The organism is Methylobacterium sp. 092160098-2 (genome assembly GCF_028920805.1).
Lineage (GTDB): Bacteria > Pseudomonadota > Alphaproteobacteria > Rhizobiales > Beijerinckiaceae > Methylobacterium > Methylobacterium fujisawaense.
Window position 1 is genome coordinate 4875798 of sequence record NZ_JAQPZJ010000001.1, and the last position, 55037, is coordinate 4930834.

General features: G+C 70.1%; 53 protein-coding genes, 1 tRNA gene and 1 pseudogene (1 of these 55 only partly in view). 27 read left to right on the top strand and 28 right to left on the bottom strand.

Annotation, left to right across the window (positions count from 1 at the left end; translation table 11 throughout):
* Positions 1 to 15: 15 nt before the first annotated feature.
* Positions 16 to 471 (bottom strand): (2Fe-2S)-binding protein, encoded by a 456-nt coding sequence (locus PQI07_RS23065; RefSeq protein WP_043346072.1) that lies wholly within the window; start codon positions 469 to 471, stop codon positions 16 to 18.
* Positions 472 to 755: 284 nt separating this feature from the next.
* Here PQI07_RS23065 and PQI07_RS23070 point away from each other — a divergent pair, with 284 nt between their 5' ends.
* Positions 756 to 2291, top strand: a complete 1536-nt coding sequence (locus PQI07_RS23070) for a sensor histidine kinase (RefSeq protein ID WP_043346075.1) — start codon at positions 756 to 758, stop codon at positions 2289 to 2291.
* A gap of 24 nt (positions 2292 to 2315) precedes the next feature.
* Here PQI07_RS23070 and PQI07_RS23075 read toward each other — a convergent pair whose 3' ends face one another.
* Positions 2316 to 2732: an EVE domain-containing protein gene (locus tag PQI07_RS23075; protein ID WP_053608268.1), complete on the bottom strand. Its 417-nt coding sequence runs from the start codon at positions 2730 to 2732 to the stop codon at positions 2316 to 2318.
* A 246-nt stretch (positions 2733 to 2978) separates the two neighbouring features.
* Here PQI07_RS23075 and PQI07_RS23080 point away from each other — a divergent pair, with 246 nt between their 5' ends.
* Positions 2979 to 5345 carry a bifunctional diguanylate cyclase/phosphodiesterase gene (locus PQI07_RS23080; RefSeq protein WP_274927502.1) on the top strand — a complete coding sequence of 789 codons (2367 nt, stop codon included), beginning with the start codon at positions 2979 to 2981 and terminating at the stop codon, positions 5343 to 5345.
* Positions 5346 to 5687: 342 nt separating this feature from the next.
* Here the strand turns inward: PQI07_RS23080 and PQI07_RS23085 are convergent, their stop codons facing one another.
* From PQI07_RS23085 to PQI07_RS23105, 5 genes are all read right to left on the bottom strand, one after another.
* Complete coding sequence (locus tag PQI07_RS23085) at positions 5688 to 6686, bottom strand: NAD(P)H-dependent glycerol-3-phosphate dehydrogenase (protein WP_043350600.1); 999 nt, start codon at positions 6684 to 6686, stop codon at positions 5688 to 5690.
* Positions 6683 to 7540, bottom strand: a complete 858-nt coding sequence (locus PQI07_RS23090) for a GNAT family N-acetyltransferase (RefSeq protein ID WP_043756909.1) — start codon at positions 7538 to 7540, stop codon at positions 6683 to 6685. Before PQI07_RS23090 ends, PQI07_RS23085 begins: the two co-directional genes overlap by 4 nt.
* On the bottom strand, positions 7537 to 8592 hold the full coding sequence (gene tsaD / locus PQI07_RS23095) for a tRNA (adenosine(37)-N6)-threonylcarbamoyltransferase complex transferase subunit TsaD (RefSeq protein WP_043350596.1): 1056 nt from the start codon (positions 8590 to 8592) through the stop codon (positions 7537 to 7539). Before tsaD ends, PQI07_RS23090 begins: the two co-directional genes overlap by 4 nt.
* A 151-nt stretch (positions 8593 to 8743) precedes the next feature.
* Entirely contained in the window at positions 8744 to 8953 is a 210-nt protein-coding gene (locus PQI07_RS23100; RefSeq protein ID WP_043350594.1) for a TOBE domain-containing protein, read from the bottom strand.
* A 97-nt stretch (positions 8954 to 9050) separates the two neighbouring features.
* Positions 9051 to 9392, bottom strand: coding sequence for a DUF2293 domain-containing protein (locus PQI07_RS23105; RefSeq protein ID WP_043756906.1), 342 nt, complete (start codon positions 9390 to 9392; stop codon positions 9051 to 9053).
* Between the two features lie 102 nt (positions 9393 to 9494).
* Here PQI07_RS23105 and PQI07_RS23110 point away from each other — a divergent pair, with 102 nt between their 5' ends.
* Positions 9495 to 9818, top strand: coding sequence for a hypothetical protein (locus PQI07_RS23110; protein ID WP_043379541.1), 324 nt, complete (start codon positions 9495 to 9497; stop codon positions 9816 to 9818).
* Positions 9819 to 9929: 111 nt separating this feature from the next.
* On the opposite strand, the gene rpsD is transcribed toward PQI07_RS23110, so the two are convergent.
* Positions 9930 to 10547, bottom strand: coding sequence for a 30S ribosomal protein S4 (gene rpsD, locus PQI07_RS23115; protein WP_010686187.1), 618 nt, complete (start codon positions 10545 to 10547; stop codon positions 9930 to 9932).
* A 192-nt stretch (positions 10548 to 10739) separates the two neighbouring features.
* Here rpsD and PQI07_RS23120 point away from each other — a divergent pair, with 192 nt between their 5' ends.
* Positions 10740 to 11219 carry a GNAT family N-acetyltransferase gene (locus tag PQI07_RS23120; protein ID WP_043354689.1) on the top strand — a complete coding sequence of 160 codons (480 nt, stop codon included), beginning with the start codon at positions 10740 to 10742 and terminating at the stop codon, positions 11217 to 11219.
* Positions 11220 to 11348: 129 nt separating this feature from the next.
* On the opposite strand, the gene PQI07_RS23125 is transcribed toward PQI07_RS23120, so the two are convergent.
* A complete protein-coding gene (locus tag PQI07_RS23125; protein ID WP_075380093.1) occupies positions 11349 to 12983 on the bottom strand; it encodes an alpha-D-glucose phosphate-specific phosphoglucomutase in 1635 nt (544 codons plus the stop codon).
* Positions 12984 to 13202: 219 nt separating this feature from the next.
* On the opposite strand from PQI07_RS23125, the gene PQI07_RS23130 reads away from it, so the two are divergent.
* On the top strand, positions 13203 to 14330 hold the full coding sequence (locus PQI07_RS23130) for an alpha/beta hydrolase (RefSeq protein WP_274927503.1): 1128 nt from the start codon (positions 13203 to 13205) through the stop codon (positions 14328 to 14330).
* A 204-nt stretch (positions 14331 to 14534) separates the two neighbouring features.
* Here the strand turns inward: PQI07_RS23130 and scpA are convergent, their stop codons facing one another.
* The 9 genes from scpA to PQI07_RS23175 form a co-directional block, all read right to left on the bottom strand.
* Positions 14535 to 16700 (bottom strand): methylmalonyl-CoA mutase, encoded by a 2166-nt coding sequence (gene scpA / locus PQI07_RS23135; protein WP_274927504.1) that lies wholly within the window; start codon positions 16698 to 16700, stop codon positions 14535 to 14537.
* Positions 16701 to 16756: 56 nt separating this feature from the next.
* Positions 16757 to 17527, bottom strand: a complete 771-nt coding sequence (locus tag PQI07_RS23140; protein WP_274927505.1) for an SURF1 family protein — start codon at positions 17525 to 17527, stop codon at positions 16757 to 16759.
* A 14-nt stretch (positions 17528 to 17541) separates the two neighbouring features.
* On the bottom strand, positions 17542 to 17946 hold the full coding sequence (cyoD, locus tag PQI07_RS23145; RefSeq protein WP_043379552.1) for a cytochrome o ubiquinol oxidase subunit IV: 405 nt from the start codon (positions 17944 to 17946) through the stop codon (positions 17542 to 17544).
* Positions 17943 to 18575, bottom strand: a complete 633-nt coding sequence (gene cyoC, locus PQI07_RS23150) for a cytochrome o ubiquinol oxidase subunit III (RefSeq protein WP_043379554.1) — start codon at positions 18573 to 18575, stop codon at positions 17943 to 17945. Before cyoC ends, cyoD begins: the two co-directional genes overlap by 4 nt.
* A gap of 4 nt (positions 18576 to 18579) precedes the next feature.
* The gene (gene cyoB, locus PQI07_RS23155; protein WP_043346007.1) at positions 18580 to 20580 is read right to left on the bottom strand and encodes a cytochrome o ubiquinol oxidase subunit I; all 2001 of its coding nucleotides are present in this window, start codon (positions 20578 to 20580) and stop codon (positions 18580 to 18582) included.
* A gap of 75 nt (positions 20581 to 20655) precedes the next feature.
* Positions 20656 to 21867, bottom strand: coding sequence for a ubiquinol oxidase subunit II (gene cyoA / locus PQI07_RS23160; protein WP_274927506.1), 1212 nt, complete (start codon positions 21865 to 21867; stop codon positions 20656 to 20658).
* Positions 21868 to 21979: 112 nt separating this feature from the next.
* A complete protein-coding gene (locus PQI07_RS23165; RefSeq protein WP_043379559.1) occupies positions 21980 to 23317 on the bottom strand; it encodes an MFS transporter in 1338 nt (445 codons plus the stop codon).
* A gap of 167 nt (positions 23318 to 23484) precedes the next feature.
* A complete protein-coding gene (locus tag PQI07_RS23170; protein ID WP_100793955.1) occupies positions 23485 to 25668 on the bottom strand; it encodes a glycosyltransferase family 2 protein in 2184 nt (727 codons plus the stop codon).
* Between the two features lie 2 nt (positions 25669 to 25670).
* Positions 25671 to 26714, bottom strand: coding sequence for a hypothetical protein (locus PQI07_RS23175; protein ID WP_043345999.1), 1044 nt, complete (start codon positions 26712 to 26714; stop codon positions 25671 to 25673).
* Between the two features lie 357 nt (positions 26715 to 27071).
* Between PQI07_RS23175 and PQI07_RS23180 the strand changes: the two genes are divergently transcribed.
* The 3 genes from PQI07_RS23180 to PQI07_RS23190 all read left to right on the top strand — a co-directional run bounded on the left by PQI07_RS23180 (position 27072) and on the right by PQI07_RS23190 (position 27714).
* A tRNA-Val gene (locus tag PQI07_RS23180) sits at positions 27072 to 27146 on the top strand.
* 110 nt (positions 27147 to 27256) lie between these two features.
* The gene (locus PQI07_RS23185; RefSeq protein ID WP_274927507.1) at positions 27257 to 27514 is read left to right on the top strand and encodes a hypothetical protein; all 258 of its coding nucleotides are present in this window, start codon (positions 27257 to 27259) and stop codon (positions 27512 to 27514) included.
* On the top strand, positions 27511 to 27714 hold the full coding sequence (locus PQI07_RS23190) for a hypothetical protein (RefSeq protein ID WP_043345991.1): 204 nt from the start codon (positions 27511 to 27513) through the stop codon (positions 27712 to 27714). The genes PQI07_RS23185 and PQI07_RS23190 overlap by 4 nt, the downstream gene beginning before the upstream one ends.
* A 1400-nt stretch (positions 27715 to 29114) precedes the next feature.
* Here PQI07_RS23190 and PQI07_RS23195 read toward each other — a convergent pair.
* Complete coding sequence (locus tag PQI07_RS23195; RefSeq protein ID WP_274927508.1) at positions 29115 to 29522, bottom strand: hypothetical protein; 408 nt, start codon at positions 29520 to 29522, stop codon at positions 29115 to 29117.
* A gap of 222 nt (positions 29523 to 29744) precedes the next feature.
* On the opposite strand from PQI07_RS23195, the gene PQI07_RS23200 reads away from it, so the two are divergent.
* The 6 genes from PQI07_RS23200 (at position 29745) to PQI07_RS23225 (ending at position 35041) form a co-directional block, all read left to right on the top strand.
* Positions 29745 to 30254, top strand: coding sequence for a hypothetical protein (locus PQI07_RS23200; RefSeq protein WP_043345988.1), 510 nt, complete (start codon positions 29745 to 29747; stop codon positions 30252 to 30254).
* Entirely contained in the window at positions 30251 to 30745 is a 495-nt protein-coding gene (locus PQI07_RS23205; RefSeq protein WP_274927509.1) for a hypothetical protein, read from the top strand. Before PQI07_RS23200 ends, PQI07_RS23205 begins: the two co-directional genes overlap by 4 nt.
* A gap of 574 nt (positions 30746 to 31319) precedes the next feature.
* Entirely contained in the window at positions 31320 to 31457 is a 138-nt protein-coding gene (locus PQI07_RS23210) for a hypothetical protein (RefSeq protein WP_164706393.1), read from the top strand.
* A gap of 130 nt (positions 31458 to 31587) precedes the next feature.
* Positions 31588 to 32367 (top strand): SDR family oxidoreductase, encoded by a 780-nt coding sequence (locus PQI07_RS23215; protein WP_179698637.1) that lies wholly within the window; start codon positions 31588 to 31590, stop codon positions 32365 to 32367.
* 65 nt (positions 32368 to 32432) lie between these two features.
* A complete protein-coding gene (locus PQI07_RS23220; RefSeq protein ID WP_274927510.1) occupies positions 32433 to 33716 on the top strand; it encodes an amidase in 1284 nt (427 codons plus the stop codon).
* Between the two features lie 515 nt (positions 33717 to 34231).
* Entirely contained in the window at positions 34232 to 35041 is an 810-nt protein-coding gene (locus PQI07_RS23225) for a class II aldolase/adducin family protein (RefSeq protein ID WP_274927511.1), read from the top strand.
* A gap of 195 nt (positions 35042 to 35236) precedes the next feature.
* On the opposite strand, the gene PQI07_RS23230 is transcribed toward PQI07_RS23225, so the two are convergent.
* Positions 35237 to 36136 (bottom strand): LysR family transcriptional regulator, encoded by a 900-nt coding sequence (locus PQI07_RS23230; RefSeq protein WP_043348549.1) that lies wholly within the window; start codon positions 36134 to 36136, stop codon positions 35237 to 35239.
* Positions 36137 to 36277: 141 nt separating this feature from the next.
* Between PQI07_RS23230 and PQI07_RS23235 the strand changes: the two genes are divergently transcribed.
* Positions 36278 to 38440 (top strand): malate synthase G, encoded by a 2163-nt coding sequence (locus PQI07_RS23235; protein WP_274927512.1) that lies wholly within the window; start codon positions 36278 to 36280, stop codon positions 38438 to 38440.
* 288 nt (positions 38441 to 38728) lie between these two features.
* Here PQI07_RS23235 and flhB read toward each other — a convergent pair whose 3' ends face one another.
* The 6 genes from flhB to motA form a co-directional block, all read right to left on the bottom strand.
* Positions 38729 to 39790 (bottom strand): flagellar biosynthesis protein FlhB, encoded by a 1062-nt coding sequence (gene flhB, locus PQI07_RS23240; protein ID WP_075380082.1) that lies wholly within the window; start codon positions 39788 to 39790, stop codon positions 38729 to 38731.
* Between the two features lie 14 nt (positions 39791 to 39804).
* On the bottom strand, positions 39805 to 40833 hold the full coding sequence (locus PQI07_RS23245; RefSeq protein ID WP_043348557.1) for a flagellar motor switch protein FliG: 1029 nt from the start codon (positions 40831 to 40833) through the stop codon (positions 39805 to 39807).
* A gap of 14 nt (positions 40834 to 40847) precedes the next feature.
* On the bottom strand, positions 40848 to 41246 hold the full coding sequence (gene fliN, locus PQI07_RS23250) for a flagellar motor switch protein FliN (protein WP_274927513.1): 399 nt from the start codon (positions 41244 to 41246) through the stop codon (positions 40848 to 40850).
* 91 nt (positions 41247 to 41337) lie between these two features.
* Positions 41338 to 41679 carry a hypothetical protein gene (locus PQI07_RS23255; protein WP_244538780.1) on the bottom strand — a complete coding sequence of 114 codons (342 nt, stop codon included), beginning with the start codon at positions 41677 to 41679 and terminating at the stop codon, positions 41338 to 41340.
* Entirely contained in the window at positions 41660 to 42589 is a 930-nt protein-coding gene (locus tag PQI07_RS23260; RefSeq protein WP_043756881.1) for a flagellar motor switch protein FliM, read from the bottom strand. Before PQI07_RS23260 ends, PQI07_RS23255 begins: the two co-directional genes overlap by 20 nt.
* Positions 42590 to 42591: 2 nt before the next feature.
* On the bottom strand, positions 42592 to 43479 hold the full coding sequence (gene motA / locus PQI07_RS23265; RefSeq protein WP_043756879.1) for a flagellar motor stator protein MotA: 888 nt from the start codon (positions 43477 to 43479) through the stop codon (positions 42592 to 42594).
* Positions 43480 to 43731: 252 nt separating this feature from the next.
* Here motA and PQI07_RS23270 point away from each other — a divergent pair, with 252 nt between their 5' ends.
* The 6 genes and pseudogenes from PQI07_RS23270 to flgI all read left to right on the top strand — a co-directional run bounded on the left by PQI07_RS23270 (position 43732) and on the right by flgI (position 48630).
* Positions 43732 to 44511, top strand: coding sequence for a DUF1217 domain-containing protein (locus PQI07_RS23270; protein WP_179698632.1), 780 nt, complete (start codon positions 43732 to 43734; stop codon positions 44509 to 44511).
* A gap of 1 nt (position 44512) precedes the next feature.
* Positions 44513 to 45253 carry a flagellar basal-body rod protein FlgF gene (gene flgF / locus PQI07_RS23275; protein WP_043348571.1) on the top strand — a complete coding sequence of 247 codons (741 nt, stop codon included), beginning with the start codon at positions 44513 to 44515 and terminating at the stop codon, positions 45251 to 45253.
* Between the two features lie 48 nt (positions 45254 to 45301).
* Positions 45302 to 46246: pseudogene (gene fliI / locus PQI07_RS23280) on the top strand (flagellum-specific ATP synthase FliI); the annotation flags it as partial.
* Positions 46247 to 46251: 5 nt separating this feature from the next.
* Positions 46252 to 47040 (top strand): flagellar basal-body rod protein FlgG, encoded by a 789-nt coding sequence (gene flgG / locus PQI07_RS23285; protein ID WP_043357253.1) that lies wholly within the window; start codon positions 46252 to 46254, stop codon positions 47038 to 47040.
* A gap of 4 nt (positions 47041 to 47044) precedes the next feature.
* Positions 47045 to 47530 carry a flagellar basal body P-ring formation chaperone FlgA gene (gene flgA / locus PQI07_RS23290; protein ID WP_043357254.1) on the top strand — a complete coding sequence of 162 codons (486 nt, stop codon included), beginning with the start codon at positions 47045 to 47047 and terminating at the stop codon, positions 47528 to 47530.
* Positions 47530 to 48630, top strand: coding sequence for a flagellar basal body P-ring protein FlgI (gene flgI, locus PQI07_RS23295; protein ID WP_043756840.1), 1101 nt, complete (start codon positions 47530 to 47532; stop codon positions 48628 to 48630). Before flgA ends, flgI begins: the two co-directional genes overlap by 1 nt.
* 68 nt (positions 48631 to 48698) lie before the next feature.
* Here the strand turns inward: flgI and PQI07_RS37890 are convergent, their stop codons facing one another.
* Positions 48699 to 49130, bottom strand: a complete 432-nt coding sequence (locus PQI07_RS37890; RefSeq protein ID WP_274927514.1) for a hypothetical protein — start codon at positions 49128 to 49130, stop codon at positions 48699 to 48701.
* Between the two features lie 46 nt (positions 49131 to 49176).
* Here PQI07_RS37890 and PQI07_RS23305 point away from each other — a divergent pair, with 46 nt between their 5' ends.
* Genes PQI07_RS23305 through PQI07_RS23330 form a run of 6 tightly spaced genes read left to right on the top strand, consistent with a single transcriptional unit; the run spans position 49177 to position 54570 of the window.
* On the top strand, positions 49177 to 49371 hold the full coding sequence (locus PQI07_RS23305) for a hypothetical protein (RefSeq protein ID WP_274927515.1): 195 nt from the start codon (positions 49177 to 49179) through the stop codon (positions 49369 to 49371).
* Positions 49371 to 50000: a hypothetical protein gene (locus PQI07_RS23310; RefSeq protein ID WP_043756829.1), complete on the top strand. Its 630-nt coding sequence runs from the start codon at positions 49371 to 49373 to the stop codon at positions 49998 to 50000. The genes PQI07_RS23305 and PQI07_RS23310 overlap by 1 nt, the downstream gene beginning before the upstream one ends.
* A 2-nt stretch (positions 50001 to 50002) precedes the next feature.
* Positions 50003 to 51271, top strand: a complete 1269-nt coding sequence (locus tag PQI07_RS23315) for a MotB family protein (protein ID WP_053608250.1) — start codon at positions 50003 to 50005, stop codon at positions 51269 to 51271.
* On the top strand, positions 51268 to 52542 hold the full coding sequence (locus PQI07_RS23320; protein ID WP_052083594.1) for a chemotaxis protein: 1275 nt from the start codon (positions 51268 to 51270) through the stop codon (positions 52540 to 52542). Before PQI07_RS23315 ends, PQI07_RS23320 begins: the two co-directional genes overlap by 4 nt.
* Complete coding sequence (locus PQI07_RS23325; RefSeq protein ID WP_274927516.1) at positions 52539 to 54065, top strand: flagellar hook-length control protein FliK; 1527 nt, start codon at positions 52539 to 52541, stop codon at positions 54063 to 54065. The genes PQI07_RS23320 and PQI07_RS23325 overlap by 4 nt, the downstream gene beginning before the upstream one ends.
* Positions 54025 to 54570 carry a transglycosylase SLT domain-containing protein gene (locus PQI07_RS23330; RefSeq protein WP_075380073.1) on the top strand — a complete coding sequence of 182 codons (546 nt, stop codon included), beginning with the start codon at positions 54025 to 54027 and terminating at the stop codon, positions 54568 to 54570. Before PQI07_RS23325 ends, PQI07_RS23330 begins: the two co-directional genes overlap by 41 nt.
* Before the next feature lie 288 nt (positions 54571 to 54858).
* Here PQI07_RS23330 and PQI07_RS23335 read toward each other — a convergent pair whose 3' ends face one another.
* Positions 54859 to 55037, bottom strand: the final stretch of a protein-coding gene (locus PQI07_RS23335) for a hypothetical protein (RefSeq protein WP_043357279.1). The gene runs 229 nt beyond the window's last position; the window shows 179 of its 408 coding nt (coding positions 230-408); the start codon falls outside the window, past its right edge; the stop codon is at positions 54859 to 54861.

The window sequence follows — 55037 nt, forward strand, 5'->3', positions numbered from 1 at the left end:
GAGGCGTCAGGCCGATCAGGCGAGGCTGCGCGCGGCTTCGTGAATCGCCGCGCGGATGCGCTGGTAGGTGCCGCAGCGGCAGATGTTGCCGTCCATGGCGCCGTCGATGTCGGCGTCGCTGGGCTTGGCGTTGCCCGAGAGCAGGCCGATCGCCGACATGATCTGGCCGGACTGGCAGTAGCCGCACTGGACCACGTCGAGCTTGCGCCACGCCGCCTGGACGGCCTCGGCCACGCGGCCCGACACGCCCTCGATGGTCGTCACCTGCGCGGTGCCGACATCGCCAAGCCGCGTCTGGCAGGACCGGACCGGCTGCCCGTCGAGATGGACCGTGCAGGCGCCACACTGCGCGATGCCGCAGCCGTACTTGGTGCCGGTGGCGTCGAGCCGGTCGCGCAGCACCCAGAGCAGGGGCATGTCGGGGTCGGCGTCGACCGCGTGCGTGACACCGTTGACGGTGAGATTCGGCATGGTCGGCGACCCTTTCTCGACGCGGGCATCCGGGCAGCCCGGATCACGGCGTGCGGCCTCGCACGGGTAAGCGAGCACGCACCCTTAAATAGCGAGCCCATGCCCGGACACGATGTGCGGCACCGCACTTCAATCCGGCGGCGGCACAGCCTCGATACAGCCCCCGATGCTTAAGATTGAAGGGATGCCGGCAGCCGCTTCTTAACACATCCGCCTCATCTTCACGGCGTGCTTCCCAGCCACCGCCGCCCGTCCGCGGAATCGAGCCGAGTTTCAAGACGCGCATGCCCGATCTCACCGTCGAGATGGTCCAGCGCGGTCGCGGCCCCTCGACGGAGGAGGCGGCGCGCCGCCTCGGGGTCGCCCGGGAAATCCGCTCGGCCCGCGAGAAGCTGACCTCGCAGACCGGCCTGGAGCGGGCCTTCGACTACGAGCTGCTGCGCCACTACGCCCAGTACCGGGCCGGCGCGGGCATCCCGCTGGTGGGATTCGCGGCGGCGCTCGCCACGGCGGCGACCTTCTGGATCGCGCCGCCGGTGGCGGCGGCCTGGGCGCTCGGCGTGTTCCTGATGATCACGCTCAACACCACCTTGAGCCGGCGCTTCCTCCGCGCCGACCCGGCGACGATCCCGCTCGCCCGCTGGCGCCGGCGCTTCCTGATCGGCGAGGTGCTGCAGAGCCTGTCGTGGTCCGCGATGATCGGGCTCGGCACCACCGGCGGCTGGACCTTCGCGCTGTTCGGCCTCGTCATCGCCTCCGCCGTCACCACCATGCTGGCCGCGACGGTGCCGCTGGCCGCCATCGCCGCCCTGGTGCCGCTGGCGCTCGCCACCGTGTCCCTCGCCGCCTTCTCCCGCGGGATGGACCTGCTGATGCTGGTGGTGATGGCCGGCGGCGCGCAGGTCTTCTTCCTCGGCCTCTCCCGCCGCCTCTACACCTCGACGGTGGGCGCCCTGCGCTCCCGGGCCGAGAAGGACGCGGTGTTCGGCGAGCTGGAACAGGCCAAGGCCAATTCCGACGAGGCCCGCCGCCGGGCCGAAGAGGCCAACCTCGCCAAGTCGCGCTTCCTCGCCACCATGAGCCACGAGCTGCGGACGCCGCTCAACGCCATCCTGGGCTTCTCGGAAGTGATGAAGAACGAGGTGTTCGGCACCCACACGGCGCCGTCCTATCGGGAATACTCGCACGACATCCACGACAGCGGGATGCATCTCCTGAACCTGATCAACGAGATCCTCGACCTGTCGCGGATCGAGGCGGGGCGCTACGAACTCAACGAGGAGCCGGTGCAGCTCGCCCACGTGGTGGAGGAGTGCCGCCACATGATGGGCCTGCGGGCCAAGGCCAAGAACCAGACGTTCCACGATCTCGTGGACGGCTCGCTGCCGCGGCTCTGGGCGGACGAGCGGGCGCTCCGCCAGATCGTGCTGAACCTCCTGTCGAACGCCGTGAAGTTCACGCCGCCGGGCGGCGAGATCTGGCTGAAGGTCGGCTGGACCGCGTCGGGCGGCCAATACGTCTCGGTGAAGGACAGCGGCCCGGGCATCCCGGAAGACGAACTCGGCACGGTCCTGTCCTCGTTCGGGCGCGGCTCCCTGGCGATCAAGACCGCCGAGCAGGGCTCCGGGCTGGGCCTGCCGATCGTGAAGGGCCTGGTGGAACTGCATGGCGGGCAGTTCCAGCTGTCCTCCAAGCCCCGCGAGGGCACCGAGGTGGTGGTGACGCTGCCGGCCTCCCGGGTCATGGACACGCTGCCGGCCGTCGAGGTCGAGCCGGAGGTGGTGGCCCCCGCGCGCAGTCCCCTCAACCGCGCGGCGTGACCCGCGCCTGTCGGGCCGCCCCGCTCAGTCGAGGCCGCCGAGCGCACGGATCCGGGCCCATTCGGCTTCGGTCACCGGCTGCACCGACAGGCGGGAATTGTTGACCAGCACCATGTCGGCCAGGGCCGGATCGGCCTTGATCGCCTCGAGCGTCACAGGGCGGGGCAGCGCCCGCACGGCCTTGACGTCGACCATGCCGAAGCGGCCGGTCTCGTCCGTGTGATCGGGATAGTAGGGGCGGATCACCGCCACGATGCCGACCACCGCCTTGCCCTCGTTCGAGTGGTAGAAGAAGCCTTGCTCGCCGACCTGCATGGCCATCAGCTGCTTCTTGGCGAGGTGGTTGCGCACGCCGTTCCAGTACGTGCCGGCCTCACCGGCCGCGACCTGCTGGTCCCACGACCAGGTCGCGGGCTCGGATTTGAACAGCCAGTACGCCATCGCTGAAGGTCCCGTGGACCGCCCGGCCGGGCGGCATGCCCCGCCATAGCCCAGCTTCGGCCTCCGGGAACAGGCCAGCGCCGCGTCCGTCGCGCTCGGCGCGCTCGGCGCACCGAGGGCCGACGCATGAGACGTCGTTAAAGATCAGTAAAATCTCGCTTATCGAGGGATGCTGTTGGCTGAATATTAAATTCTGGATGCCAAACGTGGCTTAAGAGCATCTCTTAATAATCTCCGGTTGCATACATGCTGTCACTGGTCGGCTGCTTCGCCGGAGAGCACAACTTCTGGCTGGTGGTCCTGGCGGCACTCGTCTGCACGCTGGCGAGTGCGACGGCGCTGGAACTCCTCATTCATGCCGGCCGGGCCGGAGGCCGCAACCGCTACATCTGGCTCACCGTGGCCGCCGCCGCCGGCGGGTCGGGGATCTGGGCGACGCATTTCCTGGCGATGCTCGCCTTCGAGCCCGGGCTGCCGTCGGGCTACGGCGTCGGGCTGACCCTCCTCTCCTACGTCGATGCCGTGGCGATCACCGGGCTCGGCTTCGCCCTGGCCACGACCGGCCGGAGGATCCAGGCGGCGCTCGGCGGCGCCGTGGTGGGGTGCGGCATCGCGGTGATGCACTATACCGGCATGGCCGCCTTTCAGGTGCCGGGACACCTTGTGTGGAATCCCGTCCCGGTCGTGATCTCGGTCGGGCTCGCAGCGGCGTTTGGCGCCGCCGCCCTGGTGGTCGGGCTGTCGGCCACCACGGTCCGGGGCCGGTTCGGCGGCGGCGCGCTGCTGATCCTGGCGATCTGCGGCCATCATTTCACCGGCATGGCGGCCGTGACCATCCTGCCGGACCCCACCGTGGAGATCCACGCGAGCGCCATCCGCACCGCCTGGCTCGCCGCCGCGGTGGCGGCGGCGAGCTTCCTGATCCTGCTGCTCGCCGGGGCTGCCCTGGTGCTCGACCTGCGGGACCGCAAGCGTGCCGAGTTCGAGCGCGAGCGGCTGCGCAGCCTCGCCAACGCGGCGGTGGAGGGTCTCGTCGTCTGCCGCGGCGGCGAGATCGTCAGCGCCAACGAGGCCTTCGCCCGGCTCGCCGGCACCGGGGCCCCCAACCTCGTGGGCACGAACCTGGCCCTGTACCTGCCGGGCGTCGCCGCCGGGGCCGGAACGGTCGACCAGCCCCTCGAGGCCGACCTCGTCCCGGCGAGCGGCGGCACGATCCCCGTGGAGGTGATCATGCGTCCCGTCGCCGAGTACGGGCGCCTGCCGCACCACGCCGTGGCGGTGCGCGACCTGCGCGCCCGGCGCCGGGCCGAGAGCGAGATCCATTACCTCGCCCACCACGACGCGCTCACGGGGCTGGCCAACCGCACGAGCTTCCACGCGCGGCTGGAGCGGGAGATCCGCGCCGCGGACGCCCAGGGCGGCCGCCTCGCCGTGTTGTGCCTGGACCTCGACCGCTTCAAGGAGGTCAACGACCTGTTCGGACACGCAGCCGGCGACGCGATGCTGCGCGATCTCGCCCTCCGGGCCGGCGGCCTCCTCGACGCGAAACAGCTGATGGCCCGGCTGGGCGGCGACGAGTTCGCCATCCTGACGCCGCAGGCGGAGGGGTCCGCCGAGCGGCTGGCCGAGCGGATCCTGTCCACCCTGGCCGCGGTGCCGGCCGCCTCCGGCCCGGTGATCGCCACCAGCATCGGCATCGCGGTCTATCCCGACGACGCCGCGGACCAGCGTGCGCTCCTGAGCCACGCCGACGCCGCCCTGTACCGGGCCAAGAACGAGGGCCGCGGCACCTTTCGGCGCTACGACGCCAGCATGGGTGCGCAGATCCGCGACCGGCGGCAGCTGGAGCACGACCTGCGCCACGCGGTGACCCGGGGGGAGCTGGAGCTCGTTTATCAGCCGCAGAGCGAGATCGGCACCGGCGCGGTGACGGGCTTCGAGGCGCTGCTGCGCTGGCGCCACCCCACCCGGGGCAGCATCCCCCCGGCCGTGTTCGTGCCGATCGCCGAGGAGACCGGGGCGATCCTGGAGATCGGGGCCTGGGTGCTGCGGGAGGCCTGCCGGGCGGCGGCCAGCTGGCCGAACCCTCTGGCGATCGCCGTCAACGTCTCGGCGGTGCAGCTCCACAACCCGCACTTCGTCCAGTTCGTCCACGGGACCCTGTTCGAAGCCGGCCTGAAGGCGGAACGCCTCGAGATCGAGATTACCGAGACCGCGCTGATCCGGGATCCGGCCCGGGCGCTCCTCACCCTGCGCCAGCTCAAGGCGCTCGGCGTGCAGATCGCCATGGACGATTTCGGCACCGGCTATTCCTCGCTGTCGAACCTGCGCGCCTTCCCGTTCGACCGGATCAAGATCGACGGCTCGTTCATCAAGGCGGTCCACAGCAACCCGCAGGGGGCCGCGATCGTGCGCTCCGTGCTGGGGCTGGGTCGGGGTCTGGGGCTCGCCGTGGTGGCGGAGGGCGTGGAGACCGCCGAGGAGCTGTCCTTCCTGGCGCAGGAGAACTGCACCCTCGCCCAGGGTTATCTGCTGGGCCGACCCGAGCCGATCGCGCGCTTTTCCACCCACACCCACGGCGCGGCGCCGGACCGGGCGGCCGCCGTGGCCTGAGGCGCATCGGGCCGGTCGCCTCATCTCGAAGAGGGGCGGCCCCGGCGCCGGCTCATCCCGGCGGAGGTGGTCGATGGCGGCCCCGCGGTCGGGCTGCCGACGCTGTCGCGGGTCCGATCCGCGATCCGGGGAGGCGCTCCGCGCAGCGCCCCCGGCCCCGTCGTCGACAGCCACGCGCCCAGAGGGCCGAGCCCCTGGGCGGCGGATCGGGGCGGAGCCGTGACGGATCACGCAGGGCCTGCCCCCAGCGCCCGCCAGAAACCCGGATGCGCGGTCCCGGGTCCGGGCGCCGGGCGCGTCGGCGGCCTCCGCCCCGGGGAGGACGCCCCGGGGAGGGCGCCCTCAGTCGGTCTCCCCGCGCAGCGGCCGGGCCAGCAGGCCGGCGATCACGTCGTCGACGCTGGCCGAGCCGGCCACGATGGCGGCGACGGCTTCCGCCACCGGCATCTCGAGACCCTTCGCGGCGGCGAGGCCCGCGAGGGCCGCGGCGGTGAAGGCCCCCTCGGCGAGCTTGCCGCCCGCGGCCTCGGCCGGGCTGGCGCCGGCGCCGAGCCGCTGGCCGAAGGCGAAGTTGCGCGATTGCGGCGAGGAGGCGGTGAGCACGAGGTCACCGAGCCCCGAGAGCCCCATCAGCGTCTCGGGCCGCCCGCCGAAGGCGCGGGCGAAGCGCATCAGTTCGGCGAAGGCCCGGGCGATCAGCGCCGCCCGGGCGCTCTCACCGAGGCCGCGCCCCACCACGATCCCGCAGGCGATGGCCAGCACGTTCTTGCCGGCGCCGCCGATCTCGACGCCCCGCACGTCGTCGGTGTGGTAGAGGCGGAAGCTCGGCCCGGACAGCAGGGCGCTCAAGCCGGCGGCGAGGCCGGCATCGGCCGCCGCCAGGGTCACGGCGGTGGGCAGGCCGCGGGCGACGTCGGCTGCGAAGCTCGGGCCGGACAGGACCGCCACGGGCACACCGGGGGGCAGGACCTGCTCGGCCACCGCGCTCATGAAACTGTCGCTGCCGCGCTCGATTCCCTTGGCGCAGAGGATCACCGGCCCGGCGCTGGCCAGGGGACCGCGCAGGGTTTCCAGCACGCCGCGCATGGTCTGGGCGGGCACGACCACGAGCGTCGCCCGGGCGCCCGCGAGGGCGTCGGCATCGGCCGTCGCGCGGATCGCGGGATGCAGCGGCACGCCCGGCAGGTAGCGCGGATTCTCCCGCTGGGCCTGGAGGGCGGCCGCGGCCTGCGCATCGCGCAGCCAGAGGGTGACGGGATGGCCGGCCCCGGCGGCGGCGTTGGCCAGCGCCGTGCCCCAGGCCCCGCCGCCGACGACGTTGATCGGGGTCTCCGCGCTCATGCCGCTTCCTCCCTGTCCGCGCAGTCCAGCCGGTAGAGCACGTGCGCGCGCAGCGGCCCCTCCGGCACCGCCGGATGCGGGAATGTCCCGGCCGGCCTCAGGCCGAGGCGCTCCATCACGGCCCGGGAGCGGTCGTTGCCGACCGCCGTGAAGGCCACGACGCTCCGGATCCTGCAGCGCCCGGCGAGATCGGCGAGGGCGAGCCGCGCAGCCCGGGTGGCGAAGCCGTGGCCCCAGGCCTCGCGTGCGAGGCGCCAGGCCAGTTCGACCGTCGTTCCGGGCCGGTCGCCCCCCGGGAAGGGCAGGGGTCGCAGGATCCGCATCGGGCCGGCGAAGCCGATGAACCGGCCCGCATGCTCCAGGGCCCAGGGGCCGAACCCGTCCGCCACGAAGCGGCGGTCGCAGAGGCCGGCCTCGGCGGCGCTCTCCGCCTCGGTCCGGGGCCGCGGGAAATGAGCCATCACCGCCGGATCGGCGTTGAGCGCCGCGAAGGGCGCCGTATCCTCCGGCCGCCAGCGGCGGAGGGTCAGGTCGCCGTCCCGGAGGGCCTCCGGCACCGGGGCGGCGGCGATCTTGCCGCGCCAGGCCAGGGAGCGGCGGTTCAGGAGCGCGAGGTCCGCACGGCCGGCGAGCACCGCCTCGCCCAGCGCGATCGCGATCTCGAGCTGACCGAGCGGCATGGTGGCATAGGCGGGCGGGCGGGTATGGTCGCGCCAGGGGCCGCCGCAGGCATTGTCCAGGAGGATACGGGCGAAGCAATGGTCGAGCCGCACCGGCCAGTCCGGACGGACGGCTTCGGGCAGGCGGCGCTCCACCAGATCCCGCCAATGCGTGCGCCGGTCCGCCGGGTTCATCCGGCCGGCACCGCCGCCCGGGCCGCCAGCGGCCAGCGGGGCCGCGCCGGGGCCGTGAGGTCGTCCACCAGCCCGAGGCGCAGGCGCTCCAGCCCGGCCCAGGCGATCATCGCGCCGTTGTCGCCGCAGAGCGGCAGGGGCGGCGCCACGAAGCTCAGGCCCGCCTCGCCGGCCAGGGCGGCCAGCGCCCGCCGGATGGCACCGTTGGCCGCCACGCCCCCCGCCGCCACCAGGGCGGTGGGCCGTCCGGCCACGTCCGAGAAGGCGCGCAGGGCGACCCGGGCGCGGTCCACCACCACGTCGACCACGGCGGCCTGGAAGCTCGCGCAGAGATCGGCGACGTCGCGCTCGGCCAGCGGGGCGATGCGCTCGGCCTCGATCCGCACGGCGGTCTTGAGGCCCGAGAGGGAGAAGTCGGCCTCGCGGCGGCCGAGCATCGGCCGGGGCAGGGCGAAGCGCTCGGGATCGCCGGCCTCGGCCATGCGCTCGACCGCGGGACCACCGGGATAGCCGAGGCCGAGGAGCTTGGCGACCTTGTCGAAAGCCTCGCCGATGGCGTCGTCGACGGTCGAGCCGAGCCGCACGTAGTCGCCGACGCCGCGCACGGCGACGAGCTGGGTGTGGCCGCCCGAGACCAGGAGCAGCAGGTACGGGAAGGCGACGCCGTCGGTGAGCCGCGCCGTGAGCGCGTGGGCTTCCAGATGGTTGACGGCGAGCAGGGGCTTGCGGGTCACGAGCGCCAGGGTCTTGGCGGTGACGAGGCCGACCAGCACGCCGCCGATCAGCCCGGGGCCGGCGGCCACCGCGATGCCGTCGAGGTCCCGGAAGCCGGTCCCGGCCCGGTCGAGGGCACGGGCGATCAGCCGGTCGAGCACCTCCACGTGGGCGCGGGCGGCGATCTCCGGCACGACGCCGCCATAGGCCGCGTGCTCGGCGATCTGGCTCAGGACCTCGTTGGCGCGGATCTGGCCGACACCATCCTCGTCGACCGACACCACGGCGGCGGCGGTCTCATCGCAGGTGGTCTCGATGCCGAGCACGGTCTTCTGCACGGGTTGAACTCCTCCGATCCGGACCGCATCCTATCCGCCGGCGGTCACGGCGCGAAAGCGGAGCATGGTCTCAGCCGTCCGTCCCATCCGCCTCCTGCGGTGCCGGAGCGCAGGGCAGGCCTCGGGATGAGGGGATGGCGCGAGGACGCCCTCAGTCGACGGCGACCATGACGTCGGAAGCCTTGATCACCGCGTAGGCGGGACCGCCGGCGACGAGCTTGAGGGATTCGACGGCCTCGTTGGTGATCGAAGCGGTGACCACTTGGCCGGGGCTGATCTCGATCTTCACGTGGGAGGTGGTCGCCCCCTTGTCCACGGAGAGGACCGTACCCTTGAGAACGTTGCGCGCGCTGATCTTCATGGTCTGCTGCCTCGCTCCATAAGCCGCACCGGAACAGGTCGCGTCGGGCGGCCTCGGGCAGGTCTCCTACAGCATGGCGGGGTCCCGCGCGACCGCCTCAGCGCGGATCGGCCTCAGGCTCGCCGGCCTCGTCCTCGGGGACCGGCGCGGCTCCCCAGGCGGCCAGCGCGGCGTTGAGATCGTCGAGGACGAAGTGCCGGGCGCTGTCCCGGTCGTATCCGTCGGCCAGGAGGTCGTCGTAATCGGTGAAGACGTGGCGCGCGTACGTGATGAGGGCGAGGCGTGCCGCGGTCTCCGGGGCGGCCCGGCGCAGGCCCGGGCTGGCCAGCGCCCGGTCGAGGGCGGCCTCCGCCTCGAAATCCGGGAGGCGCGGGGCAAGCCGGGCCAGCGCCGCGGCGACGGCGTCCCGGCGATTCAGCGGCGGCGATCCAACGCTCATCGCAGGCCTGCCGACGGCATGATTTTAACGGAGCGATCGGGTAGGATCGGCCTCAGATGAGGCGGGGCCTGCACGGGATCCTCCGCCGGGGAGATCAGGTCCATGGCAATTCTTCGTCCCGCGCTGCTTCTCGGCCTCTTCCTCGGGGCGGCGCCGGCGCTGGCCCAGGGCCCGGCTCCGGGCATGAATCCGGGCACCAATCCGGGCTCTGCCGCGTCCCCGGCCACGGCGGGTTCCCAGGTCAGCGGCCGCCGGACCACGGCCACCGGCCAGACCAAACCCCCGGGCGGCACCGCAGCCACCGGATTGCCGCAGCCCGTGAACCAGGCCGAGATGATCAAGGCTCAGAAGGCCGCCGAAGCCCGCTCGAAGGCCTGGGACAGCAAGATGCGCCACACGATGGGCTCGATCTGCCAGGGCTGCTGAGGCCCGGGCGGTCGTCCCGGACGCCGGAGGCCCTCGTCCGGGACGAGGGTCCGGAAACGCGAAGGGGCCGCCCGAACGGGCAGCCCCTCCTCGGTCGCCGGGGCGACGGGATCAGCGGGAGTAGAACTCGATGACGAGGTTCGGCTCCATCTGCACCGGGTAGGGCACCTCGGACAGGCTGGGAATGCGGGTGACGCGGGCGGTCATCTTGGCGTGGTCGGCCTCGATGTAGTCCGGCACGTCACGCTCGGAGAGCTGGGTCGCCACGATGACGATCTCGAGCTGGCGGGAGGACTCCTTGACCTCGATGAGGTCGCCGGCCTTCACCTGATAGCTCGGGATGTTGACGCGGACGCCGTTCACCTTGACGTGCCCGTGGTTGACGAACTGGCGCGCGGCGAACGGGGTCGCGACGAACTTCGCCCGGTAGACCACGGCGTCGAGGCGGCGCTCGAGCAGGCCGACGAGGTTCTCGCCGGAATCGCCGCGCAGGCGGATCGCCTCGGCGTAGTAGCGGCGGAACTGCTTCTCGGTGATGTTGCCGTAATAGCCCTTGAGCTTCTGCTTGGCGCGCAGCTGCGTGCCGAAGTCGCTCATCTTGCCCTTGCGGCGCTGGCCGTGCTGGCCGGGGCCGTATTCGCGGCGGTTGACGGGGCTCTTCGGGCGGCCCCAGATGTTCTGGCCCATGCGGCGGTCGAGCTTGTGCTTGGCCTGAATCCGCTTCGACATATCTTCCGCGTCCTCTCGTGACGAGAATGAGGAACGCGCCCTCCTTTTCCCGGCCCTTCGCGGTCCGGGACGACAGGGCGGGAGGATCCCGCCCACGGGTGCGCGTGAAAACGCGACGGGGCCCCGTGCGGAGCCCCATCGACGGCGGGTCTTTAGGGGACGGACGCGCCGCGGTCAACCGTGAGAGGTCAGATGGACGAGTCAGTCGTGGTCCGGCGCGGCGCGGCCGCGGACGCGGAGGCGATCCGGGCGCTGGTGGAGGCGGCCTACACCAAATGGATCCCGGTGATCGGGCGCCTGCCGATTCCCATGCAGGCGGATTACGCGCAGGCTTTGCGGGACCACCGCTTCGACCTGCTGCGGACCGGTCCGGATCTCGCCGGCCTGATCGAGACGCGGGCCGAGGCCGATCACCTCTTGGTCGTCAACGTCGCGGTGCACCCGGCCTTCCAGGGCCGGGGCTTCGGCAGCCGGCTGATGGGACGGGCCGACGCCGTCGCGGCCGAGGCCGGGCTCGCGCGGCTGCGCCTCTACACCAACAAGAAGTACACGGCGAACCTGCGCCTCTACGGGGCGCTCGGCTACCGGGTGGAGCGGGAGGAGCTCTACGACGGACCGGGCCGGACCCGCGACGACGACGTCACCGTGCACATGGTGAAGGACTTGGTTTGAGGCATCGGCGCCGGCCTTACCGTCATCGCGAGCGCAGCGAAGCGACCCAGGGTGGCGCGCCGCCGTAGAGCGTGGCGCCTCTGGATTGCTTCGCGGCGCTCGCAAAGACGAGGCGTCTCCCGGCTCCCCTCAGGTCACCACGCTCGGCTCAGGCCGTCCGGTGCGCGGCTCGATCTCGGCGATCGCGCGGGCCGCTGCCGCCACCGGGGCCAGGACCTCGGCAACGGCCAAGTCGAGGCGGTCCGGTGCGTTCTCGTAGCGCTCCAGGTAGACCCGCAGCGTCGCCCCGGCGGTGCCGGTGCCGGAGAGCCGGAACACCGCCCGCGCATCCTCGGCGAAGCCGATCCGGATGCCCTGGCGCTCGGTGAGCGAGCCGTCCACCGGATCGCGGTAGGCGAACTCGTCGGCCGTCGAGACCGTGAGGTCGCCGATCCGCGTGCCCGGCAGACCGGCGAGTTTCTCGCGGAGCGCGTCCATCAGACCGTTGGCGGCGTCCGAATCCACCTCCTCGTAGTCGTGGCGGGCGTAGTAGTCGCGCCCGTAGGTGCGCCAGTGCGCCCGCACCAGCGCGTCGGCCCGCTCGCCCGTGGCGGCGAGGATGTTGAGCCAGAGCAGCACCGCCCAGAGCCCATCCTTCTCGCGCACGTGGTTCGAGCCGGTGCCGGCGCTCTCCTCTCCGCACAGGGTGATGAGGCCCGCGTCGAGGAGATTGCCAAAAAACTTCCAGCCGGTGGGCGTCTCGTAGGCCTTGATGCCCAGCGCGGCCGCGACCCGGTCGGCGGCGCGGCTCGTGGGCATGGAGCGCGCGACACCGGCTAGCCCGCCCGCGTAGCCCGGCGCCCGGTGGGCGTGGGCGGCGAGCAGGGCGAGGCTGTCGCTCGGCGTCACGAACAGGCCCGGGGCCACGATCATGTTGCGGTCGCCGTCGCCGTCCGAGGCGGCGCCGAAATCCGGCGCGTCCGGCCCCTGCATCAGGTCGAACAGGTCGTGGCAATGGACCGGGTTCGGATCCGGGTGGTGACCGCCGAAATCCTCTTTCGGGACCGCGTTGACCACCGTGCCCGCGGGGGCGCCGAGCATCCCTTCCAGGATCGCCGTCGCGTAGGGGCCGGTCACCGCGCTCATGGCGTCGAAGCGCATGCGGAAGCCGGAGGCGAACAGGCGCGCCACCGCGTCGAAGTCGATGAGCGTACGCATCAGCGCGGCGTAGTCGGCCACCGGGTCGATGACCGTCACCGTCATGGCGCCGAGGCGGGTGTCGCCCAGAGTGTCGAGGTCGAGGTCCGGGGCCTCCACGAGGCGGTATTCCGTGATCGCCTTCGCCCGCTCGAAGATCGCGTTCGTCAGCGTCTCGGGCGCCGGGCCGCCATTGGCGGCGTTGAACTTGATGCCGAAATCGCCGTCCGGCCCGCCCGGGTTGTGGCTCGCCGAGAGCACGATGCCGCCGAGCGCCTTGGCCTTCCGGATGACGCAGGAGGCAGCCGGCGTCGAGAGCAGGCCGCCCTGACCGACGAGGACCCGGCCGAAGCCGTTGCCGGCGGCGAGGCGCAGCGTCTTCTGCACCACCTCGCGGTTGAGGAACCGGCCGTCGCCGCCCAGCACGAGGGTCGCGCCCGCCTTGTCGGGCAGGGTGTCGAAGATCGCCTGGACGAAGTTCTCGACGTAGTTCGGCTGCCGGAACACCGGCACCTTCTTGCGCAGGCCGGAGGTGCCCGGCTTCTGGTCGGGGAAGGGCGTGGTCGCGACGGTGGTCGGAGTCGTCATAAGCGGGCGTCTCCCGGAATCTCCCGCCTCAATGCCCGTCCGGGAGCTTGGCGTCACCAGCCCCGGCGACAGGGGCGGGCTTTTTTCACGCGGTTTCGCCGGATCGGGCGACGGAACCCGCCGCCTGTCCGCCGCCGGCCGGTCCGGAGCGTTGCGCCCGCCGCCGCCCGCCGGTTGAATCGCCCGAGCCGCCAGACAAGGCGGACGGGAGGAGACATCATGGCGGACAGACCAATGCGGACGGACCCGGACGCGGCCCGGCCCGGCCGGGGCTTGGCCCGGCGCGAGCTGGTCGGGGCGCTCGCCGCCGGGGCGGCGGTCGCGGCCTCGGCGGCCCAAGCCGTCGCGGCGCCTGTCGTCGCGGCTCCGGCGGCCCAGCTGACGACGGACGAGTTCCGCCTGCCCTGGAGCGAGCCGGGGGTCGAGATCTACGTGCGCAACAAGCGGCCCGCGGGAACCGAGCGGTTCCCGGGCGACCGGATCCTGCTCTACGTGCACGGCTCCACCTACCCGTCCTCCACCGCCTTCGACCTGCCGCTCGGGGGGATGTCGGCCATGGACTACCTCGCGGGCCTCGGCTTCGACGTCTACTGCGTGGACCTGCCGGGCTACGGCCTGTCCGGACGCCCGGCCGCCATGGACGCGCCGCCCGCCGACAATCCGCCGCTCATGCGGACGCCGGACGCCGCCAAGGTGGTGGGGCAGGTCGTCGACTTCATCCGGAAGCGGCGCAACGTCGAGAAGATCGACCTGATGGGCTGGTCCTGGGGGACCTCCACCATGGGGCTCTACACCAGCACCCACAACGACGCGGTCAACCGCCTCGTCCTCTACGCGCCGCAATGGCTGGCGCGCACGCCCGGCCTGATCGGCGGCGGCGGCACGGTGGGGGCCTATCGCACCGTCAGCCGGGACAGCGCCCGGGCGCGCTGGCTGACCGGCGTCCCCGAGGACAAGAAGGCCGACCTGATCCCGGCGGGCTGGTTCGACCAATGGGCCGACGCGACCTTCGCCACCGACCCGGTCGGGGCGAAGCGATCGCCGCCGGTCCTGCGCGCGCCGAACGGCACGGTCGCCGACAAGGATGCCTACTGGGCGGCGGGGAAGCCGCTCTACGATCCGGGCGAGATCCGCGTGCCCGTGCTGATCATCCACGCCGAGTGGGACGCCGACCTGCCGAGCTACCAGGCGCAGGAATACTTCACCAAGCTCACCCATGCCCCCTACAAGCGCTTCGTCGAGCTGGGGGAGGGCACCCATACGGTGATGATGGAGAAGAACCGCATGCAGTTCCTCCACGCGGTCGGGGCCTTCCTCACGGAGGCGGACCCGCAGGCGCTGAACTGAGCGGCGAGCCCCGGGGGCCGGCCGATCCCATAGCACCGCCCCATCCTGAGGTGCGCGCGTCAGCGGGCGCCGCAGGGGGGCTCCAGGGATCGCGCGGCCGGATGGAGGCCTCCTTCGAGGCCTCCGCTTCGCTCCGGCACCTCAGGACGAGGGGGCGCCAGGGCATGGGGCGAGGCGGCCGGTCCGGCCGCCTCGGGAAGCCTCCTACTCCGCCGCCTGCCGCGCCGCGTAGCCCAGCCGCTCGTTCAGCGCGCGGATCAGCTTGGCGGCCGCCTCGGCGATCACCGTGCCGGGCGGGAAGATCGCCGCCGCGCCGGCGGCCGTCAGCGCCTCGTAGTCGCCCGGCGGGATGACGCCGCCGATGGCGATCATCACGTCGTCCCGGCCCTGCTCGGTCAGTGCCGCCTTCAGCTCCGGCACCAGGGTCAGGTGGCCGGCGGCCAGGGACGAGACGCCGACGATGTGGACGTCGTTCTCCACCGCCTGCCGGGCGGCCTCCGTCGGTGTGGCGAAGAGCGGCCCGATATCCACGTCGAAGCCGAGGTCGGCGAAAGCCGAGGCGATCACCTTCTGGCCGCGGTCGTGCCCGTCCTGGCCCATCTTGGCGACCAGGATGCGCGGCCGGCGGCCGTCATTCTCCTCGAACGCCTCGACCAGCGCCCGGACTTCCTCGACCACAGGCGACATGCCCCCCACCTCGCGCTTGTAGACGCCGGAGATCGAGCGGATCTCGGCGCGGTGCCGGCCCCAGGCCTTCTCCAGGGCCTCGGAAATCTCCCCCACCGTCGCCTTGGCGCGGGCGGCCTCGACGGCGAGCTCCAGCAGATTCTCGGTGCCGTCGGCGGCCTTCGTGAGGGCCTCCAGCCGGGCCGTCACCGCCGCCTCGTCGCGCTCGGCGCGCAGGCGCTTGAGCTTGTCGATCTGGAGCCGGCGGACATTGCCGTTGTCGACCCGCAGCAGGTCGATGGCCATGTCGTCGTCGGCCCGGAACTTGTTCACGCCGACGATGGTCTGCCGGCCGGAATCGATCCGGGCCTGGGCCCGGGCGGCAGCCTCCTCGATGCGGAGCTTCGGGATCCCGGCCTCGATCGCCTTGGCCATGCCGCCGAGGCCGTCGACCTCGCGGATGTGCTCCCAGGCCCGGGCCACCATGTCGGCCGTGAGCTTCTCCACATAGTAGGAGCCGCCCCAGGGATCGACGATCCGGGTGGTGCCGCTCTCCTGCTGCAGGAACAGCTGCGTGTTCCGGGCGATCCGCGCCGAGAAGTCGGTGGGCAGCGCCAACGCCTCGTCCAGCGCGTTGGTGTGGAGCGACTGCGTGCCGCCCTGCGTCGCCGCCATCGCCTCGATGTTGGTGCGGGTGACGTTGTTGAACACGTCCTGCGCGGTGAGCGACCAGCCGCTCGTCTGCGAATGGGTGCGCAGGGCCAGGGATTTCTCCGATTTCGGATCGAACCCCTTCACGAGCTTCGCCCAGATCAGGCGCGCGGCCCGCATCTTGGCGACCTCCATGAAGAAGTTGGTCGAGATCGCCCAGAAGAACGACAGGCGCGGGGCGAACTGGTCGATGGTCAGCCCGGCGGCGAGGCCCGCCTTGATGTACTCGACGCCGTCGGCGAGCGTGTAGGCGAGCTCCAGGTCGTTCGTCGCCCCGGCCTCCTGCATGTGATAGCCGGAGATCGAGATCGAGTTGAACTTCGGCATGTTCTTCGACGTGTAGGCGAAGATGTCCGAGATGATCCGCATCGATCCCTTGGGGGGATAGATGTAGGTGTTGCGGACCATGAACTCCTTGAGGATGTCGTTCTGGATCGTGCCGGCGAGCTTCTGCGGCGGCACGCCCTGCTCCTCCGCGGCGACGATGTAGAGCGCGAGGATCGGCAGCACCGCGCCGTTCATCGTCATCGACACGGTCATCTCGTCGAGGGGAATCCCCGAGAACAGCGTGCGCATGTCGTAGATCGAGTCGATCGCCACGCCCGCCATGCCGACATCGCCGGAGACCCGGGGATGGTCGGAATCGTAGCCGCGGTGGGTGGCGAGGTCGAAGGCGACCGACAGGCCCTTCTGCCCGGCCGCGAGGTTGCGGCGGTAGAAGGCGTTCGAATCCTCGGCCGTGGAGAAGCCGGCGTACTGCCGGATCGTCCAGGGCTGAGTGACGTACATGGTCGGGTAGGGGCCGCGCAGGAACGGCGCGATCCCCGGATAGGTGTCGAGGAACTCGAGGCCCTCCCGGTCCTCCGGTCCGTACCGGCCCTTCACCGGGATGCCCTCCGGCGTCATCCAGGGCTCGCCCAGCGCCGGCGCCGCGACCACGAGCGATTCGCCGGCCAGCGGGATTTCGGCGAAGTTCGGGATGCGGGAGGTCATGGCGTTGACTCGTTATGGCGTTTGTCACGCCATTATAGACACGCGCTTGACGCGGGCTACTCCCCCGCAGGTCCAGGACCGCGTCCGCCCCGCAGGACGTAGACAACCGCGGCCGCCAGCATCAGCGCCATCCCGTACCACGTGATCGCGTAGACGAGGTGGTTGTTGGGGAAGGCGATCACCGTCAGGCCGCCCACCGGCAGCCCGCCGGGATTGGGCGTCGCGTCCGCATCCACGAAGTAGGGGGCGACGTCGGTCAGGCCGCGCGCCGCCGCGATGGCGGCCACGTCGCGGGAATACCAGCGGTCGTCCTTGGGATCGTTCGAGCGCAGGAACGCGCCCCCGGGCTCGGTCAGCCGCAGGAGGCCGGTCACCGTGGTCTCCCCCGCGACCTGCCCGGCCGCCCGGGTCGCCGGATCCCGCCGGTCGCCGGGCACGAAGCCGCGATTGACCAGCACGAGGCTGCCGTCCGGACGCCGCAGGGGCGTCAGCACCCAGAATCCGCCGCCGCGCTCGGTGACGGCCTGAACCAGGGTCTCGCGATCGTGCAGGAAGGTGCCCGCGAGCCGGACGTGCCGGTAGGCGTCGTCGGGGCCGACGCGCGGCCATGCGGCGGAGTCGGGGGCCGGCACCGGCGGGGCATGGACCCGGGCATCGACCCGGGCGATCAGGTCGAGCTTCCAGGCCCGCCGCTCCACCTGCCACGTGCCGAGCCCGAGCAGGACGATGAAGACGAGGCCGGCGCCGACGCCGAACACGACGCGCCGCCACAACGCAATCGGGGCCGGGGAGGGGCTTAAGCCCCTCCCCGGCCCCGCGGGTCTCATCTGCGGACGCGCGCTCAGCGGGCGTTGTTCATGACGTCGTGGGCATCCATCGGCATCATGTTGTGGTTGAGGTGGTACATGACCCACACCGAGCCGGCGAGCATGATCACCACCAGCGTGATGGTGAAGATCAGCGCCATGAAGGTCCAGCCGCCCTCCGACTTCGTGCTCATGTGCAGGAAGTAGATGACGTGCACGACCATCTGGACGCCGCCGAGCGCCAGGATGACCAGGGTGGTGACGAGGCTGTTGTCGAGGACGTTGCCCATCACCAGCCAGAACGGGATCACCGTCAGGATCACCGACAGGACGAAGCCCGTCATGTAGCTCTGGAAGCTGCCGTGCCCGCCCTCGCTGTGGGCGTGCGCATCGTGCGTGTCCTGGCCGTGGCCGGTGAGGCGGTGTGCGTCGGCGCTCATTCGAGCACTCCCATCAGGTAGACGACGGTGAAGACGCCGATCCAGATCAGGTCGAGGAAGTGCCAGAACATCGACAGGCACATCAGCCGGCGCTTGTTCTCGACGATCAGGCCGCGCTTGCTGACCTGCACCATCAGCACGACGAGCCACAGGATGCCCATGGAGACGTGCAGGCCGTGGGTCCCGACCAGGGTGTAGAACGACGACAGGAACGCGCTGCGCCAGGGCGGCGCGCCCTCGTGGAACAGGTGGACGAATTCCCGGATCTCCAGGGCCACGAAGGCCACGCCGAACAGGCCGGTGATGGCGAGCCAGATCTGCGTCTGCTTCACCCGGTCCCGGTCCATCTCCAGCATGGCGAAGCCGTAGGTGATGGACGAGAACAGCAGCATGGCGGTGTTCACCGCGATGCCGGGCAGGTCGAACAGCTCCTTCGGGGTGGGGCCGGCCGCGAAGCTGCGCCCGAGCACCCCGTAGGTCGCGAACAGGGTCGCGAAGATGAGGCAGTCGCTCATCAGGTAGAGCCAGAACCCGAGCATGGTCGAGCCCTCGGAATGATGGCCCTCCTCGTCGGTCTGGTAGAAGACCGGCGCCGCGGCGCCGGGGGGTGCAGTCTCCGCGTGCATCATCGGATCACGCCATCTCCAGTTCGCGCGTCCGCTGACCTTCCGTCCGACTGACGACGTCGGCGGGAATGTAGTAGTCGCGATTGTAATTGAAGGTGTGGGCAATCGCGACGACGAAGATCGCCACGAAGGTGAGCGCCGCCAGCCACCAGACGTACCAGACCATGGCCAGGCCGAAGGCGAAGTTCAGCCCCGCCAGGATCGCGCCGGTCGCGGTGTTCTTGGGCATGTGGATCGGCTTGTAGCCCTTGAGGGGACGGTCGAAGCCGCGGTTCTTCATGTCCCACCACGCATCGGAATCGTGGACCACCGGCGTGAAGGCGAAGTTGTAGTCCGGCGGCGGCGAAGAGGTGGACCATTCGAGGGTCCGGCCGCCCCACGGATCGCCGCTGAGGTCGCGCAGCTTGTCGCGGTTCCGGATCGAAACCACGAACATGATGATCTGCGAGGCGATGCCGCAGGCGATGAGCGCCGCGCCGATGGCGGCGATGACGAACCAGATCTGCAGCGACGGGTCGTCGAAGTGCTGCATGCGCCGGGTCACGCCCATCAGGCCGAGCACGTAGAGCGGCATGAAGGCGACGTAGAACCCGGTCACCCAGAACCCGAGGGCGACCTTCCCCCAGAAGTCGTCGAGCTTGAAGCCGAAGGCCTTGGGGAACCAGAAGGTCACGCCGGCGAACATGCCGAACAGCACGCCGCCGATGATCACGTTGTGGAAGTGCGCGATCAGGAACAGCGAGTTGTGCAGGACGAAGTCGGCCGGGGGCACCGCCAGGAGGACGCCGGTCATGCCGCCGATCACGAAGGTGACGATGAACGCCACCACCCACATCATCGGCACCTCGAACCGGATCCGGCCGCGGTACATCGTGAACATCCAGTTGAAGATCTTCGCGCCCGTCGGGATCGAGATGATCATGGTCGTGATCCCGAAGAACGAGTTCACGTCCGCGCCCGAGCCCATCGTGAAGAAGTGGTGCAGCCACACGAGGTAGGCGAGGATGGTGATCACCACCAGCGCGTAGACCATCGAGGTGTAGCCGAACAGGCGCTTGCCGCAGAAGGTCGAGGTGATCTCCGAGAACACGCCGAAGGCCGGCAGGATCAGGATGTAGACCTCCGGGTGACCCCAGATCCAGATCAGGTTGAAGTACAGCATGGCGTTGCCGCCGAGGTCGTTCGTGAAGAAATGCGTGCCGATGTAGCGGTCGAGCGACAGCATCGCGAGAACGGCCGTGAGGATCGGGAAGGCGGCCACGATCAGGATGTTGGTGCACAGCGACGACCAGACGAAGATCGGCAGCTTCATCATGGTCATGCCGGGCGCCCGCATCTTCACGATGGTGGCGATCAGGTTGATGCCCGAGAGCAGCGTCCCGATGCCGGCGATCTGCAGCGCCCAGATGTAGTAGTCGACGCCGACGCCGGGGCTCATCGCGGCGCCGGAGAGCGGCGGGTAGGCGAGCCAGGTGGCGCGGGAGAACTCGCCGACGAACAGCGAGACCATCACCAGCATGCCGCCGGCCACCGTCATCCAGAAGCTGAAGTTGTTCAGGAACGGGAAGGCCACGTCGCGGGCGCCGATCTGCAGCGGCACCGCGAAGTTCATGAGCCCCGTGACGAACGGCATCGCCACGAAGAAGATCATGATCATGCCGTGGGCGGTGAAGATCTGGTCGTAGTGGTGCGGCGGCAGGAAGCCCTGCTGGTCACCGAAGGCGACCGCCTGCTGCGAGCGCATCAGGATCGCGTCGGCGAAGCCGCGCAGCAGCATCACGCCCGCGAAGATGCAGTACATGATGCCGATCTTCTTGTGGTCGATCGACGTGATCCAGTCACGCCACATCGGCCCCCAGAAGCGGTAATAGGTGATGACCCCGAGCACGGCGAGGCCGACCACGGCCACGCCGGCGAAGGTCCCCTGCAGGATCGGCTCGTGATAGGGGATCTGCTCGATCGTAAATCGTCCGACGAGCAGCTGCTGTAGGTCCAGGTTTGCGAACATGGGATCGGCCCGTTCAGTGGGTTCGACGGCGACCGCCGGTCTTGTGTGTGGGTTCCGCTGGCATCACGCGCGGAATCATTGGTTCAGCTGCTTGGGCGCGATCTGCTCGCCCTCGCTCTGGCCCTGGCTGTCCGGCGCCTTCTGGCTCCGGACGTCCGGGTTGCCCATATCGGGCCGCGGCTTCATGCCCTGGGGCTGCGTCTGGGCGTGCGGGCCGGTCTCCGAGGCCGGCGACGTGGCGCCGGGGCCCTCGATCCCGCGCTCGGCGAGGCGGTTGTCGTACCGGAGCCGCTTGTAGTTCTCTTCCGCCTCCGCGCCGGAGGCGCCGCCCTGCGCGTCGATCTTCACCATCTCGCCGACGCACATCTGATCGGGCCGGGGGCACATGCCGATGATCCGGTCGTAGAGGCCCTTCATGTAGGACTTGTAGAACCGCGCCGGTTCGGCCTCGCTCGGCTCCTCGAGCTTCAGGTAGGCCTCCTGGGTGAGCTCGCCGCCCTCGGCCTTGGCCTTGGCGATCCACTGGTCGAACTTGTCGTTGGCCAGGCCGTGGAACTTGAAGAACATGTTCGAGAAGCCGGCGCCGCTGTAATGCGCCGAGCGGCCCTCCCAGGCGCCCTCCCGGTTGATCACCGCGTGGAGCTGGGTCTGCATGCCCGGCATGGCGTAGACCATGCCGGCGAGGGTCGGCACGTAGAACGTGTTCATCACGTCGGTGGCGGTGATCTTGAAGCGGATCGGCCGGTCAACCGGCGCGGCCAGCTCGTTGACCGTGGCGATCCCGTATTGCGGGTAGAGGAACAGCCACTTCCAATCCATGGCCACCGCCTCGACTTCCAGCGGCACCGTGCCGGCCGGGACGTCGCGCTTCGTGTCGATCTTGCTGAGCGGCCGGAACGGATCGAGGGTGTGTGTCCCGATCCAGGTCAGGGCACCCAGCGCGATGACGATCATCAGCGGCGCCGTCCAGATCAGCACCTCGAGCTGCGTCGAGTGGTGCCACTCGGGATCGTAGACCGCGTCCTCGTTCGTGGCGCGGTAGCGCCACGCGAAGATCAGCGTGAAGGCGATCACCGGGACGATGATCAGGAGCATCAGCCCGGTCGCCGCCAGCACGAGGTTGCGCTGCTGCTCGGCCACGTAGCCGGCCGGCTGCATGACCACGAAGTTGCAGCCGCCGAGCAGGGTCAGGAGCGGCAGGGTCAGGAGCGACAGGAGGCGCCGCCCGCGGCCGCCTCGGCGGGTCGCGGTGTCGGTCCTGTCCGGTCGATGGGTCGTAGAGGTCACAGCACGCGTCTCGTCATCCCAGGCCGCTTGCGCGGCGCTTCTGCCGTGCCGCGCGAGGCGGCGTTCCTGTCAGCGATGGGCGGGTCGGGCGGCCTGCGCCGCCGCCCGCCGACTACATCTGGCGCAGTTCCGACCGGTCGGTGAACAGGGCCACGAGGCTGCAGACCGCGCCGGAGAGGAGGTAGACGCCGATCATCGCCAAGCCGTAGCGCTGCGACAGGAACAGGGCCACGAGCGGCGCGAAGCCGGCCCCGATCAGCCACGCGAAGTCGGAGGTGAGCGCAGCGCCGGTGTAGCGGTAGCGGTTGCCCAGCCGGGCCGTCACGGCGCCCGCGGTCTGGCCATAGGCGAGCCCGAGCAGCATGAAGCCGATCGTGACGTAGATCGTCTGGCCGATGGCGCTCTCGCCGAACAGGAGCGGCGCGATGATGCTGCCGATGGCGAAGAAGCCGATCAGCGAGGCGCTCATGATCAGGGCGTTGCGGCGGCCGATCTGGTCGGCGATCAGACCGGAGGCGGCGACCGCGCCGGCGCAGACGATGGCCCCGGAGAACTGCACGATCAGGAACTCGCCGGGCGAGCGGGTGGTGCTGTTCAGCGCCAGCCACGCGATCGGGAAGATCGTCACGAGGTGGAACAGCGCGAAGGCCGCGAGCGGCACGAAGGCGCCGCGGATCACGTCGCCCGCATGGTGGCGGAACAGCTCGAGGGCCGGGACCGGACGCAGCCGGTCGAGGTCCATCATCCGGGCGAATTCCTCGGTGGCGACGAGGCGCAGCCGGGCGAACAGGGCGACCACGTTGATGGTGAAGGCGCAGTAGAACGGGAAGCGCCAGCCCCAGTCGATGAAGTCCGCCTCGTCGAGGTTGACGATGAAGAACGCGAACAGGGCGCTGGCCACCATGAAGCCCAGCGGCGCACCCAGCTGCGGGATCATCGCGTACCAGCCGCGGCGCTCCCGCGGGGCGTTCATGGCGAGCAGCGAGGCGAGGCCGTCCCAGGCGCCGCCCAGCGCGAGGCCCTGCAGGATCCGCAGGCCGGCCAGGATGTAGACCGACGCGATGCCGATGCTGTCGTAGCGCGGCAGGAAGCTCACCGCCGCCGTCGAGCCGCCCAGCAGGAACAGGGCCGTGGTGAGCTTGACGCTGCGCCCGTGGCGCCGGTCGATCGCCATGAACAGCACCGTGCCGAGCGGCCGGGCGATGAAGGCGAGGGCGAAGATCGAGAAGGCGTAGAGCGTGCCCTTCAGCGGGTCGACGAAGGGGAAGAACACCTTCGGGAAGACCAGCACGCAGGCGATGCCGAAGACGAAGAAGTCGAAGTATTCGGACGCGCGTCCGATCACCACACCGATGGCGATCTCGTTGGGATGGACCTTGTGGTCTCCCACCGCCTGCTGGGCGTCGCGCTCCAGGATCGTGGCCGAGGCCATTGGGGTATTCGAACTCATTGTTGGCTGCCGCCCTCGCCGCGCGCCTATGGGGTCGCCTTGGCCGGAACCGCCTCATGCGGCATGTCCAGAGGTATCGCAACCGGCTCCGGACGCAAGTTCACCCACTGACGCATGCATAGCACCGGTGGTCGCGGCCATCGGCGGCGCCACGGGGCGTGGACCGCTCACACCCGGTAATGCGCCGAATTCCGTGACAGGTTGATGTTGTAATAGGGGTCGGCGCGCAGCTCGGGACCCCAGCGGTCCAGCATGGTCAGCACCTCGCCCTCGAAGCGCTTCCGCTTCTCGGGCGTGTCCTCGGCCCCGCGGCTCTTCGACTCGTGGTGAATCAATCTGGCGAAGGGCGTCCAGACGATCCGGTAGCCGGCCCGGCGGATCTTCAGGCAGAGATCGACGTCGTTGAAGGCGACCTTCAGGGCCTCGGCGTCGAAGCCTCCGACCGCCGCGAAGACATCGGCCCGCATGGCGAGGCACGCGCCGGTGACCGCCGAGACCTCGTGGGCGATGACCATGCGGCAGAAATAGCCCGGATCCGCGTCCGCGACGCCGAGATGGCTGTGGCCCGCGACGCCGCCGATCCCGAGGACGATGCCGCCGTGCTGGATCGTGTGGTCCGGATAGAGGAGCTTCGCCCCGACGGCCCCGATCTCCGGCCGCACCGCGTGGCGGACCAGCTCGGCGAGCCAGCCGGGCTCGAGCACCTCGATGTCGTTGTTGAGGAACAGGAGCACCGGGCCGGTGGCCGCGGCGGCGCCGCGGTTCGACAGGTCCGAGAAGTTGAAGGCGCCCGCTACCGGGACAACGCGCACCCGCGGATCGTCCCGGTAGCGGGCGAACAGGGCGGCGGTCTCGGGCTCGCGGCTGTCGTTGTCGACGATGATCACCTCGATGTCGGGGTAGTCGGTCGCGCCGAGCAAGCCGTCGAGGGTCACCGACAGGATCTCGGCCCGGTCCCGGGTCGGGATGATCGCGGAGACCCGCGGCGGCGGCGCCGGCAGCGGCCGGATCAGGCGGTTGAAGCCCCCGGGACCGCGCTCCGCCCGGCCGCCCCAGGGGGCCACGACCTCCTCCAGGGCGCGCAGGCGCGCGGCCTCCGCCCGGGCGAGGGACCGGTCGGAGAAGGTGCCGGAGCCCTGCGCGGCGCGCCAGTGATAGAGCACCCGCGGGATGTGGCGGATGCGGCCGGGATCGAGCCCGTCGGTGAGTCGCAGCAGCAGGTCGTGGTCCTGGCTGCCCTCGAAGCCCGGACGCAGGCCGCCGACGGCGCGCAGCGCCTCGGTGCGCACGACCGTGAGATGGTTGATGTAGTTCTGGGCGTAGAGCAGCTCGCGGTCGAAGCACGCCTTGAAATGCGGGTCGAACCGGCGGCCGCGCCCGTCGATCTTGTCCTCGTCGCTGTAGATCAGCACGAGGTCCGGATCGCGGCGCAGCGCCCGGGCGACCTCGTAGAGGGCGTCCTCGGTGAGCGCGTCGTCGTGGTCCATGAAGGCGCAGACCGCGCCCCGGGCCATGCCCAGCGCGTCGTTGGTCGCCCGGGCGATGTGGCCGTTCTCCGGCCGGGTGAGGACGCGGATGCGCGGGTCGGCCTCGGCCGCCCGGCTCAGGATCCGCGGGATCTCGGGGCGCGTGGAGGCGTCGTCGACGGCGCACAATTCCCAGTGGGGATAGAGCTGCGCGCGCAGCGACGCCAGGGCCGCCCGCAGCACCTTCGGGTCGGGATTGTGGACCGGCATCAGCACGGAGATCAGCGGCGGATCGGTCCAGGCGGCGATCTCGGCGGCGATCCCGTCCCGCTCCGCACGGCGCAGGCTGTGGGTTCCGAGCCACGCCTCGTAGCCGCTGACGCGCCGGTGGCGCAGCGCCCGGCCGAGGAAGCCACGGGCGCGCACCTTCTTGCCGAGGATCCGCCAAGCGAGCGCCTGGGCGGTCAGGCCGGGATCGCGCAGGAGACCGCGCGCGGCCAGGATCGGCCGGGCGAGACGATGCACGGCGATCCGACGCAGCCGGACCGGGACCCGTCCCGCCGGATCGGCGACGCGCAACGCGACGACGTCCTCGGGCAGGCGGCCGATCCACGCGAAGGCGCCCCCGCCCCGGGCCTCCTGGGGCAGCACCGTGCCCGGGCGTCCGTCCGGTCCGACGAAGCTGATGTCCGGGAGGGTGTCGCGGCCCTCGGCCGGGTCGTTGGACAGGACGATCTCGACCCAGCGGCCCGCGAGGCCCGGGAGGGCGACGCGCAGGCCGTCCGAGGCCGCCCGCGCCGCGAGGTCGCGCCGCTTGCGCCAGAGCCCCGTGAGCTGGGCCGGCAGGGGCTGGAATTCGGGCACCTCTGCCCCGGACGCAGGCACCCTCAACTCCAGCTCTTGTCGACCGAGGCCTTCACGGCATCCGACATGGCGACATCGAAGACGATCATGTCTTCCACCGCCTTGACGGCCTTCAGGCGCTCGGCGAGCGCCATCGTCTCGGCCGGCACCGGGGGCAGGGCCGGGATCGGCTTGGCGATCCCCAGGCGGTCGAACAGCGTCGATGCGAAGGCGGGGAACCGGGATTTGTGCCCGACGATCCCGACGCGGGCGAGAATCTCGATCGCCGCGATGGAGTTGCCCGGATGCAGCCGGTCGTCCGGCATGCGGGTCCCGAGTTGGCGGGTCAGCGGATTGTAGAGCAGCCGGTAGGCGGGTTCGGGCAGCATGCGGAAGAAGCGCTTGAGGCTCTTCACGTCGGAGAAGTCGTACCCCTCCGCGAAGGCGGCGGCCTCGGCGAGCGGGCCCAGGCGCCAGCTGCGTGCGGGATCGGCGGCATCCCCGGCCCGAGCCTTCAGCCAGCGCATCCGGGTCGCCATCTCGATCTGCGGCTCCTGCAGCAGGATGGCGGTGATCATCAGGTCCGGCGTCAGGAAGTTCTCGTAGCGCGGGACGGTCACGGCGCCGGACAGGAAGGCCGACGGGGCGGCCGGGCCGGTCAGGACGCAGGTGAGAATCTCGTCCGGCAGCTTATGGATGCCGAAATAGCAATGCTGGAAATGCGGGAAGAGCGCCGTCTGGAGGACGGTTTCGGGCTCGATGCCGGTGTTGATCAGCATGGTCCGCAACCGCACCAGCCCCTCGGGCGGCATGCGGCGATAGACCATCACGTTGGTGTCGGCATCGTACAATTCGAGCCGCGGGATCTCCGTCAGCCCCGGCACCTCCGCCTCCGTGACCACGAAGGTGCATTGCCCGGTGGCATGCCACCCGTTGCGCTTGAAGGCCTCGTCGATGACGCTGGCCGGGACCTCGGCCACGCGTCGTCCGTCGACCGCGACCACGACCCGGCTGATGGCGAGGGGATTGTCCGGCACGATCCAGCCGCGGATCGCAACGCCCTGATCGTGGTCGATGAAGTAGCGCATGTCCTGAAGCGTGAGGCGGCGGCATGCCGGCGCCCTGTGTCCGCCATGTGTCGCGGCACGGCCTGATGCCGAGCGGCAGGGCCATAGCGCATTTTTCCGCCGGCGTGCACCAGGGCCGGCTTCGGCCTCGAACCGCATCCGAGCCGGTCGATTGAACCGGCCCGAAGATTTTTCCCGCAAACCCTTGCCCGCAAACCCTTGCCAGACATCACCGATGCAGTCCGGCCCCGTCGCGATCCGGTCGTCCGGTGCCCGGGCCGGGCGCGATCGATCCGATCCGCGATGCAGGTTCTGCTTGCGCCCTCGCCGGCCAGCCGCTATAGGCCCCGCCCACCGGAGCAAGAACGGCTCCGGCCCGGGCGCGTAGCTCAGCGGGAGAGCACTACCTTGACATGGTAGGGGTCACAGGTTCGATCCCTGTCGCGCCCACCATCTAACCGAGCGAGGTTGGATGGTTTTTTTGACCGAAGACGGTTTTCTACCGGGTCCCTCAGGTTCGGCGAATCTGAGGCGGGTTCAGCGGACATCAGCCGTAGGTTCGCGTGGCCACCGACCCGACCGTCTCCGAAGTCCGGAAAGCCGCTGAGGTCACCGATCAGGAGATCGATGCTGCGGTCGACGCGGTGCCGGCCGACCTCGCTACCGACTCGTACCCGCTTGCGAAGGGTTGGAGCCTCGACCTCGTCGAGACCATCCGAACGCACGCCCATGCGGCCGATGCGCTCACCACCGACACGCCGGCCTGGACGCGCACCATGGTCCGGACCGCGATCCTGCTGGCGCACCCGGTGAACGGATGAGCGAGCCCGAGGCCGATCTGGATCGCGAAGCCACCGCCAATCGCCTGATGCAGCGCCTGAGCGGCTTCGCGCAGGGAATCGGGATGAGTGGCACGGACGCCCGCCAGATCATCGGCCGCGTGATCGCATCCGATCCGTCGGCCGGGGACGGGGAGCTGATGGCGAAGGCTCGCACCTGGATGCTGATCGCGCTGGGGTAGCGACCTGCCGACGGCCCCATCGCCGCGAGGCGCTCGGCCGCGTCAGGGCATTCGCCCACGCGTGATGGCGGCCTGTGTGGTTGAGCCGCCAGAAATCTGTCCGGCGGATATCCACCCGGCGCGGGCCTGACGAGGCGGCCCAGACGTTCGATCCGGAGACTTCAAGCAGGCGGCTTGCGGGTGCTTCGCGGCGGCACCGCCCGCTTCCGCACGCCGCGAGCCAAATCACGGAGCGTGGTCAGGCGTATCGGCGTTTCCGCTTCCGATCTTGCCAAGCCGACGCGATGCGGCATCGCGCGTCCACCAACGAAAACTGTGTTGCGGTGCGACAGAGATTGATTTCGACCCGGCGGGATCAGCAATGGACCGACAGCGTTCTCACTATTGCTGGCAAAGATTCGCGGAGCGTCGTCATGGGTCTCACCGCATTTGTTGTCTTCGTCGTCCCATGGGTGGTGCTGGCGGTGTATTTCACGCGCACCCCGACGGCCCTTCGCCTGGGGGCCGCGCCCGCTCCTTGGCGGCCGCTGCCGACCCACAGGGAGTTGGCACAGGCCCAGCGGCAGGCGACGCACCCGAACCACGGGCGCAATCCAGATCACGGGGGCATATTGAACCGGGACGGGCACGGTCCGGTGGATTTGCCTCGCGGTGGAGCGCTCGGTCCGAGCGTGGAGCCCACCGAACCGGACGACAAGGTCGGTTAGCGTACCGCAGCGCGCGCGGCAGCATGCGATCACGAGGGCCGCGGGCCCGCCACGCGCAGGCCACCGGCGTTTCGCTGAGCTGCGTCGCGTAGCGCAGCGATCCCGCGCGGCCCCACGGACACCATCGGACCGCGCCGGAACAGCGTGGGGCGGACGAGCACCGCGCACAGGCCGAAGAAGCCGCGGGGGCGGCAGCAAACAACCCGGCGGCTCTCCAGGGCGAGCGATGGATCCCGACCACGGTCACGGCGATGCGCTCCCGTCTCCCTTCGGCCCTGTCCGGCGATGCGAAACAGGGTCTCTCAGAGCGCAGGCGAAGCGTCCGGGCTTCCTGTCGCAGCGCCCACGGGGTCGGCCGCGCCGTCGGCAGGGATCGATGCCGTAGGGGTGTCCGGGCGGCGGCGCGTCCGGTCGCGTGTTTCGTCCGGCCGCACGCGATCAAACGTCTGCGTCACCGCGTCCAGAGCGGACGAGGCGCCTGCCATGAGGGCGAGCGCCATCGCCGATCCGACCGAGGTCAGGAAGACGACCGTGGCGATGACTTGCGGAGCGGTCATGGCGCACCTGCGCGGGTGCATCGCGCTGACGATGGGCCCGGATGGCCGCGGCGGAGGCTGCGGCGGAGGCTGCGGCGTCGGATGAGCACGGGCCGTGGCGGAGCGGGGTCGCCCGCAGGCCGGACAGGCGCCCGCGTCATCGCCCCCCCAGGAGCAGGCGGTCCAAACCCGAGGAGAACCTCAACTCGATCCTCCGGCCATCGCGCCCGACGACTTCGCACGGCTGGTTCAGGAGCAGGGCGATCGAGATCAGGCGCAGGGTGTGCGGCGGCATCGCCTCCGGATGAAGCTCGATCATCGCACCGGATGCCCTGAGCTCCCAGATGAGACAATCGCAGCATTCCAGCGGGCGCCCGAAGAAGATCTGCCCGGTCTTGAAGGCAGGCCTCCAGGGCTCGTCCAAGCGCTCCTCGGCCATCGTGACCTCCTGACGAACCAGCCATCGCGTCCTGCGACGATCTGTATTCGCGTTCATTCCCCGCGCGATTTCGGTATCAAACGTCACATCCGGCAGCGCGGCAGCGGTCTCGGGGCACAGGCCCACCGGGTCCGTTCGACGGCACCCGGCCGCGCGGATCCGGGCCCGGCGCGTCCCGCGCGGTCGAGCCTGCGGCGGGGGCCTCGATCGCCAGGGCCGGATCCCGCGTGGCGGCGGAGCCCATCGTGTTAACATTCTACAATCGGCCAGCAGCGCATTTAATTGTTTGTTAACTATTCTAAACAGTCTAGGCGGATCGGAATTGGATCGAGAGGGAGCAGAGGATCCGTGAGCGAGCTGCAGAGGCTTCTGAACGACCCTCGGTTTCGACCCGCAGACAAGACCCAGCGCGACTCCGGCGCCGGGCCCGAAACCAACCTCGGCAACGTCCTGCGCGTCGTCTCGTCGCTGCACGCACGGGCCGAGCTTCAGAAGCCGCCGGCCTCGCCGCAGGATTGGGACGCCCTAATCCTCCGGGTCCAGGCCGCAGCCCGCCAGGCCCGCGAGATCGAGGCGCAGGCCCGTGAGCGGGAGGCGCGCATCGAACAGGTGCTGGATCAGGTGCGTGAGGAGATCCACGCCTCCAACGAGCGCGCCCGGACGGCGGAGATGCAGGCCCGCGAGGCACAGGTGCGCGCCGAGGCCCAGGTCCTCGCCGCGGAGGAACGCGCCAGGGCCGCCGAGGCCCGCGTCCGCGCCGCCGAGGACCGGGCGCGGCAGGCCGAGGAATGGCTGGAACGCGTCCAGCAGGCGATCCTGTCCGAATTCTCGGACCTCACCGATCAGGAGGCGGCATGAGCGGCGCCGCCCGGGCGCGGGCCGAGACGATGGAGTCCCATCCCCTGACCTACCCGGGCGGGCCTCGCGACGGCGACGCCGCGCCGATCGACCGGGTCGTCGCCCTGTTCTCCGGCGCCGCTTCGGCCGGGCCCGCGGCCGAAGCGGAGGCGGATGACTGGTCGGCCTCCCTGACCGCCGTGCGCGGCGTCGCAGCGCGGGTCCGCGGCCTGCAGGCGAGCGCCCGCGAGTCCGTCCGGGAGGCGCAGCATTCGGTGCGCGCGGCCGAAACGGCACGCCGCGCCGCGGAGGACCGGGCCCGCCACGCTGAATCGCTGCTGCGGGCGGCGCTCGAGCGGGCCGAGCAGGCCGAGGCGCAGGCCCGTGCGGCGGCCGAACGGGCCGAACGGGCCGAGGCCGAGCGGACGGAAGCGCGGGGGTGGCTGCGCCGGATGCACGAGTGCATGGTCAACGAATTCGGCGCCCTGTCCGAGGCCGCGGATCAGCCGTGAGCCGGCGCGCAGCGGCCCCCCGGCGTCCCGGCGGGCGCGACAGGCGCGGGCCGGACGACGCGGTTGCCGGCAGGGCCGTGACACCGACCGCAGGCTGCGCCCAGCCCTAGGCACCATCCGGCCGTGAGACACGGCGATGTCCGGTTGCAGATCCCGGACGCAGGCGTCGGACAGGCGCGGCGACAGGCCGTCTCCGGCGCGATCCACGCCGGGCGTGATCTCGGGGAGAGGCCGCCTCGCGACGGAGCGCACGAACGTGGCCGGCCCGGCCTGGGGATCGCGTCGGCCTGGGGATCGCGCGGGTTGATGCAGTCGTGAGCCGGCCTCCGGTCCGTCGCTCCGCGGATCCGTCCTCGAACAGCCGTGCGACATCCCGATGCGGAGCGCCACGGCCGTAGATTCCGTCCGGACGGGGAGGCCCGGCCGCGCAGTCGGTGACTGGAGCGGTGCAGCGCATGCAGATTTTGCCGCGGCCTCTTCAATATGACCGGCAACCTTAAGCTCACGAAAACAACTTTCGGACCAAAAGAGCCTGACCTCGTCGTCTCGACCTCGTCCGCCTGGCAGGATCGCCGTGACCCTCAGCCTCGTCCTCAGCACGTCCCTTCCGCTTCTCACCGGGGCGGTGGCCCTGTTGTGGGCCGGGTTCGTCGCCCCGGAGCGGGAGGAGCGTCCCGACGGGCCCGGCGCCCGCGACCTGCGCACGTGGTGAGCGGCGGGCGCCGGCCGAACACCGCCTGAGAGGCCCGCGGCCCCGTCCCGGATCGCTTCCGCGGGGGGCGTCCGGCGGGCTATGACGCGGCGGATGTCCTCGCGGCGAGGGCCGGTCACGGAGGCTCCCCATGGATCTCGGCTTGAGCGGGCGCCGGGCGCTCGTCTGCGCGGCGAGCAAGGGACTGGGCAGGGGCTGCGCCCTGGCGCTGGCCCGCGAGGGCGTCGCGGTGACGATCACGGCCCGCAACGCGGAGCTCCTGGAGCGGACCGCCGGGGAGATCCGCAGCGAGACGGGGGTCACCGTCACCGCCGTCGCGGGCGACATCGCCACCGAGGCCGGCCGGGCCGCGGCGCTCGCCGCCTGCCCAGAGCCCGACATCCTGATCAACAATGCCGGCGGGCCGCCCCCCGGCGACTTCCGCGACTGGGACCGCGACGCCTGGATCCGGGCGCTCGACGCCAACATGCTGGCGCCGATCGCCCTGATCCAGGCGACCGTCGACGGGATGATCGCCCGCAAGTTCGGCCGGATCGTCAACATCACATCCGGCGCCGTGAAGGCGCCGATCGAGCATCTCGGCCTGTCGAACGGCGCCCGATCGGGGCTGACGGGCTTCGTGGCCGGCCTCGCCCGGCAGACGGTGCGGCACGGGGTGACTATCAACAACCTGCTGCCCGGCCCCTTCGACACGGACCGGATCCGCAGCAACGCCGCAGCCGGCGCCGCCAAGGCGGGCACCACCGTGGAGGCGTTCCTGGAGGCGCGGGCGCGCGCCAACCCCGCCGGCCGGTTCGGGCACCCCGACGAGTTCGGCGCCGCCTGCGCGTTCCTGTGCAGCCGGCACGCGGGGTTCATCACCGGCCAGAACCTGCTGATGGACGGCGGCGCCTATCCCGGCACGTTCTGACGGGCGGGGGCCCGACCGGGCCCTCCGCTTGCATCGACGGCCCGCAACATCGCGCGGTGAGGATCATGAGCGTACGCGAGACCGTCGAGGCGCGGCTGGCCCGCATCGGGGAGGGGGACAGGGCGGTCTTCACCCGGCTCTACGCCGCCGAGGCCCGCGCGGCGGCGGACGCCGCCGACGCCCGCCGCCGGGACGGGATCTCCCTCGGCCCCCTCGACGGCGCGATGGTCTCGATCAAGGACCTGTTCGACGTGGCGGGCGAGACGACGCGCGCCGGCTCGATCCTGCTGGCCGACGCGGCGCCGGCGCGGGCCGATGCCCCGGTGGTCGCCCGCCTGCGCCGGGCCGGCGCGGTGATCCTGGGCAAGACCAACATGTCCGAGTTCGCCTTCTCGGGGCTCGGCCTCAACCCGCATTACGGCACCCCCGGCAACGCCGCCGATCCGGCGCACATCCCGGGGGGCTCGTCCTCGGGCGCCGGGGTCTCGGTGGGGCAGGGGACCAGCGACATCGCGATCGGGTCGGATACGGGGGGCTCCGTCCGGATCCCCGCCGCGCTGAACGGCGTCGTGGGCTTCAAGCCGACCGCCTGCCGCGTGCCGCTGGACGGGGCCTTCCCGCTCTCCTACGCCCTCGATTCGCTGGGTCCGCTCGCCCGGACGGTGGCGGAATGCGCGGCCGCCGACGCCGTGATGGCGGGCGCGGAGCCCGTGCCGTTGGAGGCGTTCCCCGTCGCGGGCCTGCGCGTCGGCGTGCCGCGGGGCCTGCTGTTCACCGAGACGGAGCCGCTCGTGGCCGAGGCCTTCGAGCGCGCGCTGGCCTGCCTGTCCCGGGCTGGCGCCCGAATCGTCGACCACCCGATCGACGATCTCCTCGCCGCGATGGACGCGGCCATGCCGGACGGCTCTATCGCGGCGATCGAGGCCGCGGCGATCCATGCCGACTGGCTGGACAGCGCGGCGTCCCGCTACGACCCGCGGGTCCACCGCCGCATCCTGGCCGGCCGGACCGCGACGGCGGCGCGCTACGTCCGGACGATGCGCCGGCGGGCCGAACTGATCACCGCCTTCGACCGGGTTCTCGCCCCCCTCGACGTGCTGGCCCTCCCGGCGACCGCCACCACGGCGCCGCTCACCGCCCCGCTGGAGGCGGACGACGCGGCGTTCCTGAACGCCAATCGCCTGATGCTGCGCAACACGGCCTTCGGCAATTTCTTCGATCTCACCGGGCTGTCGCTGCCGATGCCGGATCTCGCCCGGCCGGCGGGGCTGATGCTGCTCGCCCGCCACGGGCAGGACCGCCGCCTCCTGGCCCTCGGCGCCGGCATCGAGGCGGCGCTGGCGGGGTAGGGCGCTCCGCGCCGCTCCCGTCATCGCGAGCGCAGCGAAGCGACCCAGGGCAGCGTGACCTCGGTGGACGTGGCGCGACCCTGGATTGCTTCGCTGCGCTCGCAAAGACGGCCACCGTCCATCGGGAGCGCCCCCGCATCCGGACACACTATCGCGGCCCCGCGCGCTGCGCCGCCGGGGGCATGGCCCAAACCTCACGCCGCCGGGGTGACGCGGGACGCCGCGAAGCCCGAACGCAACGTTGCTAAAGCCGGCTTCCCGGCGGCTGAACCGGACCGACGCCCCGAGGCGCGTCACGGTGCATCGCGGCGGGCGTGGGGAGGAGCGGGCCCCGAACGCCTCGAGCCGCGGTGCCGGCCGGCCCGGTCCCGCGCATTGCCGGATGGCGTCCCATCGTGCACCCTGGCGGCGATCCCGGCCCGAACCGCGTCCTCCGGGGCTCGACCGCGCCGGGAGACCGGGACCGCCCGCGCCGGGGGTGATCCCGATCAGGCCGACCGGCAGGGAGCCGTCGCATGAGCGCAGCCATGCCGTCGATCGTCGCGGACCGGGACGCCGGGTCCGGCGGAGGGATTCAGGAGGCGGTCCGGGCGATGCGCGTCGATCTGGCGGCCGCCTACCGGCTGATCCATCGGCTGGGCCTCGACGACAGCATCTACACCCACATCTCGGCGCGGCTGCCGGGGGACGGGCACCGGTTCCTGATCAATCCCTACGGGATGCGCTTCGAGGAGGTGACGCCGGAGAACCTCGTCACCGTCGATATCGACGGCCACGTGCTCGCGGACCCGATGGGGCTCGGCATCAATCCGGCCGGGTTCACGATCCACAGCGCCATCCACGCCGCCCGCGCCGACGCGATCTGCGTGCTGCACACCCACACGGTGGCGGGGGTCGCGGTCTCCTGTCAGGAGGAGGGGCTGCTGCCCCTGAACCAGTGGTCGATGCAGTTCACGGGGCGCGTCGCCTACCACGCCTACGAGGGCATCGCCCTCGATCTCGACGAGCGGCAGCGGCTGGTGGCCGATCTCGGCGACAAGCCCGTGATGGTGCTGCGCAACCACGGCCTGCTGACCTGCGGGCGCACGGTCGGCGAGGCGTTCCGGCTGATGCACAACATGGAGCGCTCGTGCCGGGCGCAGTTGGCGATCCAGGCGGCCGGCGCGCCGGTGATCCGGCCCTCCGCCGCCATCGCAACCAAGACCGCCGGGCAATACGCCGCCGGCTACGACCGCGTCGTCGTCCAGGGAGCGCCCGACAACGAATGGGCGGCGTTCAAGCGGATGCTGGCGCGGACCGATCCCGATGTCTTCGCGGCGGGGTGAGGCGCGACGTCGATCGGGTGGGATCCGCGCCTCCGCTTCCGGGCGGGCGGTTTCACCCGTCTTCCGCCGGCCATCAAAGTCGTGAGCAACGAGTGCCTGTCCCCTCTCCCTCGTGAGGCGAAGCGCGCGGCGCCGGCTGTGTGACGTCGGTCGCCTCTGCGGGGGAGGGGGACGCGTCGCCCCTCGGCCCGCCCCTCACCCCTCCGTCCAGGCCCCGCTCGACCGGTAGGTCTGCTTCAGGAACGCGATGAAGGCCCGGGTCTTGGCGGGCACGAAGGCGCGGCTCGGATAGACCGCGAAGATGCCCGCCGAGGCCGCGGCCGTGTAGGCGGGCAGCACCACCTCCAGGAGCCCGCCGCGCAGCTCCGCGTGCACGTCCCAGGTGGAGCGGAGCGCGATCCCGAGGCCGCCGATCACCGCCTCGCGCACCACCTCGTTGGAATGGGTGCGCAGGGGGCCCGACGCGGTGACCGTGCAGGGTCCCTCCGGTCCGATGAGGCGCCAGGGGTTCTGGTTCTCGGTGGCGAGGCACACATGGCCGCGCAGATCGTCCAGGGTCTGCGGTCGCCCCGCCGCATCGAGGTAGCTCGGCCGCGCGCACAGAACCCGCCGCACCGGCGCGAGGCGCACCGCCGTCAGTCCGGAACTCTCCAGCGCGCCCACCCGGATGGCGAGGTCGTAGCCGCGCTCGACGATGGACTCGAAATCGTCGCTCAGCTCCAGGTTCAGCACGAGGTCGGGGTGGAGGGCGAAGAAGGCCCCCAGATGCGGGACGATGTGCAGGCGCCCGAAGGAACTCGGCGCCGTCACCCGGAGCGTTCCCCGCGCCCGTGTGGCGTTCTGCGAGACGAGGCTTTCGGCCTCCGCGATGGCGTCGACGATCGGGGCGATCCGCTCGAAGAACGCCGCGCCGATATCGGTCGGCGCCAGCCGCCGCGTGGTGCGGTGCAGCAGGCGCACGGCGAGCCGCTCCTCCAGCCGCTTCAGCCGCTTCGAGACCACCGCCACCGACAGGCCGAGTTCCGACCCGGCCCGGGTCAGGCTGCCGGTCCGCACCACCCGGGCGAAGATCTCCAGGTCGCTCTGGTCGTTCATTTTCAACGCTGCGGAAAAAATCAAATCCCTTTTGCCGCCTTTTCGGCGGGTGCCAAGCGGTCTATCGCTGTGAGATCAAAAAAATTTCACGGGCCGTTCGACTTTTTCTGACGCACGGCGCCCCATTTCCCAGAGGATCGCATGTCGAATCTCGTCGTCGCCGAGGATCTCCGCACCTTCCTGTCCGAGGAGGCGCTGCCTGGAACCGGCCTCTCGGCCGACCGGTTCTGGTCGGGCTTCGCGGCGATCGTCCGCGACCTCGCACCGCACAATCGGGCGCTGCTCGACCGGCGCGACGGCCTCCAGGCCGACATCGATTCCTGGCACCGCGACCATCGCGGCCTGCCGCACGAACCGGCCGCCTACGCGGCCTACCTCACGCAGATCGGCTACCTGCAGCCGGAGCCCGACGCTGTGCGGGTGACCACCGAGAACGTGGACGCGGAGATCGCGCAGATCGCCGGGCCCCAGCTCGTCGTGCCGATCTCGAACGCCCGCTACGCGCTCAACGCCGCCAATGCCCGCTGGGGCAGCCTCTACGACGCCCTCTACGGCACCGACGCGATCCCGCAGGACGGCGACCTCGCCCCCGGCACCGGGTTCAACCCGGCCCGGGGCGCCGCCGTGGTGGCCAAGACCAAGGCCCTCCTCGACGCGACCGCCCCGCTCAGCGTCGGCTCCTGGGCGGATGCGGTGGGCTTCTCGGTGACGGGCGGCCGCCTCGCCGTCGCTCTCGGCGCCGGACGGAGCGCCGGCCTGACCGGCACGGCGGACTTCGCGGGCTATACCGGCGCCCCCGAGGCGCCGACCGCGCTCCTGCTGCGCCACAACGGCCTGCACGTCGAGATCGTCATCGACCGGACGAGCCCGATCGGCCGCACCGACCCCGCCGGCATCGCCGACGTGGTGCTGGAATCCGCCCTCTCGACCATCATGGACATGGAGGATTCGGTCGCCGCCGTGGACGCGGCCGACAAGGTCGCGGTCTATCGCAGCTGGCTCGGCCTGATGCGCGGCGACCTCCTGGCCACTCTGTCCAAGGGCGGCCGCACCGTCGAGCGGCGGCTTGCCGCGGACCGCACCTACACGGCGCCCGACGGGGGAAGCCTGACCCTGCCGGGGCGGTCGCTGATGCTGGTCCGGCATGTCGGCCATCACATGTACACCGACGCCGTGACCCTCGACGGCGCCGAGATCCCCGAGACGCTCCTCGACGCGGCGGTGACCGCGCTGATCGCCCTGCACGACCTGAACGGGACCGGCTCCTTGCGCAACAGCCGGACGGGCTCGGTCTACATGGTCAAGCCGAAGCTGCACGGCCCCGACGAGGTCGCCTTCGCGGTGGAGCTGTTCGGGCGGGTCGAGGCCCTCGTCGGGCTCGCGCCGCGGACGCTCAAGATCGGCGTGATGGACGAGGAGCGGCGCACGACGCTCAATCTGAAGGCGGCGATCGCTGCCGCGGCGGACCGGCTGTTCTTCATCAACACCGGCTTCCTCGACCGGACCGGGGACGAGATCCACACCTCCCTGGAGGCCGGTCCGGTGGTCCGCAAGGATTCCATGAAGGCGACCGCCTGGATCAAGGCCTACGAGGACGGGAACGTCGATGCCGGCCTCGCCTGCGGCCTGCCGGGCCACGCGCAGATCGGCAAGGGCATGTGGGCCGCCCCCGACCAGATGGCGGCGATGCTGGAGGCGAAGGGCGCCCACCCGGAAGCCGGCGCCAACACCGCCTGGGTGCCGTCCCCGACGGCGGCGACGCTCCACGCGCTGCACTACCACCGGACGGATGTCCGCGCCCGCCAGGCGGATCTGGCCGGCCGGGCGCCCGCCACCCGGGACGCCATGCTGACCCTGCCCCTCGCCGAGGGCGCCTTTGCGCCGGAGGCGATCCGGGAGGAGCTCGACAACAACTGCCAGGGGATCCTGGGCTACGTGGTCCGCTGGATCGACCAGGGCGTCGGCTGCTCGAAGGTGCCGGACATCCACGAGGTCGGCCTGATGGAGGACCGCGCCACCCTGCGGATCTCCAGCCAGCACATCGCCAACTGGCTGCGCCACGGGATCGTGGACCGGGCGCAGGTCGACGCGGCGTTGCGGCGGATGGCGGCGGTGGTCGACCGCCAGAACGCGGGCGATCCGGCCTACCGGCCGATGGCTCCGGGCTTCGACGGCCCGGCCTTCCGGGCCGCGGAGGCCCTGGTGTTCGAGGGCGCGCGCCAGCCCAACGGCTACACCGAGTTCGTGCTGCACCGGTTCCGCCGGGAGGCGAAGCGCCGGCAGGCCGACGGTCGGGCGGCCTGAGGCCGTCTCGCGGCCTGCGATCCGCCCGAGCGCGACCCGATCCCGAGGCGCCGGAGCGCAGCGGAGGTCTCGCAGGAGGACTCGCAGGAGGCCTTCGGGGATCACCGCGTTTCCCCGCATCCGCCTTCGAGACCGGGGAACGCGGGCGCCAGGATCAGGGGCCGGGTTCGACAAGCGATCGTCGCCCCGCGGCGCGCCCTCCCGCATTTCTGAGGGCCGGCGCCCGCCGGGGGGCGCCGGCCGGCCAGGCCGGGTTCCCCGATCCGCGGGCCGGTCACCCGCGGCCGCTCAGCGGCGCTTGCGCGTCATCACGTAGACGAGGAGATTCGCCACCGCCCGGTAGAATTCCGCCGGGATTGCCTGATTGATCTCCACGTGGTCGTACATCGCCCGGGTCAGGGCCTTGTCGACGACCACCTCGATCCGGTTCCTCTCGGCGATCTCGCGGATGCGCAGGGCGATCAGGTCCGCCCCCTTGGCCAGCACCACCGGGGCGTCGCTCTCGCTCTGATCGTAGCGCAGCGCGATGGCGTAGTGCGTCGGGTTCGCCAGGATCATCGTGGCGCGGGGCACCGCCGCCATCATCTGCTTGCGCAGCCGGTCCTGCGCCAGCGAGCGCAGCCTGGCCTTCACAAGCGGGTCGCCCTCGAGCTGCTTGAACTCGTCCTTCAGCTCCTGTCGCGACATCCGCAGGTCACGCTGCCAGCGCAGGCGGGACCAGACCAGATCGCCCGCCACCAGCGCGATGGTCGCCACGCTGACGGCCGAGATGAGGCGGACCGACAGGGTCAGCAGGAACTCGGGCAGGCCGATCGGATCCACAAACATGGCGTCCACGATCTCGTACCGGTCTGCGCGCAGAACCATGAAGGACATGCCGCCGATCGCCAGAAACTTGAAGAGACTCTTCCCGAACTCGACGAACCCCTGTGTACTGAAGATCCGCTTCCAGCCGCTCGCGGGCGAGATGCGAGACCATTGGGGCTGGATGCGATCAAACACGATGCGGGGCGCGTTCTGAAAGATCGAGGCGGCGATCCCGGCGACGAGCAGGATCACCAGAACCGGCAACAGGAACCGGCCCATTTCCAGGGCCAGGGCGTGAACGAGGCGCGTGGCGTCCGGGCTGGTCTCCACGCTGAAGTTGCGCGGCTGCTCGAGGAGCAGGGTGAGCCGCCGCACGAATGCAGCCCCCTGATCCCGCACCACGAACACGAGGAAGACCAGCAGGCCCATGATCGAGGCGAAGACCGGGGCCTCGCGCGAGAAGGGGGTATTGCCCTGCGCGACCGCGTCGCTGATCTTCTTCTCGCTGGCCGCCTCGGTTTTGCTCTCCTTGTCATCCGACATCGCGGCAGTCCCGCTCAGCGGATGTAAGTCTCATCCGAATCCGCCGAGCTGAGTTCGATCTCGCCTCGGGCAGCCATCTCGAGCGCCTGATCGGTGATCGCGCGGCGGGCCTCGTGCACATCCCGCTGCGAGGCGGGCTCGCCGCCCTCGAGTTCGTGCTCCACCAGGCGCCGCGCGCGGGCCGTCAGGGCACTGAGCACGACGTTGCGCAGCTGTCCGCTCGTGCCCTTGAGCGCCAGGATGACCTTCTCGTGGGGGATCTGGTCGAACAGGGTCGTGCGGGCCCGCGGTGTCAGGTTGATGATGTCGTCGAAGGTGAAGAGCAGGCTCTTCAGGATCTCCGCCGATTTCGGGCGCGACTGCGTGAGGTTGTCCAGGACCTCCTCCATGCTCTGGCGCTCCATCTTGTTGATGATGTCGGCCATGCGCGAATGGGTATCCGCCGCGGCGTTGCGCGCCAGATTGATCATGAAGTCCTCGTGGATGGTCTGTTCGATCATCTTCATCGTGGTCTCGACGATCGGCTTGAACGTCAGCATGCGCCGCATGACCGCGTTGCGCATCGGCGCCGGGAGCTGGGCCATCACCTTGGCGGCACAGGCCGGCTTGACCTTCGACAGGATCAGGGCCGCGGTCTGCGGATGTTCCTTGATCAGGTAGGCGGCAAGAGCCGTCTCCGAGCCGTTCGAGATCCGGTCCCAGATCGACCGCTCCCCCCCGCCGAGCACATCGGCCATGATCTCGGCGATCTGCTCCGGAGGCAGGACCCCCTCCAGCAGCTTCTCCATCTCGCGGGCCGTCCCGATCAGGTTCGCCCCGTCGGCGAAGAAGGCAGCCAGCTGCTCGACGATCGTCTCGAGTTGCGGCTTGGGGACGGGTCCGAGCTGCGAGACGGCGCGCGTGATCTGCTTCAGTTCGGCCTGGTCGAAATACTTGACGAGCCGGCTGGCCGTCGTCTTCTTCATCGCGATGAGGACGGCCGCGACCTCCTCGGCAGGGGTCAGCACTCTTCGACCGACTTTGGTCATGGAACCTGCGGCCATGGCGCTGCTTCCTCTCAGCCGTTGGAATCGGCCGCTGCGGGACCGACGATTTCGGTGAGGGACACGCCGAAGCGGGAATTGTCGTCCTCGACCACGACGACTTCGCCCCGGGCGATGACGCGGCCGTTCACGACGACGTCGACCGGTTCGCCCACGCGATGGTCCAGGGGAACGATCGCTCCTCGGCCCAGCTTCATCAGGTTGGCGACCGGCATCGTGGCCGATCCGAGGACCACCTGCATCAAGACCGGAATCCGGAGGATGGAATCGAGATTCCGGCCATGGCCCAAGCGCTCGTCCTGCGCCCGCTGGCCGTCGGCATGCGCCTCGATCTTGGCGAACAGGCTGTCGCTATGCCCACTCCCGGTCCCGGTCCCGGACTCGACATTCACGTGGTCTGCGGGGGATGACATCAAACGCTCCTCAAGGATGGGACGATTCGCGGCCGAGCCGCACCGGGACCGGCGGTCGCGGGGGAGGGTGGCCACGTCGGCTGAGCCGGCATCAGGCGCTGGTCAGGTTGCCGCCGACGGCAGGTTCAGGGCTCGCACTGCCGGGCTGTGCCGCGTTCGCCAGCCTGATCCGCTCCGCCTTCAGCTCGGCCAGGGCCACCTTGGCGCACTCGATCTCGCGGCTCAGATCTTCGAGGACGACACGCCCGTCCTGGGCGAAGGACTGGACGGCGTTGCTCGCGCCGACGAGGGCGGACGCGCTCCAATCGACCATGTCGCGGTACTGGGCATGATACCGATCGAGCCGCTTCAGCCGCATGTACATCGGTACGAGGCAGGCGGTCGTCGCGACCAGGGCCGCGAACAGCAGGGCCTCAGCGAGAGAGAACATCATCGATAAATTCCTGATCCTGATCGATGAAGCGGTCCACGCGCAGGACGACGCCGCCCTCCTCCTGCCCGACATCGCACCAGAACAGATCGCGGTCGTTGCCGACCAGCTTGACACGGCTGCGCGGGGTCGCCCGCAGTTCTAGCACCTGGCCCACGCTGAGCTCGGCGATCTCGCCGAGCGTCAGCTGCTTCTCCTCCAGGATCGCCTTGAGGGTCACCGGCGTCTTCTGCACCTCGCCGGCGATCTGCTTCGTCCACCGGGAGTCCCGGGCGGAGGTCTCACCCACCAGGATCCGCGCCAGGCTCTGCCGCATCGGATTCAGGACGGATTGCGGGATGACGATGAACATCTCTCCGCCGCGATTGAGCGCCTGCAGGACGAACTTCGCCGCCACCGCTTGGTTGTTCCGGCGGCCGATGACGGCGAAATCCATTCGCAGCTCCGTCCGCTCGAGCTTGAACGGCGTGTCCGCCACCAGCGCGAATGCGGACTGCATCGCCTTGCCGATCTGCTCGAAGAGGCGCTGCGCGATCCGCATCTCGATATTCGAGAAGGATCGTTCCTCGTCGAGCGGCGGTTCGGAGCCGTCGGCACCGAGGAGCGCCTCCACCATCGTGAAGATGAAGTCGCGGTCGAAACCGACCAGGATGTGACTGTCCCATTCGGGCGCCTGGAAGATGCCGGCGACCGCGTTCGCCTCGTAGGGCTCCAGGATGTCTCCGAACCGCTGGCTCTCGACATTGCTCAGCGAGAAGTAGACCGGGGAGGCCGCAAGGTGGCGGAGCTGCTCCGCGCAGAACGTCGCGGCCCGGTCGAGGATCACGTGCAGCATCGGGAGGCGATCGAGGGAGAGCCCTGCGGCGTCCAGGAGCCGATCCCGGATGTCGTTGGCGACCGGTTGTTTGTCCATGATCAAGCCGCCTCACGCAGGGCGCTCTCGCTGCGCGGCGCGCCCGTGATCGTCGCGTTCTCCACCTCGTCGATCGTCGGCCGGTAGGCCGCCGTGATGGCCTTGCGGCCATGCTCGACGGCGATCTGGGGCAGCGCGCCGTTCATGAAGGCCAGCAGGGTCTGCTTGACGATGATGAAGACCCGGGCCTGCGCCTCGCGGGTCGCCTTCACCTTGTTGGCGAGCGGCGCCACGACGCTGTAGGAGACGAGAATGCCGGTGAAGGTGCCCACCAGGGCGGCCCCGATCAGGCTTCCCAGCAGGGCGGGGGATTGGTCGAGCGCCCCCATCGCCTTCACGATACCGAGGATCGCCGCCACGATCCCCAGGGCCGGCAAGCCGTCGGCCATGCTCATCAGCGCGAAGTAGACCTTCAGCTTGTCGCCGCGGTGCGTCGCGATCTCCTCCTCCATCAGCGCCTCGATCTCGTAGGGCCGCGCATTGCCGACCAGAATGAGACGGACATAGTCGCAGATGAACAGCGTCAGTTCCTGGTCGCGGGCCACGCGCGGATAGGCCTTGAAGATCTCGGACTCATCCGGTCTGTCCAAGTGAGTTTCGACCTCGTTGCGCGGCTTTGACCGAAGTTCCCGTGTCAAAGCGAACAAAAGGCCGAGCAAGGAAAGGTAATCCTCCTGTCTCGGCTCCCGAGCGAACAGAGCATCCCGGACCGCACCGGCGGTGTCCATCACCACCCGCGCCGGGTTGGCGACGATGAACGCACCGATCGCGGCGCCCCCGACAATGATGAATTCGAAAGGCTGCCAGACCACCATGAGGTGGCCGCCCATGGCCCAGAAGCCGCCCGCGACACAGACCATCGCGGTCAGCAAGCCGATGATAACACCCACGTAGCGCCTCGACGTCGTATGGATCGCTACACCGGGCTGTAGACGGTCATGCTTGCGTCGGGCTGGAGCGATCTCGCAGCGCTCAAACGCAACACGTTTCGAGATCGACCGTGCAAGGCCCAGACAAGCTCCCGGCCCTAGGGCTGACGCCCAGCATCCGCGGCCTGTACATCTGCAGCGGTCGATATATCGGCAATCCGAATTCTTGTTAATTCGTTCTGAACCCGATCCAACAAGATCAGGAACCCGGACATGACATCAACTTATCTTAATTACAAGCTTATATCTAGAGATATTACAAAAACTCTGAGCGAAAAAGCGTCGGAAAAGGCAAATTCTCGAGAGATAAAATATTACTCTGATCATATTTCCGAAATAAAATCAGTCGATGATTTCATCGGCAATGCGCGCATCTTCAATTTCGCCATGCAAGCCTTCGGCTTAGATGACATGGCTTACGCCAAGGGATTCATGAGAAAGATCCTGGCAGGGCCGCCTGACGCGAACGGAATGCGCTTGGTCGATCGCATTCAAGATGCGCGATTTCGAGAATTTGCGAACGCCTTCGACTTCCAAACCCACGGCGCCAACACAACGCAGCGTCCCGAGGCCAGGCAGGCACCGATCGCTTCTTATGTCCGCCAGAAGCTCGAGAGCGATGCCGGCCAGCAAGACGAGGGCACACGCCTGGCCCTGTACTTCAAGCGCCAGGCGGGAACGATCAAGTCCGCGTTCGGCATCCTGGCCGACAAGGCTTTGGCGGAAGTCGTTCGAACAGCCCTTGGACTTCCTCCCGAGATGGCGATGAGCAACCTTGATGCTCAGGCCGCCCTGATAAACCGGAAGCTCGACATCGCGAGCTTCAAAGATCCGGAAAAACTCGACAAATTCATTAAGCGCTTCACGATCATGTGGGATCAGAAGAACGATACGGCGTCGACGCCGACGCTGTCGCTCTTCGGCGGGTCCGATTCGGGCTTCGACACCGGGCTCCTGCTCAAGCTGCAATCCATCCGGCTGGGGGGGCACTGACATGCAGGCGTCGCTTTACGTCACGCTGTCCGCCCAGATGGCGCTCGAACAGCGCCTGAACACCGTGGCGACCAACGTCGCCAATCTCGGGACCGCCGGCTACCGTGCGGAGGAGGTCAAGTTCGAGACGATCCTGTCCGAGGCGGGCGGGCGCGAGGTCGCGTTCACGACGCCGGGCGAGACCTTCCTGTCGCGCAAGGCCGGACCGCTCATCAAGACGGATTCGCCCCTCGACGTCGGCGTGCAGGGGGACGGCTGGCTGGCCGTGCGGGGTCCAGGAGGTCCGGTCTATACCCGCGACGGCCGGATGCAGGTCACGGCGGCCGGCGACCTGCAGGATCTGAGCGGGCGCCCGATCCTGGACCCCGGCGGTTCGCCCCTGACCGTCGATCCGGAAGGACCCCCGATCACGATCGGACAGGACGGGATCATATCCCAGGGCACCAATCAGATCGGCGCACTCGGCGTGTTCCGTCTGGACCCGGCCGCGAAACTCACCCGTGTCGCCGGCGGTGCCGTCGCGTCGGACAGGCCGGGCCAGCCGATCCTGGACTTCAATCAGCGCGACGCGACCACGGTCCGGGTTCAGCAGGGATTCCAAGAGGGGGCCAACGTCAATCCGGTGATGGAGATGTCCCGGCTCATCGAGATCACGCGCACCTTCCAGAATGCGGCCGCCGCGGTGGCCGAAACCGAATCCTCGCTGCAGGACGCGATCCGCGGCCTCGGCCCCAGCGCGTAAGCGACCGCCATCGTGGACTCCACAAGGCTGCCGCGTGCTGAGATGAGCATGAACGCCCTCGACCGGCTCGCCCGCGCGCTGGAGGACCGGGACGATCATCCCCTCGTCAGAGTCGGGGGAGTCGTCCGGGAGATCGGGTTCGGCCATTGCCGCATCCGCATCAACACCCCCCTGCTGAGGCTCGGCGATCGGATGCAGATCGAGACCGGCGGGCGGAATCTCGACGGCGAGGTCGTGCGGATCGACGAAGACGGGGCGATCCTCAAGCCGTTCGAGAGCCGGATCGGCGCCGGCCTCGGATCGCCCGCCTATCGCGTGCCGACCTCGGATCCCCGACCCTGCGAGGACTGGAAGGATCGCGTCATCAACGCCCTGGGGCAGCCCATCGACGGAAAGGGGCCGTTGGCCAAGGGCGCCCAGGCGATGCCGCTGGATGCCGATCCTCCGCCCGCGATGCTGCGGTCCCGGGTGAACCGGCCGCTTCCGACCGGCGTGCGGGCCATGGATCTGTTCACGCCGCTCTGCGCGGCGCAGCGCATCGGCATCTTCGCGGGCTCCGGGGTCGGGAAGACCACGCTGCTGTCCATGCTGGCCCGCTGCTCCGGATTCGACGCCGTGGTCGTCGCCCTGGTCGGCGAGCGCGGGCGCGAGGTTCGGGAGTTCCTCGAGGGCCCTGTCCAGGACAGTCGGTCCCGGTCGGTGGTCGTGGTCGCCACGGGCGACGAGAGCCCGATGATGCGCCGGCAGGCGCCGAAGCTCGCGTTCGCCGTCGCCGAGTATTTTCGCGATCAGGGCCAATCGGTCCTGCTCATCCTCGATTCGGTCACGCGCTTTGCCCATGCCGCCCGGGAGGTGGCCCTCGCGGCCGGCGAACCGCCAGTGGCACGGGGCTATCCGCCGAGCGTGTTCGGGGATCTGCCGCGTCTGCTGGAACGGGCCGGGCCGGGGACCGAGGGCGGCGGCACGATCACCGGCATCTTCTCGGTCCTGATCCGGTCATGAGAGCGCTCGCCATCGCGGCCACGGGCATGAATGCCCAGCAATTGAACGTGGAAGTCATCGCCAACAACATCGCGAACCTGAACACGACAGCGTTCAAGGCGGCCCGCGCGGAATTCAAGGACCTCATCTATCAGGCCGAACGGCCGGCGGGCGTCCCGATCCAGGCCGGCGAGTCGGCGATCCCCGAAGGCGCCATGCTCGGCCTCGGCGTGCGCAACACCGCGATCCGGAACCTGCACCGGCAGGGCCCGCTCAACAACACGACCAATCCCCTCGATCTCGCGCTCAACGGCCGGGGCTGGTTCCAGGTGACGATGCCCAACGGCGAGATCAACTACACCCGCGCCGGCTCCTTCAACAAGAACGCCGACGGGCGCCTGGTCACCGCGGAAGGCTACAGCGTCGATCCGGCGATCATCATCCCGCAGAACGCCGTCGACGTGGTGATCAACGAGACCGGCCAAGTGATGGTCAAGGTCGACGGACAGCAATTGCCGCAGACGATCGGCCAGCTCCAGATCGCCAACTTCACCAACGATGCCGGGCTCGAGCCCCTGGGCAACGGCCTGTACCGCGAGACCGCCGCCTCGGGACTTCCGGTCACCGGATTCGCCGGCGATCCCGGCTTCGGCAAGATCCACCAGGGCTATCTGGAGACCTCCAACGTCGACCCGGTCCGGGAGATCACCAGTCTGATCTCGGCGCAGCGGGCCTTCGAGATGAACTCGAAGGTGATCCAGGCCGCGGACGAGATGGCCGGCACGATCTCGAAGGGCATCCGCTAAAACCATGGCCCATGCAGCTCGCCCCGTCGGGATCGTGGCACGGATGGCGCTGGGCGCGGCCTGCACGCTCGGCCTCGCGTCCGTGCCGGCCGTCGCCGCGGAACAGGTCCTGCCGGTGCCGGTCGCCACGATCTACGCGGGCGACGTGATCAAGCCGACGATGCTGCGCGAGCAGGCCTATCCGGAAAGCTACCGGCCGCGTCTGCCGGTCGTCGACTCGGTGGCGCATGCGGTCGGACGGATCGCCCGGCGGACCCTCCTGCCCGGCGAGACGATCCCGTCGACCGCCCTCGAAGAGGCAAAGCTCGTGACCCGGGGCACCCCGACCGTGATCGTCTTCGAGGAGCACGGGGTGGTGATCACCACCGTCGGCCAGGCCCTGGCGAACGCCGCCGTGAACGAGGCGGTCAGCGTGCGGAACTTGGCGACGGGACGGGTCGTCCAGGGCATCGTCCAGCCCGATGGCCACGTCCGGACGGGGCAGCCGTGATGCGCCGGCTGCTGCCCCTTCTCCTGACCGCCCTCGCTCTCTGGCCGGCGTCTGCCGCGGCGACGCGGATCAAGGACATCGCGTCGCTCCAGGGCGTGCGCGACAATCAGATCGTCGGCTACGGGCTCGTCACCGGCCTGCAGAGCACCGGCGATACCCTGCGCAACGCGCAGTTCACGGAACAATCCCTGCAATCGATGCTCGATCGCCTGGGCATCAACGTGCGCGACCAGCGGCTGCGAACCCGCAACGTCGCGGCGGTCATGGTCACCGCCAACCTTCCGGCCTACGTGGAGCCGGGCTCGCGCGTCGACGTCTCCGTGAACTCCATGGGCGACGCCACCTCCCTGCGCGGCGGCACCCTGCTGATGACACCGCTCTCGGGCGGAGACGGGCAGGTCTATGCGGTCGCCCAGGGCGCCCTCGTCGTCTCCGGGTTCAGCGCCACCGGGCAGGCGGAGTCCCTGGTCTCCGGGGTGGCGACGGCCGCCCGGATCCCCAACGGCGCGCTGGTGGAGCGCGCCGTCGCCGGCACGTTCAACGAGTTGCCGGGCATGGCGCTCGAACTGAAGAACCCGGATTTCCGCACGGCCGTCCTGATCTCCGACGCCATCAACGCCTACACGCTCCAGAAATACGGGAAGCGTGCTGCGAGCCCGCGCGACTACCGAACCGTCGTCCTGTCCCGGCCCGGCCATGTGGGTCGGACCCGATTCATGGCCGAGATCGGCGAATTGCAGGTCCAGCCGGATATTCCCGCGAAGGTGGTGATCGACCAGCGGACCGGCACCGTCGTGATCGGCCGGAACGTCCAGGTCTCCACCGTGGCGGTGACGCACGGCGACCTCACCGTGCGCATCACCGAGACCCCGCAGGTGTCCCAGCCCGCTCCGTTCTCCGACGGGCAGACGACCGTCGTGCCGCGGACCGACATCGAGGCGGGCGAGCGGATGGCACGCCTCGCGATCGTCTCGGGGCCCGACCTGCAGACCCTGATCCGGGGCCTGAACAATGTCGGGATGAAGCCGACGGACGTGATCGCCATCCTCCAGGCCGTGAAGACGGCGGGGGCCCTGCAGGCGGAGCTGGTGATCCAATGACCGGTCCAATCCGCATGCGCCGCATCGGCCAGGCCTCCGTACGGAGCTGGCGCGGCCTTTTCCTGACCTCAGCCGTCGCGCTGTCGGCAACGCAGGCGGCCGCCCAGCAGAAGCCGGGCGAGCCGGGCAAGACTGAGGAGTCCCGTCCCGCGCAGTACTGCGCCGGCATCGCGAACGCCGCCGCCGATGCCCGCTTCGCTTGGCAGAAGGAGGCGCTCACCGCGCTGTCCAAGGATATCGAGAACCGGATCAGCCAGCTCGAGGCCAAGCGTGCCGAGTACGAGGAATGGCTGAAGCGCCGGCAAGCCTTCCTCGCCAAGGCGGACGAGAGCGTCACGGCGATCTACGCCCGGATGCGGCCCGAGGCAGCGGCGCAGCAGTTGACCGCCATGGACAGCGAGGCGGCAGCCGCGATCCTGACACGGCTCGACGCGCGCATCGCCAGCGCGATCCTGAACGAGATGGAACCGGGTCGGCTTGCGTCCAGCGGTCAATGCCATCCTCGCCCGCCCCTCGGAGGTCGGAACCGAACTCACCGTCGCCCCAATGGACCTCGCGGCGGCGCTCGGCGTGCCGCAAGCGGAGCAGGTCGGGGCATCCTCGGATCCCAGCCTGATCGAGGATTTGAATGAGCACGTCGCGCGCTCGCCGATCCGCAAGCTCGAGCAGCTGGTGGAACTCGACGAGGAGCAGGTCGCCAACATCCTGAAACAATGGCTCACGCGCGACGAGGCCGCGTAATGGTGGATGCACCTCCGATCTGGACCGTATTTTCGGATGCGGGTCAGCGATCGTCCCCCACCCTTGCGGCCCTGATCGCCAAACGGGATCCGGCCGACGCGACCGCCCCCCCGCAGGACGCCGATGCCATCGCGGCTGAGGCGCGCGCGGAAGGCCGCCGAGAGGGCGAGGCGCTGGCCGCTCGGGCGGCTGAGGCCGCCGCGGCGGCGGAACGCGCCGCGGCGGCTACCACCCTGGCGGAGACACGGCAGCGCTGGGTCGAAACGGAAGCCGCTGTCCTGGCGAACGGCTTCGCCGAGCAGGTTCAGATGCTGGAAGCCCGTCTGGCCGGGAGCCTGACGCGGGTCCTCCAGCCCTTCTTGGCGGAAGCCCTGCAGCAGGAGGCGATCCGCGAGTTGCAGGCGACCGTGTCGACTCTAGTGGCAGACAGTCAGACGGGCACGCTCACCCTGAGCGGGCCGCCGGATCTCGTGGAGGCGCTGGCCCGGCGCCTGAATCTGCCGCCTGGCCGACTCGCCTTGTCGCCGGACAGCAGACCTGACCTGCGCATTCAGACGAACTGGACGGTCATTGAGACCCGGCTCCAGGCATGGGGTGACCGTATCGCCGCCCTCATCGAGGACCGCTGAGCATGGCCAACGATCACCCCGAGATCATTATCGTCCGCCGGCCCCCGCAGGACGACAACGAACATCATGGCGGCGTCTGGAAGATCGCATTTGCCGACTTTATGACGACGCTGATGGCGCTGTTCTTGGTCCTTTGGCTGACCAAGGTCACGAACGATGAGACCAAGACCAGCATAGCGAATTACTTCAATCCGATCAGCCTTTCCCAGCCTCTCCCGCTTCGGAAGGGGCTCAGCGATCCTCAGCCGGGTTCGACGGATTCGAAGGAGGGAAACAAGGCGAGCGACACGGCGGCCGCCGCCGGCACGCGGGACAGATCCGGCACACTGCCGCCCGGATCGGCGGGGCGGGAGCGGGAACTGTTCCAGGATCCCTATTCCGTCCTGGCGCACCTCGCGACCGAGTCCGATCCGGACAAGCCCCAGAGCACCACGATCGGCGATCTCGGCGAAGCGGGTCGGCGGGGGGGCGACGTGGCCCGGGATCCGTTCGATCCGCTGTACTGGCAGGTGACCACCCTGTCGCCGGCGAAGACCGACCGGCCCGCCCCAACCGGGATCACACCCCCGCCGGCCCAGGCCAGGCCCGATGTGCGCGGAGCCGGAGACGCGGGCAGCACGGACGCTGAACCGCCGGTGTCCGATCGCCCAGATCGCCAAGCGGCGGAGGCGCAGACCCCCGAGGCCAAGGCAGCAGGACACGCGGCCACAGGACACACGGCGACGGCAAACAAGGTGGCGGAGATCAGGGACACCGGCGCCAAGGCGGCGGAGGCTCCCATCGCGGGGTCGGCCCCGATCCCGGCGGCGACCGCTGCGGCCCAGGCCGCGCTGCAAGCGGAGATCGCCAAGATCTTCCCGCCCTCCGCCCCCGGCCCCCGCGTCGAGGTTCAGGGGACGTCGGAGGGGCTCTTGATCAACGTGACGGACGACCTGAATTTCAGCATGTTCGCGGTGGGTTCGGCCGAGCCCCGTCCCGAGATGGTGCGGGCCATGGAGCGCCTCGCGAAGGCGCTGGCCTCGCGCCCGGGCCGGCTCATCATCCGCGGCCATACCGACAGTCGGCCGTTCCGCTCGGACGTCTACGACAATTGGCGGCTCTCGACGGCGCGCGCCCACATGGCGTCCTACATGCTCATCCGAGCGGGCATCGAGGAGGCGCGGATCTGGCGCGTTGAGGGGGCGGCCGACCGGATGCCGCGCAACGCGCCAGATCCCAAGGCGCCGGAGAACCGGCGGATCGAGATCCTTCTCCAAGGAATTCCGGGATGAGGCGGATCCTGCTGGGTGCCCTCGGTGCGCTCGTCACAGGGCTCGTGGATCCAGCCGTCGCGGAACCGGCACCCACGGCGGTTCCGCAGGCGGACCGTCCCGCGCTTCCGGAGTCCGTGCCGGCACCGGCGGCCCTGGACTCCCAGGGCTTGAGGGCCGGTCCCGTTGCCGCGGTGCGGACGCTGCAATTGCTGCAGGACCGGGTCGCGTCCGGCTCGGTCGCCGCCCACGAGGGTCAGCCGCGGTTGATCGCCCGGATCAACGCGGATCTTCTCGCTGCGGCACCGGAAGTCTGGGCCGACGGGCATCATGTCAGAGCCGCCATCGTCTTCTCCCTGAGCGGCGGGGGGCCGGCGATCCTGCGTCGCCTGACTGCGCTGGACGGGCTGGGCGAGCGGGAGGCGACGCTGGCCCGCGGCGCTCTAGCCTTTATCGAGGGGCGGGATGCGGACGCGAACCGCCTCCTCAGGGATTTCGACACGGCGGGTCTGCCGCCGACGCTCGCCGGTGCGGTCGGCCTCGCGCAGGCCTCGCTCATCGTGACCGAGAATCCGGTCCGGGCGATCGCCCTGCTCGATCGCGTGCGGCTGTTGCTGCCGGGGACCCTCAGCGAAGAAGGAGCCCTGCGCCGCGAGGTCTTCGCCCTCGGGCAGATCGGCGATCTGCACAGGTTCGAAGCCCTGGCGATTCAGTATCTGCGCCGCTTTCCGCATTCGGTCTACGCTGGCAATTTCAGGCAGCGCCTCGCCTACCAGTTGACTCAGTTCGATGTCGGCCGGGACGAGGCGCGCTTCGGGGCCCTCAACAGGATCGTCAACGAACTGGCTGCCGGGAGCCGGCGCGATCTGTACCTGCTGATCGCCCGTACGGCGATCCAGGAGGGCAAGACGGCCTCGGCGCGCCTGGCCGCCGACAAGGCCCTGGCGCTCTGCGGGCCCGAGAGTCCGGAGGCGGCCCAGGGACGCCTTTACCGGGCGGCGGCCGAGATCGTGGACCTGGCGACCTTCGAGCCCGGGCTGCGGACCTTGCAGGCCCTCGACCGATCCAAGCTTCCCGCCCGCGACATCCCCCTCCTCAAGACGGCGCTTGCGACGGCCGAGGAGATCGGGCGCGGTCTCGTCGGCACGCGCGTGGGGCCGGTGGCCGACACGGCGCCATCGCGACAGGCGCAGGCCGCGGCGGATTCCACCGATGGCGCGGCCAGACTGATTCCCAAGGCCCAAGCCACGATCGACCAGATCGATCTGCTCCTCCAGAAGGCAACTCCGTGACCCTGATCGCCGCCACGGTTCAGAGACCCGCGCCGAAGTCCGATCGCGAGATGGCGCGGTCCCATCCGGAGACCGACCTCCGGACCCCGCCGGACAGGGGCCGGCCCGGCGCCTTCGGGGATGTCCTGCGCGAGATCGCGGAGCCCCCCTCCACGCCCTCGTCCGACGAGGACCGGGATGATGCCGCGGAGCCGCGGGGACCTGTCGCGAAGGGCCGCCCCGACGAGGCGACCGTGACACCCGCGCTCTCCCCCGCCGATCCGGCAAGCGCCGCCGCGACGGTGCTGGCCAACGTCCTGAACACCGCCCATCCGGCGGCCGCCTCCGACGCCCCCGCGACCGGCGGCTCTCCGGGGCCGCGCATGACAGCCCCCGACGCCGCAGCCCGTTCTGCACCCGCATTGGTGCGCGGAGCAGGATCCGCGCAGGGGCTGCTCGCCGGATCAGGACCCAAGCCGGACGTCACGGTGCTCGACCGCGCGGTCCATTTCAAACCCGTGCTACCCCCGGCAGCGCTACCCGAGTCCGGGGCCGCCGAAGCTGCGCCAGCGGCCTCCGGGGCACCAACCGTGGCCGGACAGAACCTCGCCCGGACGGGACTGAGCGACGTCATCGCCACCGCGGCGCGGACGCTTCAGGCCGCGACCGGTCTCGCGCCCCAGGGTCCGGCAGACACGGCGATGCCCGCCGAAGCTGCGCCGGCGGCCTCCGGGGCTCCCTTTGTGGCCGGACAGAACCTCGCCCGGCCGGGACTGGGCGACATCATCGCCACCGCGGCGCGGACGCTTCGGGCCGCGACCGGTCTCGCGCCCCAGGATCCCGCAGACACGGCGGTGCGCGCGGCCATCGCCCCGCCCGGCACGTCCGACCTGAGCGTGCCTGCGGACAGCCATGCGGTCCCCGGAATCGCCCGTACGATCCTCGCGGCCGCAGGCCACCAGAGCCGGGCCGGCAGTTCCGTCCCGACCCCCAGGGACAGCGTCGGGACAGAGACGGGCCTGCCCGCCATCACCTTGCCGATGATCGCCGCTGCCATCGAGGATGAGATCGCGCGTGCGGTGCCGGCCCGTCCGGATGCGGTCGGCAATCACGCCGACCCGGCGACCGGGACCGCGCCCGACGGACCGCTGCGGGTGCTCAGGATCCAGCTGAGGCCGGAAGAGCTGGGAACCGTCACCGTGGAGCTGCGACTGGCGAATGGCCAGCTCGAGACGCACCTGCGCGCCTCGCGGCCGGAAACCGCCGCGCTCCTGCAGCGGGATGCGGCCATCCTCACGGACCTCCTCAAGCAGGCGCACCACCAAGCCGATGTCACCGTCGCTCAAGCGCGACCGGCCGATGCGGGAGGCTCTGCTGAAGGGGCTCCGTCGCAGGGTCAGTCCTCCTTCGCGAACGGGGGAGCTCGACCGGGTCACGGGGAGGATGGGCAACGACAGGCGGCGCATCGTTCGGCCACCGGCCGGCGCGACGGAGAGCGGATCGATGAGACGATACGTCCTCGCGACGGCGGCATTTATCTGTAGCGCGGTTCCGGCCGCCGCAAACGTGTGTGAGGCCGAGATGGGCCGCGCCTCGGCCCGTTACGGCGTGCCTCTCGGCGTCCTCTACGCCGTCGGCCTCACGGAGACGGGCAAACGCGGCTCGCTCCAGCCCTATGCCATGAATATCGAAGGAACGGCCTATTTCGCGACCGGGCCCCAGGACGTGCTCGCCCACTTCACCGAGGCGCGCCGCCGGGGCGCGCGCCTGATCGATCTCGGCTGCATGCAGATCAATCACCATTATCACGGCGGCAAGTTCGGCTCGGTCGAGGCCATGATCGACCCGCACGCGAACGTGGACTACGCGACGCAATTCCTCCGGGACCTGAAGAAGCGGGAAGGCAGCTGGACGATGGCCGTGGCGCGCTATCATGCCGGCCCGCACAACAACGCGGCGCAGAAGATCTATATCTGCCGGGTCGTGGCGAACATGGTGGTGACGGGTTTCGGCCAGTGGACGCCCGCCGCCACGCGCTTCTGCCAGTGAGAGCCGGAAGGCAGTCCGGAAGCGTCCATGGAACCAAGGGAAGAACCGGGGTCTTTCGCCAGAGGCCACCCGACACCTGACGATCACCGGGCAGGACGGCGGTCATCGTCCGTTCACCGGCCTGGAGGAGCCGCATGACCGACGCCCCAGAGCCGCCGGAAGCACCATCCGGGAAGATGGCCCTGCTGGTGGCCCTCACTCTCGCGGCCGTCGCCGCCGCCGCCTATGTCCTGATCCGTATGGATTAGTCCGGCCGTCGCCGCGCCGACGGACGAGCCCGCTCCGTCGCTACAGGATTCGACAGCTCCCGTAGCTGACCTTGATCGCATTGCGCTCCTCGGGATTGAGCTGCGCCTCGACGAAGTTCAGCTTGTTCAGGTCGATCAGCAGGAAATAGACGCCGTTCTGGCATTTGATCGCGTTGCGCGGCGTGCGCTCATTCAGACGCGGCGAGGCGGTCTGACACT

What these genes read in the sequence shown, in the direction of transcription:
- PQI07_RS23065 (WP_043346072.1), bottom strand. Translation starts at nt 471, where the DNA reads ATGCCGAATCTCACCGTCAACGGTGTCACGCACGCGGTCGACGCCGAC.
- PQI07_RS23070 (WP_043346075.1), top strand. Translation starts at nt 756, where the DNA reads ATGCCCGATCTCACCGTCGAGATGGTCCAGCGCGGTCGCGGCCCCTCG.
- PQI07_RS23075 (WP_053608268.1), bottom strand. Translation starts at nt 2,732, where the DNA reads ATGGCGTACTGGCTGTTCAAATCCGAGCCCGCGACCTGGTCGTGGGAC.
- PQI07_RS23080 (WP_274927502.1), top strand. Translation starts at nt 2,979, where the DNA reads ATGCTGTCACTGGTCGGCTGCTTCGCCGGAGAGCACAACTTCTGGCTG.
- PQI07_RS23085 (WP_043350600.1), bottom strand. Translation starts at nt 6,686, where the DNA reads ATGAGCGCGGAGACCCCGATCAACGTCGTCGGCGGCGGGGCCTGGGGC.
- PQI07_RS23090 (WP_043756909.1), bottom strand. Translation starts at nt 7,540, where the DNA reads ATGAACCCGGCGGACCGGCGCACGCATTGGCGGGATCTGGTGGAGCGC.
- PQI07_RS23100 (WP_043350594.1), bottom strand. Translation starts at nt 8,953, where the DNA reads ATGAAGATCAGCGCGCGCAACGTTCTCAAGGGTACGGTCCTCTCCGTG.
- PQI07_RS23105 (WP_043756906.1), bottom strand. Translation starts at nt 9,392, where the DNA reads ATGAGCGTTGGATCGCCGCCGCTGAATCGCCGGGACGCCGTCGCCGCG.
- PQI07_RS23110 (WP_043379541.1), top strand. Translation starts at nt 9,495, where the DNA reads ATGGCAATTCTTCGTCCCGCGCTGCTTCTCGGCCTCTTCCTCGGGGCG.
- rpsD (WP_010686187.1), bottom strand. Translation starts at nt 10,547, where the DNA reads ATGTCGAAGCGGATTCAGGCCAAGCACAAGCTCGACCGCCGCATGGGC.
- PQI07_RS23120 (WP_043354689.1), top strand. Translation starts at nt 10,740, where the DNA reads ATGGACGAGTCAGTCGTGGTCCGGCGCGGCGCGGCCGCGGACGCGGAG.
- PQI07_RS23125 (WP_075380093.1), bottom strand. Translation starts at nt 12,983, where the DNA reads ATGACGACTCCGACCACCGTCGCGACCACGCCCTTCCCCGACCAGAAG.
- PQI07_RS23130 (WP_274927503.1), top strand. Translation starts at nt 13,203, where the DNA reads ATGGCGGACAGACCAATGCGGACGGACCCGGACGCGGCCCGGCCCGGC.
- scpA (WP_274927504.1), bottom strand. Translation starts at nt 16,700, where the DNA reads ATGACCTCCCGCATCCCGAACTTCGCCGAAATCCCGCTGGCCGGCGAA.
- PQI07_RS23140 (WP_274927505.1), bottom strand. Translation starts at nt 17,527, where the DNA reads ATGAGACCCGCGGGGCCGGGGAGGGGCTTAAGCCCCTCCCCGGCCCCG.
- cyoD (WP_043379552.1), bottom strand. Translation starts at nt 17,946, where the DNA reads ATGAGCGCCGACGCACACCGCCTCACCGGCCACGGCCAGGACACGCAC.
- cyoC (WP_043379554.1), bottom strand. Translation starts at nt 18,575, where the DNA reads ATGATGCACGCGGAGACTGCACCCCCCGGCGCCGCGGCGCCGGTCTTC.
- cyoB (WP_043346007.1), bottom strand. Translation starts at nt 20,580, where the DNA reads ATGTTCGCAAACCTGGACCTACAGCAGCTGCTCGTCGGACGATTTACG.
- PQI07_RS23165 (WP_043379559.1), bottom strand. Translation starts at nt 23,317, where the DNA reads ATGAGTTCGAATACCCCAATGGCCTCGGCCACGATCCTGGAGCGCGAC.
- PQI07_RS23175 (WP_043345999.1), bottom strand. Translation starts at nt 26,714, where the DNA reads ATGCGCTACTTCATCGACCACGATCAGGGCGTTGCGATCCGCGGCTGG.
- PQI07_RS23190 (WP_043345991.1), top strand. Translation starts at nt 27,511, where the DNA reads ATGAGCGAGCCCGAGGCCGATCTGGATCGCGAAGCCACCGCCAATCGC.
- PQI07_RS23205 (WP_274927509.1), top strand. Translation starts at nt 30,251, where the DNA reads ATGAGCGGCGCCGCCCGGGCGCGGGCCGAGACGATGGAGTCCCATCCC.
- PQI07_RS23215 (WP_179698637.1), top strand. Translation starts at nt 31,588, where the DNA reads ATGGATCTCGGCTTGAGCGGGCGCCGGGCGCTCGTCTGCGCGGCGAGC.
- PQI07_RS23220 (WP_274927510.1), top strand. Translation starts at nt 32,433, where the DNA reads ATGAGCGTACGCGAGACCGTCGAGGCGCGGCTGGCCCGCATCGGGGAG.
- PQI07_RS23225 (WP_274927511.1), top strand. Translation starts at nt 34,232, where the DNA reads ATGAGCGCAGCCATGCCGTCGATCGTCGCGGACCGGGACGCCGGGTCC.
- PQI07_RS23230 (WP_043348549.1), bottom strand. Translation starts at nt 36,136, where the DNA reads ATGAACGACCAGAGCGACCTGGAGATCTTCGCCCGGGTGGTGCGGACC.
- PQI07_RS23235 (WP_274927512.1), top strand. Translation starts at nt 36,278, where the DNA reads ATGTCGAATCTCGTCGTCGCCGAGGATCTCCGCACCTTCCTGTCCGAG.
- flhB (WP_075380082.1), bottom strand. Translation starts at nt 39,790, where the DNA reads ATGTCGGATGACAAGGAGAGCAAAACCGAGGCGGCCAGCGAGAAGAAG.
- PQI07_RS23245 (WP_043348557.1), bottom strand. Translation starts at nt 40,833, where the DNA reads ATGGCCGCAGGTTCCATGACCAAAGTCGGTCGAAGAGTGCTGACCCCT.
- fliN (WP_274927513.1), bottom strand. Translation starts at nt 41,246, where the DNA reads ATGTCATCCCCCGCAGACCACGTGAATGTCGAGTCCGGGACCGGGACC.
- PQI07_RS23255 (WP_244538780.1), bottom strand. Translation starts at nt 41,679, where the DNA reads ATGATGTTCTCTCTCGCTGAGGCCCTGCTGTTCGCGGCCCTGGTCGCG.
- PQI07_RS23260 (WP_043756881.1), bottom strand. Translation starts at nt 42,589, where the DNA reads ATGGACAAACAACCGGTCGCCAACGACATCCGGGATCGGCTCCTGGAC.
- PQI07_RS23270 (WP_179698632.1), top strand. Translation starts at nt 43,732, where the DNA reads ATGACATCAACTTATCTTAATTACAAGCTTATATCTAGAGATATTACA.
- flgF (WP_043348571.1), top strand. Translation starts at nt 44,513, where the DNA reads ATGCAGGCGTCGCTTTACGTCACGCTGTCCGCCCAGATGGCGCTCGAA.
- flgG (WP_043357253.1), top strand. Translation starts at nt 46,252, where the DNA reads ATGAGAGCGCTCGCCATCGCGGCCACGGGCATGAATGCCCAGCAATTG.
- flgA (WP_043357254.1), top strand. Translation starts at nt 47,045, where the DNA reads ATGGCCCATGCAGCTCGCCCCGTCGGGATCGTGGCACGGATGGCGCTG.
- flgI (WP_043756840.1), top strand. Translation starts at nt 47,530, where the DNA reads ATGCGCCGGCTGCTGCCCCTTCTCCTGACCGCCCTCGCTCTCTGGCCG.
- PQI07_RS37890 (WP_274927514.1), bottom strand. Translation starts at nt 49,130, where the DNA reads ATGGCATTGACCGCTGGACGCAAGCCGACCCGGTTCCATCTCGTTCAG.
- PQI07_RS23305 (WP_274927515.1), top strand. Translation starts at nt 49,177, where the DNA reads ATGGACCTCGCGGCGGCGCTCGGCGTGCCGCAAGCGGAGCAGGTCGGG.
- PQI07_RS23310 (WP_043756829.1), top strand. Translation starts at nt 49,371, where the DNA reads ATGGTGGATGCACCTCCGATCTGGACCGTATTTTCGGATGCGGGTCAG.
- PQI07_RS23315 (WP_053608250.1), top strand. Translation starts at nt 50,003, where the DNA reads ATGGCCAACGATCACCCCGAGATCATTATCGTCCGCCGGCCCCCGCAG.
- PQI07_RS23320 (WP_052083594.1), top strand. Translation starts at nt 51,268, where the DNA reads ATGAGGCGGATCCTGCTGGGTGCCCTCGGTGCGCTCGTCACAGGGCTC.
- PQI07_RS23330 (WP_075380073.1), top strand. Translation starts at nt 54,025, where the DNA reads ATGAGACGATACGTCCTCGCGACGGCGGCATTTATCTGTAGCGCGGTT.